Here is a 57,671-nt window from a genome sequence, read left to right as displayed (position 1 = left end):
GATAAGCAGAATGATTCTCGTTAATTTACCACTGCGCACCGCGTTTTTCCTGACGAAAAACTGAATCCGACGGGGTTTTTGACGATGTCCGCGACTGATCATCAGCCGGGCGCGCGGGGTCTGCGCCAGCGCCACCAGCGCCCTGAGGCGCTGGCGTGGATCGACCGCAAGACGGTCGAGACGGTGAAGATCAGCGTTTTTTCTTGCCGGATTCCGGCTGTCCCGGAAACGGGAAACCAGTGAACAGGTTGCGGGTCTGATCCTGCATCTGATCCTGCATCTGCAGGAACACATGACGGCTTTGTTCCAGATAGCTGTTCATCATGTTCTGCAAGGCCGGGGTCTGCATGTTCATCAGCTGCGCCCATGCCTCGGGCCCGAAGTGCTGCTGATACAAGCCCTGGGACTGTTCGGCCATGCGATCCTGAATATCCATCAGCACCTGGATGTTCTTTTCCAGAAAGGTGCCCATGACACCCTGCATGGCATGGCCGTAGAAACGGATGATCTGCGCCAATGCATTGGCCGAGAACATGGGCATCCCGCCGGATTCTTCTTCGAGAATGATCTGCAGCAGGATGCTGCGGGTCAGATCCTCGCCACTTTTCGCGTCGATGACGTGAAAGTCGGCATTGTCCAGCACCAGTTGTTTGATGTCCGCCAGCGTGATGTAAGCGCTGGATTGCGTGTCATAGAGCCGGCGGTTGGGGTATTTCTTGATCAGCCGCGCGGGCTGTGCGGGAGTAGTTTGCGACATCTGCATCAACCCATATGCAAGCCGCCGTTGAGCGAGAAATCCGCCCCGGTGGAAAAACCTGCGTCGTCAGAGGACAGCCAGGCCACGATGGCGCCGATTTCTTCGGGAGTGCCCAGGCGTTTCACCGGAATGGTCGCGACGATCTTTTCCAGCACGTCGGGACGGATGGCGCGCACCATGTCTGTGCCGATATACCCCGGCGACACGGTATTGACGGTCACGCCCTTGCTGGCGACTTCCTGGGCCAGCGCCATGGTAAAGCCGTGGATGCCGGCCTTGGCGGTGGAATAGTTGGTCTGGCCGAACTGGCCTTTCTGACCATTGACGGAACTGATGTTGATGATTCGGCCCCACTGCCGGTCGACCATATCGTCGATCACCTGTTTCGTGACGTTGAACAGGCTGTTCAAATTCGTGTCGATGACGATGCGCCAGTCTTCCTGTGTCATTTTTCGGAATACGCTGTCGCGGGTGATGCCGGCATTGTTGACCAGCACATCGACCGGACCGAACTGTTCCTTGATCTTGACGAAGGCTTCTACCGTGGAATCCCAATCGGACACATTGCCGACCGAGGCATTGAACTTGTACCCCAGAGCGGCCTGCTCATCCAGCCATTTGGCATGGTCGCGGCTGGGCCCGCAGCCCGCTACGACGGTAAAGCCTTCCTTGGCCAGGCGCTGGCAAATCGAGGTGCCGATGCCACCCATACCACCTGTGACGTAAGCCAGTTTTCCACTCATAGGGTTCTCCTTCAGTCAGCTTTTACTTTGACATAGCGCCCAGGGGCGGGCTCTATGATGGGGTATTTCTTGTTGCCCAGGGAACGGCCCGCCCGCCGTCGCGGCCCGCCATGGGCGGCCAGCCAGCCCAGCCAATCCGGCCACCAGCTGCCGGACGCGTGCGTCGCGGAATCCAGCCATTCGGCCGGATCGCTGGGCAGCGCGCCGTCATCCCGGAACCAGTAGCCGCGCCGACCGCGTTCAGGGGGGTTGATCACACCGGCGATATGGCCGGATTCCCCCAACACAAAGCGCAAGGGCCCGCGCAGCAGCAGCGTAGAGGCATAGGCAGACGCCCACGGCACGATGTGATCGTCACGCGATGCATACAGATAGGCGGGCATGTCCAGGGCGCGCAGGTCGACCGCCTGCCCGCAGACGTGCAACTGGCCTGTTTTCAGGCGGTTTTCCAGATAGGTATTGCGAAAATACCAGGTGAAGAAAGGCCCTGGCAGATTGGTGCCGTCGGCATTCCAGGCCAACAGATCAAAGGCTCTGGGGGACTCGCCCATCAGGTAGTTGGAGCCGACGTAGTTCCAGACCAGTTCAGCCGGACGCAAGAAGGAAAAGGTCGTGGACAGTTCGCCCGCCGTCATCAGGCCGCTGGCGCCCAGTTGCTGTTCCCGCGTCCGGGCATGCCATTCATCGACAAAGACATCCAGGATGCCGGTGTCGCGAAAATCCAGAAACGTCGTCAGCAATGTGAGCGCAGCCACCGGGTCCTGGCCCTGCGCTCGCGCCACGGCCAGCGCCGTGGACAACAAGGTACCGCCCACGCAAAACCCCAGGGCGTTGATCTGCGGCTGTCGGCTGATGTCCTGCACGACGGCAATGGCCCGCAAGACGCCGTCCTGGATGTAGTCGTCCCAGGTCTTGCCGTCGATGCCGTCGCTATCGTCGGGCCGGGGATTGCGCCAGGAAATCATGTAAACCTGGAACCCCGCCTGCAGGGCGTGTCGCACCAGGGAATTGGCCGGCTGCAGGTCAAGTATGTAGTATTTATTGATGCAAGGCGGCACCATCAGCAGCGGTCGCTGATGCACCTGGGCAGACTGCGGCTGATACTGGATCACCTGCATCAAGGTGTTTTCGTATACCACCGCGCCCGGCGTGATCGCCAGATTGTCGCCGGGAGAAAACGCCGATTCATCGGTCTGGGTGATCCTGCGGCGACGCAGATCGCGCAGCATATTGGCCAGGCCGCGCTGCAAGGTATCGCCGCCGCTGCGCAGCAGCGCCTGGATCGCGTCCGGGTTGCTGGCCAGGAAATTCGACGGGGCAGCGGCTTCGATCCATTGCATGACGGAAAACTGCAGTCGTTCCCGCGTCGCATCATCGGTATCGGCAGCCTGGGCAAGATCCTGCATCGCCTGCGCCATCAGCAGATAGGCATGCGCCGCAAACAAAGCATGGGGATCATCTGACCAGGCATGCGAGGCGAAGCGTCGATCTGACAGGGGGGCCAATGCGCCCTGGCGCGCCTGATCCAGCAATGCCTGCCAGTTCTGTAAAAAATCGGCCTGGATAGCAGCCAGACGGTTGGAAGCGGCACCTGGCGGCGTTGGCCGCTGAGACGAATTCATATTCCCCACTGCCCCCCAGCCCTCGCAAGACCTGATCCAGTCTTGCGATCTCATGTGTTATCCATTCTGCCACGCTGTTTGCGGGCGTCAATTCGGGTAATTCGCTAGTGCCCTGCCTGATACCCGCATGGTCTCACGTTTACCGGCATCGGGGTCGAATGCGCCTACCTCTGACAGGAATCATACCAGCCAGGCCAGCGTTGCCTGACGGCCCGTGCGCGCCTGTCGCCGATAAGAAAAATACCGATCCGCCTGACGATAGGTGCACTCGCCGCTGGATTCCAGCAAACCGACGCCCGCCTGCGCCAAGCGCCGCGCCGCCAGACCGGCCAGATCCGCCAGCCAATGCCCCGCCCGCCCCGAGGGCGCAAAGCAGTTGGCCGCCTCGGCATCGGCGGCCACAAACACGGCGCGAACCTCGTCGCCGACCTCGAAGGCATCGAAGCCGATACCTGGCCCGATCCAGGCGCGCCAAGCCGACGCCCCCGGCGCCTGTTGTCGCATGGCCGCCAAAGTATTTTCCAGCACACCGGCGGCCAGACCGCGCCACCCGGCATGCGCAACCCCCAGCACTGTGCCGGCCTCGTCGGCCAGCACCACCGGCAGGCAATCCGCCGTCATGATCGCCAACGGTCGCCCCTGACTGGTCGTGACGGCGGCATCGGCGCAAGGCGCTGCACCGGGGTCGAGCACGACGCGATCTTGTGACGCCGCGCCATCGGCATGCCAGACCGTGGTGCCGTGCACCTGCTCCAGCCAGAGCGGTTCCGCCGGCAGGCCGGCCCTCACCCGGTCGCGATTTTCCCGCACGGCGGCGGGCTCGTCCCCGACATGCAGGCCCAGATTCAGACTATCCCAGGGGGCGGCACTGGCGCCGCCCTGGCGCCAGGTGCTGACGTACTGCACCCCGGTCCAGGCCGCCCCCGTTACCCCCTGCAAACCGTTCGTCCATTCGATGACGCGCATTTACGACTCATCCCAGTTCAGCTGCTTCTGCACGGCGCAGAAATCCTCTGGCAAAGCCGCCGTAAACGACTGCCATTGCCCCGTGTCGGGTTCCTGAAAGCTGAGCGCCCTGGCATGCAGCATCTGCCGCATCGCGCCGGCGATCGGACGTCCGCCATACAAGGCATCCCCCAGCAAGGGATGTTTCAACAACGCCATATGCACCCGGATCTGGTGCGTTCGACCGGTTTCCAGACGACACAGGACCTCAGAGACGGGCTGATCACCGCAGTGCCCGACACGCTGAACGGCATAGTGTGTGATGGCCGGCTTGGGCGCCAACGGTCGGTCGGCGCTCATGCGCACCGGCACCCTGGCATCGCGACCAATCGGGGCTTCCACGACGCCCTGTCCGGACAAAGCGCCATGCACCAGGGCGCAATATTCCCGCTTGACCGTCCGCGCCTGCAACTGGCGCACCAGCGCCGTCTGGGAAAGATCAGTGCGGGCAACGACCAGCAGGCCGGATGTGTCCTTGTCCAGCCGGTGGACGATCCCGGCGCGGGCGACACGCTGCAGTTCCGGATAGCGATACAGCAAACCGTTCAACAAGGTGCCATGCCAATTGCCTGCCCCCGGATGGGTGACCAGGCCGGCGGGCTTGTTCACCACGATCCAGTCCGGCGATTCAGCCACCACCAGAAAGTCGACCGGCTCGGGCACGAAGGCCAGATCTTCGGGCGCCTGCTGCGGCCAGACCTGGATCCGGGCGCCCGGCCCGACCCGGGTGCGGATTCTGCCGACCGCCCCGTCCACCTGGACATGGCCGTCTTCGATCCAGGTCTGCAAACGGCTGCGGGAATGCTGGGGTAACAGCCGGGCCAGCACCTTGTCCAGGCGGTCCGGCAATAGGTGCAGGGGCAACGTAAACAGCGTCGGCTCGTCGGGGCCGGCATCCTCGGTAGCAAACTCTGTGTCAGACATGGCGACAAATCATATAATCTGCCGACAATGCTAACACCTCGATCAAGGATGCCCTGTGGCCGTGCAAGCACTCGTTTCTCTGAAATCCCTGTCGTCTTTCGCTCGGCTAACGCTCGCAGGCCTTTGCCTGGCACTCGTTGCGGGCTGCAGTTCCACGGCGACCAAAGTCGATCCGACTGCCGGCTGGAGCGCTGAGCGCCTGTACAGCCAGGCCCGCACGGACATGAGTTCGGGCAACTGGAGCGATGCGCGCAAAAACCTGGAAGCCCTGGAAGCCCGCTACCCCTTCGGCATCTATGCCCAGCAGTCCCTGATCGACCAGGCCTACATCAACTGGAAGGACGAAGAACCCGAACAGGCCAAGGCCGCCATCGACCGCTTCATGCAACAGTATCCGAACCATCCCGGCTCGGACTACATGCTGTATCTGAAGGGCATGATCACCTTCACGCCGCCCAGCGCCATCCTGTCGAACATCACCCGCCAAGACCCCAGCGAGCGTGACCCCAGAGGCCTGCGCGAATCCTACGAGGCCTTCAACGACCTGATCAAGCGCTACCCGGACAGCCGCTACACCCCCGATGCCCGCAAGCGCGTGGCCTGGCTGGTCAACACGATTGCCGAAAACGAAGTCCATATTTCCCAGTACTACTACGAGCGCGGCGCCTATGTGGCGGCGGCCAACCGGGCGCAGACCGTGGTCACGGACTTCGAAGGCGTTCCTATCGTGGAAAAGGCGTTGTACCTGATGATGCTCAGCTACCAAAAGCTGGATCTTCCCAATCTGGCCGAGGACGCCAAGCGGGTACTGGATACCAACTTCCCGGATAGTAAATACTACAAACAGGGTCTGGACGAACCCAAAAGCGCCTGGAATCCGCTCAACTGGTTGTAAGACCATCGTCGACGGCGGGCGGATGGGCCAGAAAATCCACCGCCACCGCCGCATCGCGCGTACGGGCAAAAGGCGGCAAGCCCTGCCATAGCTGCCGGCCATAGGGTTTATCGACCAGACGGCCATCCCCGACCATCAAAACGCCCCAATCCTGTTCCGACCGGATCAGACGCCCCGCTCCCTGCTTGAGCAACAAGGCCGCCTGCGGCAACTGATATTCCATGAACGGGTTGCCGCCTTCGGCGCGGCAGGCGTTCAGCCGGGCTTCGAGCACCGGATCATCGGGCGGCGCAAAGGGTAGTTTGTCGATGGCCACCAGCGTCAGCGCATCACCCGGCACGTCGATGCCTTCCCAGAAGCTGGTGCTGCCCACCAACACCGCATTGCCGGCTGCCCGGAAGCGTTCCAGCAGGACGCCGCGCGTGGCCTCGCCCTGACGCATGACGGGCCGATCCGAGGACAGCAAGCCCCGCAAGAGCTGGTCGGCGACGCGGTCGACCGCTCGCAGCGTCGTGCACAGCACCAGCACCCCGCCCCCGCAGGCATCCACCAGCGGCAGCAGAGCCTGGGCGAACGCATCGGTAAACCCCGGATCACTGGGCCAGGGCAGAGTTTGCGGCACATACAGCAAGCCCTGGGCAGGATAATCGAAAGGCGATACCCAGCTGGCAGTCCGGGCGTCCTGCAGCCCCAGCTGATGCTGGAAATGGGCGAAATTGCCGCGTACGGACAGCGTTGCCGACGTCAGCACCCAGGTCTGCTCAGGGCGTCGGAAGCCGGAGAAAATCCGCGCAACCGACAAAGGCGCCCGATGCAAGCGCACCGAATGCGTGCTGTGTTCGATCCATCGCACCGCCGCCTGATCTGCCGGTTCCGGCAGTCCCCGCGCCGGCTGCGCCCATTGCACCAGGCGCGCCCGCAACGTGCGGGCCGTACGGGCTGCCGCCGCCAGGTCGGGATGGCGTTCTTCCTGGGTGCCCAGGGCCTCGCTCAGGGTATCCAGCGCCTGCGTCAGCCGCTCCAGAGCAGGATCGAAGGCCTCGGGTTCGGGGATCTGCTCGAATGTCGCCCGCCCGCCGGGCATCCGCCCCACGGATGCGCTGACCAAGCGAAAGTCACGCGCAGCGGATTCCAAGGCCTGGCACAGTTCGCTCCAGCGTGCTGCCTCGCGGGCCTGCGCCAACCCGGCGGCCTCGGCCTGGCGGGTCAGATCCAGCAACTGATGCAGAGACACACTTTGACCCAGAAAACGGGTGGCGGTCTCCGGCAGTTGATGCGCCTCGTCGAACACCACCAGCCGGGTGTCGGGCAGCAGATCCGGAATGCCTTCTTCGCGCAGAGCCAAATCCGCCATGAACAGGGCATGATTGATGACGACCACGTCGGCTTCCTGGGCATGGCGCCGGGCCTTCAACAAAAAGCAGTCGCGCACAAAAGGGCAATCCTGGCCCAGACAGTTTTCGCGAGTAGAGGAAACCCGATTCCAGATATCGGCGGTTTCCGGCACCGACGGCAGGTCGGCCTTGTCCCCCGTGTTGCTGACCTGGACGAACTGGCGAATCTGCCGCAGTTGGGAAATTTCATCGCGAGATCGCAGGCCTCGATCATCCTGTTCGAGCCGTTCCAGATGATAGTGGCAGACGTAATTGCTGCGGCCCTTGAGCAAAGCCACATCCACCGACAAGGCCAGCGCCTCGCGCAAACGCGGGATATCCCGCCGGAACAACTGGTCCTGCAGGGTGCGGGTGCCGGTGGAGATCAGGACCTTGTCGCCCGACAGAAAGGCCGGCACCAGATAGGCCCAGGTCTTGCCGGTTCCCGTCCCGGCCTCGGCGACCAGCACGCCGCCGGCGGCTACGGCGTCCTGGATGGCGGCAGACAGTTCCTGCTGCGCTGCGCGCGGCACATAGCTCGGCAGCTGCTGGGCCAATGGGCCTTCGGGGCCGAATACGGCAGTCAGATCGTCGCTGAACATGGGGGAAGAAAGACGGGATGAATCGGTGGATGATACGCCAGACAATTCCGGGGGGCTCGCCGGCTATGGCAAAATGCGCCGCTTGATCTCTGTATTTTAGGACCTCAGCATGTCCATCGCCGCTACCGCCTCTTCTTCCCACCAGATCGACCCCGCGCGCGTCCTGCGCCTATTGTGCGCCGAGCTGGATGCCCGGCCTGCACAGATCGCTGCCGCCGTGGATCTGCTGGACACCGGGGCCACCGTGCCTTTTATCGCCCGTTACCGCAAGGAAGTCACCGGCGGCTTGGACGATACCGTGCTACGCCAGCTGGAAGTCAGACTGCTGTACATCCGCGAACTGGAAGGCCGACGCGTCGCGATCCTGGATTCGATCGCCCAGCAAGGCAAGCTGGATGATGCGCTGCAGGCTCAGATCCTGGCCGCCGACAGCAAACAACGCCTGGAAGATCTGTACGCCCCCTACAAGCCCAAGCGCCGCACCCGCGCCCAGATCGCCCGCGAAGCCGGTCTGGAGCCGCTGGCCGATATCTTGCTGGCCGACCCCGCTGCCGATCCCGAAACGCTGGCCGCCGGCTATTTGAACGTCGAAGCAGGATTCACCGATGCCAAGGCCGTCCTGAACGGCGCCCGCGACATTCTGGCCGAACGTTTCGCCGAACAGGCCACGCTGCTGGAAGCCCTGCGCGGCGAACTCTGGCAGACCGGTCTGCTCTACGCCCAGGTGGTATCGGGCAAGGAAGCCGAGGGCGAGAAATTCCGCGACTGGTTCGATTTCCATGAGGCGCTGCGCACTCTGCCCTCGCACCGCGTGCTGGCTTTGCTGCGAGGCCGCCAGCAAGGGATTCTGGACCTGCGACTGGGCCTGGACGCCGAACGGGAAGCCCTGACGCCGCACCCCTGCGTCACGCGCGTGGCCGACCTGCTGGACATAGACGCCTGCTTCGACGCCCAGGCCACGTCGCGCCAGCACTGGCTGGCCGAGGTCTGTCGCTGGACCTGGCGAGTGAAGCTGCTGACCGCCTTTGAAACCGAACTCATCGGTCGGCTGCGTGAAGCCGCTGAAACCGAGGCGATCCGGGTCTTCGCCGCCAATCTGAAGGATCTGCTGCTGGCCGCCCCCGCCGGCCCCAAGGCAGTGCTGGGCCTGGACCCCGGCATCCGCACCGGGGTCAAGGTCGCCGCCATCGATGCCACCGGCAAGCTGCTGGACACCGCCACCATCTACCCCTTTGAACCGCGCCGCGACGTGGAAGGCAGCCTGCGCACGCTGGCCGCCCTGATCCAGCGCCACCAGATCCCGTTAGTCGCGATCGGCAACGGCACGGCCTCGCGCGAAACGGAACGCCTGGCGGCGACCCTGCGCGAACGCCACCCGGAACTGGTCTTCGACCGGGTGGTCGTGTCGGAAGCGGGCGCATCCGTCTATTCCGCATCCGAGCTGGCCGCCCACGAATTCCCCGAGCTGGACGTCAGCCTGCGCGGCGCGGTCTCGATCGCCCGCCGGCTGCAAGACCCGCTGGCCGAACTGGTCAAGATCGAACCCAAGGCCATCGGCGTGGGCCAATACCAACATGACGTCAATCAACGCGAACTGGCGCATTCCCTGACGGCGGTCGTCGAAGACTGCGTCAACGCCGTTGGCGTGGACGTCAACACGGCCTCGGCGCCGCTCTTGACCCGCGTGTCCGGCCTGAACGCCAGCCTGGCCCGCAACATCGTGCAGTGGCGCGAGGCAAACGGGGCGTTTCCCAACCGCCGGGCCCTGCGCGAAGTGCCGCGCTTTGGTGACAAAGCCTTCGAACAGGCGGCGGGCTTTCTGCGCGTGCCCGGCTCGGATAATCCGCTGGACGCCTCCGCCGTCCACCCCGAAGCCTATCCCGTGGTCGAGCAGATCGTCCTGAAAGCGGGACGCCCCGCTGCCGAACTGATGGGCCAGCCGCAGGCCCTGAAAGGCCTGTCGCCCGCGGACTTCACCAGCGAGCAGTTCGGCCTGCCCACGGTGCGTGACATTTTCGCGGAGCTGGAAAAACCGGGGCGCGACCCACGTCCGGAATTCAAGACGGCGCAGTTCAAGGAAGGCATCCACGACATCAAGGATCTGGTGGCCGGCATGGTGCTCGAAGGCGTGGTCAGCAATGTGGCCAATTTCGGCGCCTTCGTGGACATCGGCGTGCACCAGGACGGCTTGGTGCACGTGTCGGCCCTGGCGGATAAATTCGTCAAGGACCCGCGCGATGTGGTGCGTGTCGGCCAGACCGTGCAAGTGCGAGTGCTGGAAGTGGACGTGGCGCGCAAGCGCATCGCGCTGACCATGCGCAAGGACGATCCCGAACCGCGCACCTCGGGTTCGTCCGGCGCGGGCGCGGGACGCGGACGCCCTGGTCAGCGAGGCGGGCGCACTGACAAGCCCGCCGCCGCCCCCCAAGGCGCCATGGCCGAAGCCTTCGCGCGACTGCGGAAGTAAGCGCCGGCCACCATCACACTGGGGTCTGTAGGGAAAGATTGATTCTGTAGGGAAAGTTTGGCTGAGTCCTTGATCTTGATCAGGTCTGCTCCTCTCATCATCGACTAAAAAGTCGTCAAAGGGGATCGAAATGTCACCATCTCCAGCCACTCAAGTCACCAGCACCCAGGCTGCCGCCTGGGTCACCTACAGAAGGAATCCTTCATGATTGATCCCGACAATGCTGCGCAGCAGGACGGATTGCGCAGTCTGCTCGGCCAGGCACGCGAACATGATCCGATCCGGGTGGCGGTCGCGCATCCGTGTGACGAGATCAGCCTGAAGGCGGCGCTGGACGCCCGCCGGGAAGGCCTGATCGACCCGATCCTGGTAGCGCCCCGCGCACGCCTGGAACAGGTCGCCGCAGCGCTGAACGCCTCGCTGGACGGCGTCGAGATTCTGGACGCAGCGCACAGCCACGCGGCAGCCGAGCAGGCCGTGGCGTTGGCGCGCGCCGGCGAAGTCGAAGCCTTGATGAAGGGCAGCCTGCACACCGACGAACTGATGAGCGCGGTCGTCGCCCGAGACGGGCTGCGCACCAGCCGGCGCGTCAGCCATTGCTACCTGCTGCAGACCCCGCACTACCCTCGGCCTTTCATCGTGACCGACGCGGCGATCAACATCGCCCCGACGCTGGAGCACAAGGCCGACATCGTCCGCAACGCCATCCGCCTGGCGCATGCGATCGGCGTCGCCGAGCCACGAGTCGCCATCCTGGCCGCCGTCGAGACCGTGACCGCCACCATGCCGGCCACGCTGGACGCAGCCGCCCTGTGCAAGATGGCGGACCGGGACCAGATCACCGGCGGGCTGCTCGACGGGCCGCTGGCCTTCGACAACGCAGTCTCGCTGGCCGCCGCACAGCTCAAGGGCATCCGCTCCGACGTCGCCGGCCGCGCCGACATCCTCGTCGTGCCCGACCTGGAAAGCGGCAACATGCTGGCCAAGCAACTGATGTACCTGGGCAATGCAGCCAGCGCCGGCATCGTTCTGGGCGCGCGCGTGCCCATCATCCTGACCAGCCGAGCCGACACCTACGCGTCCCGCATCACCTCGTGCGCCTTGGCCCTGATCCTGGCGCACCATTACCGGAGCGCCCCGCTATGATCCGCGACCAGACGAACTCTTCCGGATCCGCGCTGATCCTGGTGCTGAACTGCGGCTCATCGAGCATCAAGTTCGCCCTGTTCGATACAGCCGCCAATCCGCTGCCGCGCCGCCCCGCCTGGAACGGCAAGATCGAGGGGATCGGCGGCGCCCGCCCGGACTTCGGCGAAACCGGCGTCGCACCGTTTGCGATCGAACTGAACCCACAAACCCCCTATCGCGACGCCCTGGATATGATCCTGCAGCGCGTGCAGGCCCGGCTGGGCGACGGACGCCTGGTGGCTGTCGCCCACCGCGTCGTCCACGGCGGCAGCAAATATTCCACGCCGGTACGCATCGACGCCCATGTGCTGGAGGACCTGCGCGCCTACATCCCGCTGGCGCCGCTGCACCAGCCTTTCGCGCTGGATGCCATCGATATCCTGCTGCGGGAACGGCCCGATTTGCCCCAGATCGCCTGCTTCGACACGGCTTTCCACCACACCATCCCGCAGATCGAGCAGATGCTGCCGCTGCCCTATGAAGCATGGGAACGCGGCCTGCGCCGCTACGGTTTTCACGGCCTGTCCTACGAATACCTGTCCATTGCCCTGCCAGAACGGCACGGCGACCACGCGCGAGGGCGCGTCATCGTCGCCCATCTGGGCAGTGGCGCCAGTCTGTGCGCCATGCGCGACCTGCGCAGCCAGGCAACCACCATGGGGTTCTCCGCCCTGGACGGCCTGATGATGGGCACCCGCACCGGCTCGCTCGACCCGGGGGCTGTGATCTACCTGATGGAGATCGAACGGCTCAGCCTGGAAGAAGTCGGTCGCATCCTGTACCACGAATCCGGCCTGAAAGGCGTCTCGGGCATTTCGCCCGATCCGCGCGACCTGCTGGCCCGCGAGGCGGACACGCCGCGCGCGCGGCTGGCCCTGGACCTGTACGTGCGCCGGATCGTGCGCGAGATCGGCGCCTTGACCGCCGTGCTGGGCGGGCTGGACATGCTGGTATTCACGGCCGGGATCGGTGAACACAGCGTTGAGCTGCGGCGGCGGATCTGCGCACAGTTGGGCTGGCTGGGCGTGCGTCTGGATGAAGAAGCCAACGCCGCTCAGGCAAACACGCTATCCGCGCCCGGCGGCACCGTGCAGGTCGCCATGGAATCCACCAACGAGGAATGGGTCGCCGCCCGGCATGCACTCGATCTGCTGGGCTGAGACCGCTCGAACCACACTCAGCCTTCTTCTCCCACGGAGCACATCATCATGTTCTTCCACAACACCACACTGCTGGTCATTTTCGTCCTCGGGGTGATCGCCACTTTTTTCGGCTTCGGCCTGCGCGACCGCAACCCAGGCATCATCCTGCTGAGCCTGGGGTTCCTGGCGATACTCTTCGTTGTCGTGCGCAAGGCAATCGACATCACTGGCTGAATAGCGCCTCCATGATAAGATAGTAATTAATTACTTTCTTTTCGTGGGGGCAACATGCCGAACACCTCCCAGAAATACCTGCCGGCGCAAGCACGGCGGGCCGCCACGGTGCAGTCCGTCATCGAACTGGCCGCCCGCTGCAATCCGGCGGACATCACTACCGCTGCCATTGCTCAGCACATGCAGCTCACCCAGGGCGCCCTGTTCCGGCATTTCCCGAACAAGGAAGCCATCTGGGACGCCGTGATGAGCTACGCGTGCGAGACGCTGCTGGCGCGCATCGACGCGGCCACGGCGCAAACCGACGGACCGCTCGCGGCGCTGCACGCCATGTTCCAGGCTCATGTGGATTTCATCGTCGACCACCCTGGCATCCCGCGCATTCTGTTCGCTGAACTGCAGCATGACCATCCCACGCCCGCCAAGTCCCAGGTGCAGGGATTGCTGGCCCATTACCGAGAAAAGCTGCTGGGCCATGCCCGCCGCGGCATCGACCAAGGCGAACTGCACAGCGCGCTGGATCTGGACGCCCTGCCCGTGCTGTTTGTCGGCATGATCCAGGGCCTGGTCATCCAGTCCATGCTGGCCGGCGACATACAGCGCATGCAACACCAGGCGCCCGCCGTGTTCACCCTATTTTGCCAAGGCATCAAGGCCTGCCCATGAAACGCCTGTCCATCACCGGCAGACGCCTGCTGCTGACCATTCCGGCCCTGATCCTGCTGGGGCTGTTCCTGTCTGTCATCCTGCAGTCCGGGCCGCTGGCCCGCATCCCGGTCACGACAGCACACGTCCAGGAGGCTTCCATCCATCCCGTGCGTTTCGGCATCGGTTCGATCGAAGCCCGGCAGGTCCATCGGATCGGCCCCACCCTCACGGGGCGGCTGCTGCGGCTGGATGTGGAAACCGGCGATACCGTGCGCGCAGGCCAAATCCTGGGAGAAATCGACCCCGTTGACCTGGACGACCGCATCCGGGCCCAGATGGCGATGCTGACGCGTGCACGTATCCGGTCACAAGAAGCCCGTCTCCGCCAGGATAGAGCCCAAGTCCAGCTGCAGCGCTACGACACGCTGCTGAAAGCATCCGCCACCAGCGAGGAATCCGCCAGCGACAAGCGCCATGAAGCAAAGCTGGCGCACTCTTTCCTGCAAGCCGCCGCGCAGGATATCGAGCAGCTGCAGGCCGAACTGGCTGCGCTGAAGACTCAACGGCGCAATCTGGCGCTCGTGTCTCCCATTGATGGCTTTGTCCTGACACGCGAGGCCGACCCCGGCACGACCCTGATGGCCGGACAGACCGTGATCCAGGTGGTCGCGCCGGACACGCTCTGGCTGAACGTGCGCTTTGACCAGGCTGGCCCCGCCGGGCTGACAGAAGGCCTGACGACCCATATCGTGCTGCGATCCCGCAGGCTGCAACCGGCCTCGGGCCGGATCGCCCGGATCGAACCGGTGGCTGACGCCGTCACCGAAGAATTGCTGGTCAAGGTCGCCTTCGATGCCCTGCCCGCGCCGCTGCCCGCGCTGGGCGAACTGGCCGAAGCCACGGTGAAATTGCCGGCCACCCGGCAAGGCCCGGTGATTTCCAATGCCGCCATCCGCCATCAGGACGGACAGCCCGGGGTCTGGCGCATCCAGGATGGCCGCCCGGTCTTTACCCCGATCCGTATCGGCGCCACCGATGCCCAGGGCATGGTCCAGGTAATGGAAGGATTGCAGGCCGGTGAGCTGATCATCGTCCACAGCGATAGCCCGCTGACGGCGCGCAGCCGGATCCGCAGCACCGGCCCGGCACGCACGGAACCCGGCACATGATCAGCCTGGCCGGACGCGACATTCAGCATGCCTGGGGCAAATTCCTGTTCACAGGGATCGGCCTGGGGTTGCTGATCGGCGTCACACTGATCATGGCAGGCGTCTATCGCGGCCTGGTCGCCGATGCGCGCGCGCTGCTGGACAATAGCGGCGCCGACCTATGGGTCGTGCAGCAGGATACCCAGGGTCCGTATGCCGAAAGTTCTAGCCTGCCCGACGATGCCTACCGCAGCATCCTGGGTCTGGAAGGCGTGCGCCAGGCGGCCAACGTCACCTATCTGACGATGCAGGCGCGCCATCGAGGCCGCGACGTCCGCATCATGGTGGTGGGCGCAACCCTGGGCATCCCCGGCGCGACGCCCGGCGGCCCCCCCAATCTGGTGGCGGGTCGCCAGATCGTCCTGAACCACTACGAAGCCGTGGCGGACGTGACGACCGGCTTCGCCCTGGGCGACCGGATCACCATCCGCCGCCATGAATACACGGTGGTCGGCCAGACCCGGCGCACCGTGTCGTCCAGCGGCGATCCGATGGTTTTCATCCCGCTGAAAGACGCGCAGCAGGCGCAGTTTCAGAAGGACAATGACGCCATCTGGCAGAGCCGCCGCCGCACAGCGGCCAATCCCGGTCTGAACCAGCCCGGCAATGATGCCGCGCGTCAAGCCGTGCTGGACAGCCAGACCAGCAACCCGTCGGTCAACGCCGTTCTGGTGACGCTGCATCCCGGCGCGGATGCCGCCGAGGTCGCCGCCCGCATCCAGCGCTGGACCCGCCTGTCCGCCTACACGCGAACCCAGATGGAAACCATCCTGGTGGACAAGCTGGTGGCATCATCGGCGCGGCAGATCGGCATGTTCCTGATGATTCTGGCCCTGGTCAGCGCAGCGATCGTGGCCTTCATCATCTATTCCCTGACCATGGACAAAATCCGCGAGATCGCCGTGCTCAAGCTGATCGGCACACGCAACCGCACCATCGCCGGGATGATTCTGCAGCAAGCGCTGGCCTTGGGCTTGATCGGCTTCATGGTAGGTCAGATTGCCGCGACGTTTTCCGCTCCGGTCTTCCCCAAGTACGTGCTGCTGATTCCGGCGGATTCCGCCGCCGGCCTGGCGGCGATCCTGCTGATCTGCGCGCTGGCCAGTCTGGTGGCCATCCGGATCGCCTTGCGGGTCGATCCCGCCGACGCTATTGGATGAATGTCATGAGCCATTCCGGGATCCTGATTGAAGGGTTGAGCAAACGCTACGGCCAGGGCGACACCGCCGTGCAGGCGCTGCGCGACGTCAATCTGTCGGTGGCGCCCGGCGAGGTCGTGGGCCTGATCGGGCCATCCGGGTCGGGCAAGAGCACGCTGCTGAAATGCCTGGGCGCCGTCATCGACCCGAGCAGCGGGCGCATGACCCTGGGCGGCGAGACGATCTACGACGACGGTTGGCGGGTCAAAGATCTACGGGCGCTGCGCCGCGATCGGATCGGATTCATTTTCCAGGCGCCCTATCTGATCCCGTTTCTGGACGTCACCGACAATGTGGCGCTGTTGCCGATGCTGGCTGGCGTGAGCACGCGCGACGCCCGCGCCCGTGCACTGAATGTGCTGGCCGCGCTGCAAGTCGACCACCGCGCCCAGGCCATGCCCACGCAACTGTCCGGCGGCGAACAGCAGCGGGTCGCCATCGCACGCGGTCTGATCAACCGACCGCCCGTCATTTTGGCCGACGAGCCGACGGCGCCGCTGGACAGCGAACGCGCCATGGCGGTCGTGCGCATCCTGAACCACATGGCGCAGCAGTACCGCACCGCCATCATCGTGGTGACTCACGATGAAAAGATCATCCCGACCTTCAAACGCATCTACCGCATCCGCGATGGGGCCACGCACGAAGAAGCGGGGGAAGGCCGATCCTTCGACTGAAGGTCGGCAGTCTGAATAAGCGCAAAGCGGCCCACCCCGAACTCCACCAACCGGCCCACTCGCCGCACGAGGAACAAGGCGTCCAGCCCCTGGCGCAGAGCCAGCGCGGGTCCTTCGTCTGGACCTGCCACCAGCAACGCCGTCGCCCAGGCATCGGCATCCATGCAGGTGGCCGCTAGCACTGTGACGGAAGCCAGCGGATTGCGCACCGGCGCCGCCTGACGACCATCCATGGTGTGCGCCAAGCGCTCGCTGCCTGCCTGAACCCAGTGGCGATAATCGCCCGATGTCGCAACGGCCAGGTCGGCCAGATCGATCACCCCGTGGGCTGCGCGACGGCCATCCTGCGGGCTTTCCAGGGCGACCGCCCAGGGTCGTCCATCAGCTCGACCGCCGCAGGCTCTCAGTTCCCCATCTAGGCTGAGCAGGGCGTGAGCGACACCATGATCGGCCATGACGCGGGCCATCCGGTCCACCGCGTAGCCTTTGGCGATTCCGCACAGGTCCAACGTCAGAGGCGCCCGCTTGCGCGCCCGTCCTTGCGCCAGGTCAACGTCCAGCCAGAGATGCGCCGGGTAATGCTTGGCGGCGGCCAGCCGGATGGCGACCGGATCGGGCGTATCCACCGTAGCGCCAAACCCCCAGGCGTTGACCAGGCCGCCGACAGCCGCGTCGAAAGCGCCGCCGCTCAGGGCACCGATGTCCCGCGCGCGCGTCAGCACTTTCAGCATGGCCTCAGGCAACTCCACCCATTGCTGCTGCTCGGCCCGGTTCAAGCGCATCAGATCACTGCCCGGTTTCCAGGGCGACATCTGCGCGTCCACCATCGCTACCGCCTGGGCTAGATCACGCGACAGCGCGTCATGATCCAGGCCCGGCGCCGCCTGGTAGCGGGCCGACCAGCGCGTCCCCATGGTCGGCCCGCTCAGGGTAGAGTCGACCGCCGGAGCAGACGATGGCCTGGGCTTCACGTTCAGTAGCTTCAGTAGCTGAAGGACTGGACAAACTGACGCCCGGTGGCAGCCTGACCGCCTCCCGCCGTGGTCAAGGGCACGCGGATGTCGGACGGACTATCGCGCATATCCTCTACGGCGGCATCGACATGGATCTCGTAGCCGGCGTCGAACAGGGCATCGGCCAGCTCGATCGTCACCGTCAAGGTTCGGCCCTCTCCCACGCTGGCGCCAGTCACGCCATCGATCGGCGAGGCCTTCCCCGCCGACAGCCGCTTCCAGTCGCTCAGGTGTTTGTAGTATTTCGCCTTGCGGCCCGCCAGCGCGAGGGTGCCCGCGTAGGCGCCCCGAGCATCGGTCAGGTAGACCGCCAGGTAAGCGCCGTCGCCACCATAGTTTTTCAAGGTCGTGGATAAGGTCACCGTGCGCGCCTGCGTCAGGGCGGGAATAGTCAGGGTAGTGGCGGCCAGCAGCGCCGCAATCGAAATCGTCTTCATGGACAATGCTCCTGTGAAAGCGTCAGCCGGCGCCGGGTGGCGCCCCTTCACAAACATGCTAAACAGGAGAGCATTGACGCCAGATGAACGCCGGCGCGTCAGACCACGCCGCGCGCCTGCAAGGACTGCACGTCTTCCGGCGACAACCCCAAAACGTCGACCAGCACATCCGCAGTGTGTTCACCCAGTCCGGGCGGTGGCAGGCGGTAATCGACCGGCGTGTCCGACAGACGGATCGGGCTGGCCACCAGAGGCACGGACCCGACTTCGGGATGGGGCATGTCGATCTTCAGGCCGCGTGCGCGCACCTGAACGTCATCGAACACTTGTTCCATCGTGTTGATCGGGCCGCAAGGCACTGCACGGGATTCCAGCGCTTCGATCCAGGCAGCCGTGGTCCGGGCCGTGGTGAGATGGCGCAGCATCGGGATCAGGGTGTCGCGATGCTCCACCCGCGCCCGGTTGGTGGCGAACCGGGAATCGGCGGCCAGATCCGGACGTCCGGCTTCCTGGCAGAACCGCGCGAACTGGCCGTCGTTGCCGATCGCCAGAATCATGTAGCCATCCGCCGTGGGGAAATCCTGATACGGCACGATGCTGGGATGCGCATTCCCCAGCCGGCCCGGACTGTTGCCGGTCGCCAGATAGTTCATGGCCTGATTGGCCAGGCAGGCGACCTGCACGTCCAGCAGGGCCATGTCCACATGCTGGCCCAGGCCGGTATGTTCCCGGGCAGCCAGCGCCGCCTGAATGGCATTGGCTGCATACAGACCGGTCAGAATGTCCGTCAGGGCCACGCCGACCTTCATGGGGCCGCCCCCCGGCTGGTCGTCCGGCCTGCCGGTCACGCTCATCAGGCCGCCCAGCCCCTGCACCAGAAAATCGTAGCCCGCCCGCGCCGCATACGGCCCGGTCTGGCCGAACCCGGTGATCGAGCAATACACCAGACGCGGATTGATGGCCCGCAAACTGTCGTAGTCCAGGCCGTAGCGGGCCAGCCCGCCCGCCTTGAAGTTTTCCACCAGCACATCCGACTCGCGTACCAGCCGGCGGATCAGTTCCTGACCGTCAGGGCTGGCCATGTCCACGGTCACGGAACGTTTGTTGCGGTTGGCGCATAGATAGTAGGCCGCGATGCGGGATTCCCGACCCTGCGCGTCCGGCATCCAGGGCGGCCCCCAGCCACGCGTGTCGTCCCCCGATTCGGGCCGCTCGATCTTGATCACATCGGCTCCCAGATCGCCCAGGATCTGGGTTGCCCAGGGGCCGGCCAGCACCCGCGACAGATCCAGCACCCGAATGTGCGACAAGGCCCCTGCAGCAGCCTGTTGCTGCCCTGCGCCCTGCGCCGCCTGGCTGACCGTCTCTTGCGCCATCGACTTGCCTCTTAGTTCGAGAACGCGGCGATACCGGTGATCGCCCGCCCCAGGATCAGGGCATGCACATCGTGCGTGCCTTCGTAAGTATTCACGACTTCCAGATTGACCAGATGGCGGGCGACGCAGAACTCGTCGGAAATCCCGTTGCCGCCCAGCATGTCGCGGGCCGTGCGGGCGATGTCCAGCGCTTTGCCGCAGGAATTGCGCTTGATGATCGAGGTGATTTCCACCGGCGCAATGCCCTCGTCCTTCAGATGGCCCACCCGCAACACAGCCTGCAGACCCAGCGTGATCTCGGTCAGCATGTCGGCCAGTTTTTTCTGGACCAACTGATTGGCGGCCAATGGGCGACCAAACTGCTTGCGGTCCAGCACATACTGGCGAGCGGTCTCGTAGCAGGCCTCGGCCGCGCCCAAGGCGCCCCAGGCGATGCCATAGCGGGCGGAATTCAGGCAGGTGAAGGGGCCTTTCAGGCCGCGCACGTCGGGGAAGATGTTGTCTTCAGGGACAAAGACCTCGTCGAGCACGATCTCGCCGGTGATCGAGGCCCGCAGGCCGACCTTGCCATGAATGGCCGGCGCCGACAGGCCCTTCCAGCCTTTTTCCAGGATGAAGCCGCGGATGTCGCCGGCCTCGTCCTTGGCCCAGACGACGAACACATCGGCGATCGGGCTATTGGTGATCCAGGTCTTGGCGCCGCTCAGGCTGTAGCCGCCCGGCACCTTTTTGGCGCGCGTCACCATGGACCCCGGATCCGAGCCGTGATCCGGCTCGGTCAGGCCAAAACAGCCGATCCATTCACCGGAGGCCAGTTTCGGCAGGTATTTTTCCTTTTGAGCGGTCGTGCCGAAGGCATTGATCGGCACCATGACCAGTGAGCTTTGCACACTCATCATCGAACGGTAGCCTGAATCCACGCGCTCGACCTCGCGGGCGATCAAGCCATAGCACACATAGTTCATGCCAGCCCCGCCGTATTCCTCGGGGATCGTGGCGCCCAGCAAGCCCAGTTCCCCCATCTCGCGAAAAATAGCGGCATCCGTCTGTTCATGACGGAAGGCATCCTGCACGCGGGGCAGCAGACGATCCTGAGCGTAGGCGCGGGCGGCATCGCGCACCATGCGTTCCGTGTCGGTCAGCTGCTGGTCCAGCAGCAGGGGATCAAGCCATTGGAACTGGGGGCGGGACGAGGACATGAACAGGCTCCTGAGATAGCAAAGTGATGATTTTGCATACTACTGGCCTGGCCCAGGCCATGCAAACGATATAAACTGATTAATGTGTGAATTTTAATCACTAATTAGTCCTGCGACCATGCGTAAACGCCTGCCCAGCACCACGGCGCTTCAGGCTTTCGAAGCCGCCGCCCGCCACCAGAGCTTCACCCATGCAGCCCAGGAACTGTCCCTGACCCAGGGCGCCATCTGCCGTCAGATCGCCAGCCTGGAAGCCTTTGTCGGCGTCCCTTTGTTTGACCGCGTCCGTCGCGGCGTGCGCCTGACCGATGCCGGCGAACGCTATGGCCGCCTAGTTCGCCGCCAGCTCGACGCCATCGAACGCGACACCCTGGCCATCATGGCGCACCAAGGCGGCGGCGTGGTGGACCTGGCCGTGGTGCCGACGTTCGCCACCCGCTGGCTGCTACCCCGACTGGCCACTCCTCAGGCCCGCAGCCTGGGGCTGCAGGTGAACATGGCGACCCGCACCCGACCGTTTCTGTTCGACGACACGGAATTCGACGCGGCCATTTATTCCGGCGATCCTGGCTGGCCGGGCACACAGGCGTATTTTCTGATGCGTGAAAATCCGATGCCGGTGTGCAGCCCGCAACTGACCGAAGGCCCGCTGGACGCCGCCGCCATCGCCGCCCTGCCCCTGCTGCAGCAAAGCACCCGGCCCACCGCCTGGCGTGAATGGTTTGCCTCGGCAGGCGTCGCGGCGCCCGCCTCGATGGCCGGTCTACGACTGGAACTCTTTTCCATGCTGTCCCAGGCGGCAGCGGACGGCCTGGGAGTGGCGCTGATTCCGCCCTTTCTGATCCAGCAGGAGCTGCACCGCGGCGAGCTGCACATCCTGAACCCGCACAGCGGCCCAGCGCAAAGGGCCTTTCACCTGATCGTGCCGGAACGCAAGACCGCCCTGCCCGCCCTGGTGCAATTTCGCGACTGGATCAGCGCCCAGGCACAGCTCGACCGCCCGCACCCGGACGGCGAGCCGGCGCTGGGCACCGACGCGGCTACAGAGTCCGCGCCACTTCGTCCAGAGACTGCGCGAAACGATCCGCCAGCAGATTCACCTGCGCCTCGGTGATGATCAGCGGCGGGCAGAAGGCCAGGCTGTCCTGGATGCCGCGCAAGATCAGACCATTGGCCTGTGCCTGTTTCACCACCGCCGCCCCTGCTTTTCCAAGCGGGTCGAACGACGTGCGGCCAGCCTTGTCCGCCACCAGTTCCACCGCCGCGATCAGCCCGACGCCCCGCACCTCCCCGACCAGCGGGTGAGCGGACAGTTCGCGCAGGCGGCGCTGCAAGACGGCGCCTGCCGCCGCTGCGTTGTCGACCAGACCGCGCTCTTCGATGATGCGGATGTTTTCCAGGGCCACGGCAGTCGCCACCGGGTGTCCGCTGGCCGTGTAGCCGTGTCCGAAGGATCCCAGCTCGCCGCTGTGGCGAGCCAGCACCGACGCTACTTGCTCATTCATCAGTACGGCAGCCAGGGGCTGGTACGAGGACGTCAGCTGTTTGGACAAGGTCATGAAATCGGGCTCGATCCCGTACAGGTCCGAGGCGAACATCCGCCCCGTGCGTCCGAAGCCCGTGATGACCTCGTCGGCGATCAGCAGCACGTCGTGCTTGCGGCACACGGCCTGCATCTTCGGCCAATACGTTTCCGGCGGCACGATCACCCCGCCCGCGCCCATGACCGGCTCGCCGATGAAAGCGGCCACCGTCTCCGGACCTTCGGCCACGATCAAGGCATCCAGTTCGTCGGCCAAGCGGTCGGCAAAGGCGGTTTCAGTCTCGCCCGGCAGACTCTCGCGGTACCAATGCGGGCAGCCGGTATGCAGCATGCGCGGTAAGGGCAGATCGAAACTGCGATGGTTGCCCGCCAGGCCCGTCAGGCTGGCCGAAGCAACCGTCACCCCGTGATACCCCCGCTGACGGGCAATGATCTTTTTCTTGTTCGGACGACCCAGGGCATTGTTGTAATACCAGACCATTTTGACAATGGTGTCGTTGGCCTCGGACCCCGAATTGGTGAAAAAGGCCTGCGCCATGCGCCCGCCCGTCAGGCCGATCAGCTTTTCCGCCAATTCGATCGACGGCACGTTCGATTTGTGGGTGAACGTATGGTAGAAGGGCAGGCGCTGCATCTGTTCGTAGGCCACCTGGGCCAGTCGGGGCTCGCTGAACCCGACCGCCACGCTCCAGAGTCCGGCCATGCCCTCGATGTATTCCTTGCCCGCCGTGTCGTACACATAGATGCCGTTGCCGCGATCCATGATGCAAGGCCCTTCCTCGCGGTGGCGCTGGGCGTTGGTGTAGGAATGAAACTGGTAAGCCACATCATCATGGGCCAGGCTATTGCTTGTACTCATCACGGATTCCTTTTGGAACAAAGTTAAAGATAAGCGCCGACCACGCGGGCAAGCGTGTCGAAGGCGGGCCGGATGTCTTCCGGGCTGACCCCGGCATACCCCAGCAAGAGGCCGGGACGGGCATGTGTCCGTTCCAGGTAATAGGTGCTCAGGGCGCGCGTCACCACGCCTTGCTGCAAAGCGTCGCGCACTACCAGCGTGTCATCCACCCCTTCGGGCAAGGCCAGGATCAGATGCAGGCCGGCATCGCCGCCGACGATCTCCAGGGTCTGGCCGAAGTGCCGATCGATTTCGTCAATCAGGCAGGCGCGGCGCTCGGCATAGCGGCGTCGGACACGGCGGATATGCTGCGCCAGATGGCCTTCGCGGATGAACTCGGCCAGCACCGCGTGATTCATCATGTTGCCTTCCCGAAACAGCTCTGCCACGGCATTGGCAAAAGGGTCCGCCAGGGATTCCGGCACCACCATGAAGCCGACCCTGAGGCCGGGACACAGCGTTTTGCTGAAGCTGCCCGCGTACAGCACGCGCCCCGATTCGTCCATGCCCTGCAGGGACGCCAGCGGTCGAGTGCCGTAGCGAAATTCGCTGTCGTAGTCGTCCTCGATGATCCAGCAGGACACCTGGCGCGCATATTCCAACAGCATGCGCCGCCGGGCCAGGCTCATCACCATGCCCAGCGGATACTGGTGCGAAGGCGCCACGACGATCAGGCGTGGCGGGCGGGCGTATTCGGCTTCCTGGGGCCAGATGCCCTCGTCGTCGACGCGGATCGGCACCAGGCGTAGTCCGGCGGTCAGCAGCAGGTTGCGCACGCCCCAATAGGCGGGTTCTTCGATCCAGACGGTATCGCCCGGATCGCACAACAGCCGGGCCGCCACATCGATCCCCTGGTGAATGCCGGTAGTCATGACGACCTGTTTGGCGGAACTGCGCACGGCGCGGACGCTACCCAGATAATCCGAAATCGCCTGCCGCGCGGGGCCGTACCCCCCCGCGGGGGCATAGCGCATCAAATCCCAGGGCTCGTTGCGCCACAGGCGGTTCTGAATCCTGGACCAGGTTTTCAACGGAAATTCCCGCACATCTGGAATCCCCGGCATGAAGGCGCCTGTCTGCAGATTGGAGAACCCCAGCCGCGACACCAGCCCTCGCCCGCGACGCGACAAATCATGGCCGCTGTTCGTGTGGGCAGCCGCCGCATCGGGCGCATCGCTCTGGGCAGCCGGCGATTCGAGCAGATCCTGGCTGATGTCCTGGACATAGGTGCCGCGCCCGACACCGGCGTGCACATAGCCTTCTTCGGCCAGTTGGTCATACACCTGCAGCACCGTATTGCGCGCAATCCCCAAATCGGCGGCCAGATCCCGCGATGAAGGCAAGCGCGCCCCGGCGCTGAGATGCCCCTCTAGAATGGCCCTACAGATAAGCTGGTACAAACGCCGATATGCAGGACTATCAGACGAGGTATCGAAGTGTTGCAACAACCACTCGGATAGAATAAAGGATTCCAAATTGGCTCCATTGGATTTATTTAAATGGATCTATTTGACAAACCAAAAGATTAGTATAGTGAAAAAAAATCAGTGCGGAAACACCCCGCCTACCCGGAGACAAACATGACAGACCTGAATCAGGACTGGCAGCAGCGCAAAAATTCTGCCATCCCCAATGGCATCGGCATCACCTGCGACTTCTACGCCCACCGCGCCCTGAATGCGGAACTATGGGACGTGGAAGGCCGACGGTATATCGATTTCGCCGCCGGCATCGCCGTGGCCAACACCGGCCACTGCCATCCCCGCATCGTCCAGGCGATCCGTCACCAGCTGGACGCCTTTACCCACACCGCCTTTCAGGTCGCGCCCTACGGTTCGTATGTCGAACTCGCCGAACGCATCAACCGCCTGACGCCGGGCAACCATGCCAAAAAGACCGCCTTTTTCACCACCGGCGCCGAAGCGCTGGAAAATGCGGTCAAAATCGCCCGCGCTGCCACAGGCCGCACCGGCGTCATCGCCTTTTCCGGCGCCTTTCATGGCCGCACCTTCATGGGGATGGCCCTGACTGGCAAGGTCGCTCCTTATAAGCAGGACTTCGGCCCCTTGCCCGCCGAGGTCTACCACATCCCCTTCCCCTGCCCCCTGGAAGGCGTGAGCGTGCAGGATTCCCTGAAGGCGCTGGATCTGCTGTTCAAGGCCGACATCAGCCCGAAGCGTGTCGCCGCCATCGTCATCGAACCGGTTCAGGGCGAAGGCGGCTTCAACGTCGCCCCCCCCGAATTGCTGCAGGCGCTGCGCCAGCGCTGTGACGAGCACGGCATTCTGCTGATCGCCGACGAAGTGCAGACCGGCTTCGCCCGCACCGGCAAGATGTTCGCCATCGAACACTCCGGCGTCACGCCCGATCTGATCACCATGGCCAAAAGCCTGGCGGGCGGCATGCCGCTGTCGGGCGTGTGCGGTCGTGCCGAACTGATGGACGCCGCCCCACGCGGGTCGTTGGGCGGCACCTACGCCGGCAATCCACTGGCCATCGCAGCCGCACTGGCGGTGTTGGACATCATCGATGACGAAGCGCTGATCGCTCGAGCGGATACACTGGGGACGCGCCTGAAACAGGCGCTGGCCGACCGCAAACACCCCCGCATCGCCGACATCCGCGGTCTGGGCTCCATGGTCGCGGCTGAATTCCGCCGCCCCGACGGTCGTCCCGACCCAGGGACTGCTGCTGCCATCCAGCGGCGCGCCCTGGAACGTGGCCTGGTCCTGCTGACCTGCGGCGCCGATGGACACGTCATCCGATTCCTGTTTCCCCTGACAATTCCGGATGGCATCTTGGACGAAGGTCTGGCTATCCTGATGGATGCCATGGCCGATCCCGCCTGATGCCATCCCGATCACCCGACTTCGGAGACCACCCCTGATGTCCGCTGTTTCCACCCCCGAACCCCTGGTCCGATTCCAGGGCGTCCAGAAATCCTATGACGGAAGTCATCTGGTCGTCCGGGATCTCAATCTCGATATCTACCCCGGCGAATTCCTGTCCCTGCTCGGTCCGTCCGGGTCCGGCAAGACCACCTGTCTGATGATGCTCGCCGGCTTCGAGTCCCCGACCCAGGGGGATATCCTGCTGGAAGGCCGCCGTCTCAATGACGTGCCGCCTCATCACCGCAATCTGGGCATGGTGTTTCAGAACTATGCGCTATTCCCCCACATGACGGTGGAACGCAATCTGGAATATCCGCTGAAAGTCCGCAAGGTACCGGCCTCGCAACGAGCGCAACGCATCCACGATGCCTTGTCCATGGTGCAGATGCAGGATTTCGCCAAACGCTATCCCGCTCAGCTGTCCGGCGGCCAGCAGCAGCGTATCGCGCTGGCGCGCGCCCTGGTCTTCGAACCCAAGATCGTGCTCATGGACGAACCGCTGGGCGCTCTGGACAAGCAGCTGCGCGAACACATGCAACTGGAACTCAAAGCCCTGCACCGGAAACTGGGCATCACGTTCGTCTACGTCACCCACGACCAGAGCGAAGCCCTGACCATGAGCAACCGCATCGCGGTCTTCAACCAGGGCATCATTCAGCAAGTCTGCAGCGCCGACGAACTCTACGAATCGCCCTGCAACCGCTTCGTGGCGGGATTCGTGGGCGACAGCAACCAATTCCCCGGCACCGTGCGCGCCCAGGACGGCGACTGGTGCGAGGTGGAAGTCGTCGGAGGTCCGCGTTTGCGCGGCCTGAACGTCCAGGGCTTGCAAACCGGCAGCCCCTGCGTCATCGCCATGCGTCCCGAACGCATCCTGCCCGATGACAGCGATGGCCCGAACCGCTTCGACGCCCACGCCGTCGATGAAGTCTATTTCGGCGACCATGTCCGCCTGCGCTGCCGCCTGGGCGACAGCGACACGTTTTTCGTCAAAATGCCCCTGGCCGCGGACGCCGGGAAGCATACACAGGGCGCCCGCATCCCCCTGCGGATCGATCCCGAGCACGTCCGTGTTTTCCATCCCTAACGCCTTACACGCCATACTCATAACACAGGAGACACCTCATGAAAAAAACCCCGCTTTTGACGGCGCTGGCCGTCACCGTCCCGCTGGCGCTGTTCCAGGCGCCGTCCCAGGCGCGCGACCTGACCGTGGTCAACTTCGGCGGCGCCAACGGCGATGCTCAGAACGCGGCATTCATCCAGCCCTTCGAAAAGAGCACCGGCAAAAAGGTCATCCCCGTGGCCTATAACGGCGAACAGGCCAAGGTCAAGGCCATGGTCCAGTCCAACAACGTCGTCTGGGACGCCGTCGAAGTCGAAACCGGCGATCTGGGCCGCGGCTGTGACGAAGGCCTGTATGAAGACATCGACTGGGGCTCCATCCTGGACAAGGGCGATATGGTGCGCGGCGCCTTGATGTACTGTGGCGTGGGCACCTTCGTCTGGTCCACGGCGCTGGCCTACAACGCGGACAAGCTCAAAACCGCGCCCACAGGCTGGGCCGACTTCTGGGATGTGCAGAAATTCCCCGGCAAGCGCGGGCTGCGCAAGGGCGCCCACTACAACGTGGAATTCGCGCTGATGGCCGACGGCGTGCCGACAGATCAGGTCTACAAAGTCCTGTCGACCCCCGAAGGCGTGGACCGCGCCTTCAAGAAGCTCGACGAACTCAAGCCCCATATCCAATGGTGGGAAGCCGGCGCTCAGCCGCCGCAGATGCTGTCAGCCGGCGACGTGGTGATGTCAGCCGCCTATAACGGACGCATCGACGCCGCACAGCGCGAAGGCCAGCCCCTGAAGGTCGTCTGGAACCAAAGCGTCTACGACTTTGACTACTGGGTCATCCCCGCCGGCTCCCCCAATAAGGAACAAGCGATCGAGTTCATCCGCTACGCCAGCTCGCCCGACGCACAGGCGGCCTATTCGCAGCAGATTGCCTACGGCCCTGTCAGCAAACAAGCCATCGGCAAGCTCAGCCCGGACGTCCTGGCCAATGTGCCTAATTCACCGGCCAACGCCCGTAACGCCTTGTTCAACAGCATCGAATTCTGGACCGATCACGGCGAAGAACTCGAACAGCGCTTCACGGCCTGGGCCGCCCGCTGATCCTACGCGCGGGATGGCCTTCGGGCCATCCCGTTCGCTCTAACGTCTGGATACTGCCATGGATACGACCTTAGACGACCCCGCCGCCATCCGGCGCTCGATGCAAACCGCCCAGCGGAAGAAAACCTGGCGCGCAATGCTGCTGGTCGGCCCCTTGGCCGTTTTCCTGTTGGTCATCTTCATCATCCCCATCGCATCGCTGCTGACCCGGGCCGCCGACAACCCCGAAGTCATCAACACCCTGCCTCACACGCTACAAGCCCTGGCCGACTGGGACGGCGCCGGCCAACCGCCGGACACCGCCTACCAGGCTCTGGCGCATGACCTGGGCAATGCCAAAAGCACCCCCGCCGCCGGTGAACTGGCGCGCCGGCTGAATTATGAAATTTCCGGATATCGCTCGCTGATCTTCAAGACGCTGCGCCGCCTGCCTTTCCCCGCCGCCGATGCCGCCGATGCCCGCGCACGACTGATCGATCTGGACGAACGCTGGGCCGACCCCGCCTACTGGGCCGTCATCGCCAGCAATGACACCTCCTGGACGCCTTACTACCTGCTGTCCTCTCTGGATCTGAAGCTGAACGCCAAGGGCAGCATCGTGTCGGTTCCGCCAAACACATCGGCCTTCCAGGAAATCTTTTCCCGCACCTTCGAGATCAGCGCCATCGTCACCCTGGCGGCGCTGCTCCTGGGTTACCCCCTGGCCTACTGGATCACGCGCCTGCCCAAGCGCCGCGCCAACCTGGTCCTGATCTGCATCCTGATCCCCTTCTGGACATCCGTGCTGGTGCGCATCGCCGCCTGGGTAGTGCTGCTGCAGCGCGAGGGCCTGATCAACAGCGCCCTGAGCGAACTGGGGCTGATCGACCAGCCGCTGCCTCTGCTGTTCAACCGCCTGGGCGTCTACATCGCCATGGTTCACATCCTGTTGCCCTTCATGGTGCTGCCCCTGTACAGCGTCATGCAGTCGGTGCCGTCCACCTATCAACGGGCTGCGATCTCTCTGGGCAGCCATCCCTTCGCCGCGTTCTGGCGCATCTACGTGCCGCAGACCTACCCCGGCATCGCTGCCGGATCCCTGCTGGTGTTCATCATTTCCATCGGCTACTACATCACCCCAGCCCTGCTGGGCGGCGCAGCCGACCAGATGATCAGCTACTACGTGGCCTATTTCACCAACCAGACCATCAACTGGGGCATGGCCAGCGCGCTGGGCTTGATCCTGCTGGCAGGCACGCTCGTGCTCTATGCGCTGTACCGCAGGGTTTCCGGCAAGGAACTAGCCCTGAATTAATACACGGACCCCGAACATCGGAACCGCCACGGCCGCAGCCGTCTTGCGGTTCCTCTTTGAAGGCCTGAAGGACGATCATGTTCAACCCGGAATTCCCACCTTATCTATCCCTGACCGAACGAGTCTGGCATTACGCGTTGCGCATTCTGTGTGTGCTGATCCTGCTGTTTCTGCTGCTGCCGGTCCTGGTCATCATCCCCCTGTCGTTCAACCAGGGTTCGATGCTGCTCTACCCGATCGACGGCTTTTCCCTGCGCTGGTATACGGCCCTGTTCCAGTCCGACGAATGGGCCAGGGCCACCACCAACAGCTTCATCGTGGCCCCTGCCGCCACGGTGCTGGCCACCGTACTGGGCACGCTGGCGGCTGCCGGCCTGCACCGCACGAATTTTCGCGGCAAGGGCCTGCTGATGTCGATCTTGATTTCACCGATGATCGTACCGCTGGTCGTCACCGGCCTGGGCATCTATCTGTTTTTCGCGCCCTACGGTCTGGTCAATAGCTACGCCGGCCTGATCCTGGCGCTGGCCGCGATTGGCGCGCCTTTCGTCGTCACCACGGTATCGGCCACCCTGCAGGGTTTCGACTCCAATCTGCTGCGCGCCAGCTATAGCCTGGGCGCCGGTCCTGTGCGCACGTTTTTCCGCGTCACGCTGCCCATCATCGCGCCCGGCGTAATCGCCGGCGCCCTGTTCGCCTTTGCCACGGCCTTTGACGAAATCGTGATCACGCTGTTCCTGGCCGGCCCCGAGCAGGTCACGCTGCCGCGCCAGATGTTCACCGGCATCCGCGAAAACATCAGCCCCATCATCGCCGCCGTCGCGACCATCCTGATCCTGTTTTCCACCGCGCTGTTGCTGGTGCTGGAATGGCTGCGCGGTCGCGCGGCAGCCAAGATGACGCAGGCCAAACCCAACGGCCAAACCGCCTGAACGGGGCGCCTTGGCGTGGCGCAGGCGGGAAGCGCCTTAGCTTCCCAGCGCCTGTTCCAGCGCTTCCTGCACGGCGCCGACCTGCTTGACCGGACAGCGCGCCCAGCGCAGGCTGTTCGATTCCAGACTGACTACGCCATCGGGCCCTGCCGGCAGCAGGGTCAGGTCATGACCGACAAAAGACCGGCTCAGGCTGTTCAGGACCTTTGGATCGCCGAAGGGTTCCGACAGCAGCAGTTCCGCGCCATCGGCAGCAAACAGGCGCTGGCGGAATTTGCCGTCCTCGTCGCGGAAAGACACCAGGCGCGCTTTGGCGGCCTTGGCGGTAGACGCGCCGGCCTTGCTGGATGCGGCCGCCGGCTGGCGCAAACCGACTGCTTCGCGCAACTGGTCCATGAACGGCACTGCCGCGCGTCGCGCTTTTTCAGCCCCCGCCTGCAAAACGGCTTCGATGCGATCGGGGTGCGCCATCAGATCGGCGTACCGCGCCCGCATGGGACCGATCTGCGCTTCGATCTGTTCACACAGCGCCTGTTTGGCATCGCCCCAGCCCAGCCCGCCTTCCAAAGCAGCCCGAAAATCCGCCGCCTGCTGCGCCGTGGCAAACGCCCGGTACAGGGTGAACAGGTGCGAACCCTCGGCGTCCTTGGGTTCTCCGGGCAGCCGCGAATCCGTGACGATCTGCGCCACGGCGGCCTTCAAGGCCTTGGCGCCGCCCTCGAACAAGGGAATCGTGTTGTTGTAGCTCTTGGACATCTTGCGCCCGTCCAGGCCGGGCAGCGTGGCGACATCCTCGTCGATCTGGACCTCGGGCAGGACGAATAGGTCCCGCCCCCGGCCATACAGGTGATTGAAACGCTGGGCGATATCGCGCGCCATTTCCAGATGCTGCACCTGATCGCGCCCCACCGGCACCCGATGGGCATTGAACATCAGGATGTCCGCCGCCATCAGCACCGGGTAGGAAAACAGCCCCATGGTTACGCCGTCGTCCGGGTCGACACCCTTGAGCACATTGGCGTCGACCGATGCCTTGTAGGCATGCGCGCGGTTCATCAGGCCTTTGGCCGTCACGCAGGTCAACATCCAGCACAGTTCCGGGATTTCCGGCACATCGGACTGGCGGTAGAACGTCACGCGATCCGTATCCAATCCCCCCGCGATCCAGGTGGCGGCGATCTCCATGCGCGACTGCGCCACCCGGGCCGGATCGGCGCACTTGATCAAGGCATGGAAATCCGCCAGGAAAAAGAACGCGTCCACCCCGGCTTCGGTGCTGGACTGGATGGCCGGACGGATGGCCCCGGCATAATTGCCCAGGTGCGGCGTACCGGACGTGGTGATGCCGGTCAGGACCCTGCGGGTCGCCGGCGCATTCGCGGAAGAAGTCATCTGCATCTCTGATAGTCGGATCACAGGACGGCGTGCCGTATCCTACAGCGCCACAGTCGCCCGACGGGTTTCCGCCAGGTATTCCCGCGACTGCATTTCCATCAGCCGCGATACCGTGCGGGAAAACTCGTTGGACATCGGACCCTGAGTATAAAGTTCATCGGCGGGACACTGCGCCGACAGGATCAATTTCACCTTGTGGTCATACAGCACGTCCACCAGCCAGGTGAACCGCCTGGCCTCGGATGCCTGACGCGGCGCCATGCGCGGCACGTCCGACACGATGACCGTCTGAAAACGATCGGCCAGATCCAGATAGTCGTTCTGCGAGCGAGGCGTACCGCACAAGGCCATGAAATCGAACCAGACGATGGTTCCGGCCAGAGCGATCGCCTGAATTTCACGATTCTCGATCATCAGCACGGGCTTTTGTTCCGCGGTATCGGCCAGGCGGTCAAAGGCGGAACGCAGCTCGTCGCGTGTCGCGGCGGCGATGGGCGTGATATAGGTGCGCAATTGCGACAGGGTGCGGCGGCGGTAATCCACGCCCCCGTCCACATTCAACACGTCCATTTTTTCCTGAATCAGGGCGATGGCCGGCAGAATGCGGTCGCGGTGCAAGCCATCGGGGTACAGGGTGGACGGTTCGTAGTTCGATGTCATCACGAACGACGTGCCGTATTCAAACAGGCGCAGCAGCAAGCGGTATAAGATCATCGCATCGGCCACATCAGACACGTGGAATTCGTCGAAGCAGATCAAACGGTAGCGCTTGGCGATGTTGCGGGCGACATGATCCAGCGGATCGGCTTCGCCGCTGACGGCGCGGATTTCTTTATGCACGCCGCGCATGAATTCATGAAAATGCAGACGGACCTTGCGCTTGACGGGCACCGTCAGATAGAAGGCGTCCATCAGAAAGCTTTTCCCGCGCCCTACCCCGCCCCACAGGTACACGCCCTGCGGCACGGCAGGATTCAGGAACAGCTTTTTCAGGCGGCTGGATCGCTGTCGCTTGAACTCGATCCAGTCGTCATAGTATTGCTGCAAGCGCACGACGGCTGCGTGCTGGGCTTCGTCTGCGACGAAGCCCCGCTCACGCAGAGCCTGCGCGTAATACGCGCTGACATCCATCGAAGATTACAGATTCAGCGTGCGCTTATCCACCGCCAGAGCGGCTTCCTTGACAGCTTCGGACAGGGTCGGGTGCGCATGGCAGATCCGGGCGATGTCTTCGGCAGCGCCACGGAATTCCATGATGGTGACGGCCTCGGCGATCAGTTCGGATGCCAGCGGGCCAACAATGTGCACGCCCAGGACTTCATCGGTCTTGGCATCGGCCAGGATTTTGACGAAGCCCGTCGTATCGCCCAGCGCGCGCGCGCGGCCATTGGCCATGAAGGGGAAAGATCCCACCTTGTAGTCGTGGCTTTCCGCCTTCAGCGCCTGTTCGGTCTTGCCGACCCAGGCGACTTCCGGCGAGGTGTAGATCACCCAGGGGATGGTGTCGAAATTGACGTGTCCGTGCTGACCGGCGATACGTTCCGCCACCGCCACGCCTTCTTCCTCGGCCTTGTGCGCCAGCATCGGGCCACGCACCACGTCGCCCACCGCCCAGACGTTGGCCAGATTGCTGCGGCAATCTTCGTCCACGACCACAAACCCGCGTTCGTCGAGCTTCAGGCCGACGACATCGGCGCCCAGACCTTGGGTATTGGGCACACGACCGATCGACACGATCAGGCGGTCCACGGCCAATTTCTGATCCGCGCCAGCGGCGTCGGTGTAGTGCAGGTTCACGCCCTTGGCCGAAGACTTGACCTCGCCGATGCGCACGCCAGTCTGAATGTCCAGGCCCTGCTTGTTCAGGGCTTTCTGTGCTTCTTTGGCGACGTCGCGGTCGACTGCGCCCAGGAAGTCGGGCATGGCTTCCAGAATGGTGACTTCGGAGCCCAGACGGCGCCAGACACTGCCCATTTCCAGGCCGATCACGCCCGCGCCGATGATGCCCAGTTTTTTGGGTACGGAGGGGATGCGCAAGGCGCCGTCGTTGGACAGGATGCGATCCTCGTCGAAGGGCAGGCCCGGCAGTTCGCGAGCGCTGGAACCCGTCGCGATGATCACATGACGACCTTCCAGATCTTCTGCGGTTTTGCCGTCTACTTTGACCGACCAGCCGAAGTCGGTCTTGGCGACCAGAGAACCCGTGCCGTGGAAGAAGGAGACCTTGTTTTTCTTGAACAGATACAGGATGCCTTCGTTGTTTTGCTTGACCACAGTGTCTTTGCGACCGACCAGCTTGGCCAGATCCAGGCTGACGTTTTCCGCCGTGATGCCGTGCTCGGCAAAGTGGTGGTTCAGTTGGTCGTAGTGTTCGGACGACTGTAGCAGGGCCTTGGACGGGATGCAGCCCACGTTCGTGCATGTACCGCCAGGTGCGGGCTTGCCGGCGGCGTTGCTCCAGGCATCCACGCAGGCCACGGCCATGCCCAGCTGGGCGGCGCGGATCGCAGCGATATAGCCCCCGGGGCCGGCGCCGATCACGATTACATCAAATTGTTTTGCCATGTTCTTCTCTCAAAACGACGCACCCCGAAGGGTGCGTACCGGATTACATCAAAGCTGCGGATCAGACGCTCAGCAACAGGCGTTGCGGGTCTTCCAGAGCTTCTTTCATCGCGACCAGCGCCAGCACGGCTTCGCGACCGTCGATGATGCGGTGGTCATAGGACAGCGCCAGATAGTTCATCGGGCGAATCACGATCTGGCCGTTTTCCACCACCGGACGGTCCTTGGTGGCGTGGATGCCCAGGATGGCCGATTGCGGCGGGTTGATGATCGGGGTGGACAGCATCGAGCCGAACACGCCGCCGTTGGAGATCGAGAACGTACCGCCGGTCAGTTCATCCAGGGTGAGTTTGCCGTCCTGTGCGCGACGACCGAAATCGGCAATCTGCTTTTCGATGTCGGCCAGCGACAGCTGATCGGCGTTGCGCAGAATGGGCACCACCAAGCCGCGCGGGCTGCCCACGGCCACACCGATGTCGAAATAACCGTGATAGATGATGTCCTTGCCGTCCACCGAGGCGTTGACCACCGGATAGCGCTTCAGCGCCGCGACAGCCGCCTTGACGAAGAAGGATGTGAAGCCCAGCTTGACGCCGTGTTCCTTCTCGAAGACGTCTTTGTACTTTTTGCGCAGGTCCATGATGGCCTGCATATTGACCTCGTTGAAGGTCGTCAGGATGGCGTTTTCGGACTGCGACTGGATCAGGCGCTCGGCCACGCGGGCGCGCAGGCGGCTCATGGGCACGCGCTGTTCAGGGCGGCCATCCAGACCGACAGGCACCGGGGCGCTCGGGGTGGCCGGAGCCGGAGCGGCGGCGGCATTCAGGGCGTCGCCCTTGGTGACGCGGCCAGCGCGGCCCGTGCCTTCCACCGTGGCGGGATCGATGCCCTTTTCGGACAGGATCTTGCCTGCCGCCGGCGAAGCGGCAGAGGATTTTGCCGCCGGCGCTGCAGCAGCAGCCGGGGCCGCCGCAGCGGCGGCGGGTGCTGCTTCGGCCTTCGGAGCCGCAGCGGCGGCCTTGGCGGCCGTATCGATACGGGCCAGGACTTCACCCGAGGTCACGGTGCTGCCGTCGCCCTTGACGATCTCGGACAACACGCCCGAAGCGGGGGCCGGCACTTCCAGGACGACCTTGTCTGTTTCGACTTCGATCAGGATCTCATCCGCTTCAACGGCTTCGCCCGGCTGCTTTTTCCAGTTCAACAGGGTGGCCTCGGAGATGGATTCGGAAAGCTGAGGAACGAGAACTTCGGTAATAGCCATAGTAATTTTTTCCGTATGTCTGTCTTTGAATTGGTCGGTTTATTTGATCAGCGAAAAGCTTTTCAGTTTGGGGGAGAAGGCCTGCTCGATCAGGGCGCGCTGCTGTTCCTGATGCTTAGCCATATAGCCTACTGCCGGCGAAGCCGACGCCGGGCGACCGGCATAACCCAATTTCTGGCCATCATTCATGTTTTCGTACAGGTGATGCTGCACATAGAACCACGGCCCTTGGTTTTGAGGTTCGTCTTGCACCCAGACCAGTTCCTTGGCATTTTCATATTTCTGCAGTTCCGCCTGGAAGGACTTGTGCGCAAACGGATAGAGCTGCTCGACGCGCAGGATGGCGACATCCTTGCGGCCTTGTTCTTCGCGGGCATGGACCAGGTCGTAGTAGACCTTGCCGGAACACACCAGTACACGCTTGACTTCCGTCGGCACGATGTCGTCACTGGTTTCACCGATGACCGGCTGGAACGTGCCTGTCGCCAGATCGTCCAGTGCAGACGTCGCCGCCTTGTTGCGCAAGAGCGACTTGGGCGTCATGATCACCAGCGGCTTGCGGAAGGGACGAATCATCTGACGACGCAACACGTGGAAGATCTGCGCGCCGTTGGTGGGCTGCACGACCTGCATGTTGTTGTCGGCGCACAGCTGCAGGAAGCGCTCGATCCGCGCGGAGGAGTGTTCCGGTCCCTGGCCTTCGTAGCCGTGCGGCAGCATCAGCACCAGGCCGCAGGCGCGACCCCATTTGGCTTCGCCGGAGGCGATGAACTGGTCGATGACGACCTGAGCGCCGTTGGCGAAGTCGCCGAACTGAGCTTCCCAGATGGTCAGGATATTGGGTTCCGCCGTGGCGTAGCCGTATTCAAAGCCCAGCACGGCGGCTTCGGACAGCACAGAGTCAATGACGGTGAACGGCGCCTGATTGTCGGAGACGTTTTGCAGGGGAATGTAGGAACCCGCATCCCAGCGTTCACGTTTCTGATCATGCAGCACCGCATGACGGTGCGTGAAGGTGCCGCGCCCGGAATCCTGCCCGGTGATGCGGATGGCGTAGCCGTTGGCCACCAGGGTGGCGAAAGCCAGGTGCTCACCCATGCCCCAATCGACGGGGTGTTCGCCGCGCGCCATCGCCAGGCGGTCGCCCAGCAGCTTATTGACCAGGGGGTGAACCGTGAAGCCTTCCGGCACCTGGGTCAGTTTTTCGCCGATGCGGGTCAGTTCGGCCAGCGGCACGCCGGTATCGGCATGGTCGGTCCATTTGGCGCCCAGGAAGGGCGACCAGTCGGTGGCGTACTTGTTCTTGTAGTCGGTCAGAACGGGTTCGACCGTGCGCTGGCCGTCTTCCATCAGCTGGCGGTAATCCTTGACCATCTGATCGGGTTCGCCTTCGGCCAGGGCGCCCTGGGCCACCAGACGATCCGCGTAGAGTTTGCGGGTGCCCGGATGGGTGCCGATGCTCTTGTACATCAGGGGCTGCGTCAGGGACGGCGTGTCTTGTTCATTGTGGCCGAGTTTACGGAAGCAGACGATGTCCACCACGACGTCATGGCCGAACTGCTGACGATAATCCAGCGCCAGTTTCGTCACGAAGACCACTGCTTCGGGATCGTCGCCGTTGACGTGGAAGACCGGTGCTTCGATCATCTTGACCACGTCCGTGCAATACAGCGTGGAACGCGTGTCGCGCGGGTCGGACGTCGTGAAGCCGATCTGGTTGTTGATGACGATGTGCAGGGTGCCGCCGGTGCCGTAGCCACGGGTCTGCGCCAGGTTCAGGGTTTCCATGACCACGCCCTGGCCGGCGAAGGCTGCGTCGCCGTGCACCAGCACGGGCAGCACCTGATCGCCGCGCTCGTCGCCGCGGCGGTCCTGACGGGCGCGCACGCTGCCCTCGACCACCGGGTTCACGATTTCCAGGTGCGAGGGGTTGAATGCCAGGGACAGGTGGACCGGACCGCCACGCGTGGACAGGTCGCTGGAGAAACCATTGTGATATTTGACGTCGCCATCGCTGAGCGCCTGGCTGTGCTTGCCCTCGAATTCAGCGAACAGATCGCCGGGCATTTTGCCCAGAATGTTGACCAGCAGATTCAGGCGGCCCCGGTGGGCCATGCCGACGACAATTTCCTGCACGCCGTTTTCACCGGCGTGGTTGACGACCTCGTCCATGGCGGCAATGAAGCTTTCACCGCCTTCCAGGGAGAAGCGTTTCTGGCCGACGTATTTGGTATGCAGGAAGCGTTCCAGGCCTTCGGCCTCGGTGACTTGCTGCAGGATATTGCGTTTTTGCTCGACGGTGAATTCCGGCACGCCCAGCGTGGATTCCAGGCGTTCCTGGATCCAGCGTTTGACGGCCGGATCGGAGATATGCATGAATTCCGCGCCGACGTTGCGGCAATAGGTATCCTGCAAAGCCTTCAGGATGTCCCGCATGGTCATCGTGTCGGCTTTGGTGAAATAGGTATTCGTCGCCGAATAGATCTGGTCCAGATCGGCTTCGGACAAACCGTAGAAGGCAGGGTCCAGTTCAGGAATTTCCGGCCGATCGCGGCGCTTCAGCGGATCGAGCTGGGCGATACGCGCCCCCAGCGAGCGATACGCCGCGATGATGGACTGGACGTAAACCTGTTTGCCGGCAATGGCAAGAGACTGATCCGACGCCTGAGCCGGGCGCACCTGAAAGGCGTTTTCTCGGGCTCGTAGAGCGAAGGAAGCGACGATGGGGGCATGTGCCTGATCGCGGGTGGCTTCGCGGCCATCGGCGGCCGGCTGATGCTGCAGCTGATCGAAGTAGCTGCGCCACTGATCCGGAATCGAACCCGGATTATCGAGGTAATCCTCGTAGAGTTCTTCTACATAAGGTGCATTTGCACCAAAAAGATAGGAATTAGATTGGAGTTCTTGTTCCGTGGACATTGTGCGCTTCACCTAGCGGGTGCTTCACCCGAACGATGCAGATTGAAAAACCTTCCGCGACTCGGCCAGACCGATTAGCGGATAGCAGGGGCAGAAGGCCGTAGTACGACGCCTTGTATAAGCCGTATTAGGGCTAAAGTATACCCGTGTTGCCATGCAGGTATAAACTGAGCAGCCCAAAATACCGAGCCCAGACGCCTTTCCACGAGATCGGCGTTGGTATTTACAAACACTTATGCAGACCAGGCCTCGCACGGGCTTGGTTGCGACGACGCCATATCAATAAATCAGCAGGAGCACTCGTCATCATGAATCTAAAGGATGATCGCGCCAAAATGGCGCTTGATTACCACGCTTTCCCGACACCCGGAAAAATTTCCGTCGTGCCCACCAAGCCGCTGGCCAACCAGGACGATCTGACGCTGGCCTATTCGCCGGGCGTGGCCATCGCCAGCATGACCATCCACGCCGAAGGCGAAGCCGCCGCCGCCAAATACACGTCTCGCGCCAATCTGGTCGGCGTCGTCACCAACGGTACCGCGGTGCTGGGCCTGGGCAATATCGGCCCTCTGGCTGCCAAACCCGTCATGGAAGGCAAAGGCTGCCTGTTCAAGAAATTCGCCGGTATCGATGTGTTCGACATCGAACTGGATGAACACGACCCCGACAAGCTGGTCGACATCATTGCGGCGCTGGAACCCACGCTAGGCGGCATCAATCTGGAAGACATCAAAGCGCCCGAATGTTTCTATATCGAAAAGAAACTGCGCGAACGGATGAAGATCCCGGTCTTCCATGATGATCAGCACGGCACCGCCATCATTTCTTCGGCTGCCGTCCTGAACGGTTTGAAAGTCGTCGGCAAGGACATCGGCAAGGTCAAGCTGGTGTGTTCCGGCGCAGGCGCCGCCGCCATCGCCTGCCTGGACCTGCTGGTCAAGCTGGGCGTCTCGCAAAAGAACATCTATGTCGTCGATTCGCGCGGCGTCATCTGGCAGGGCCGCGACGAGAACATGGAGCCCAACAAGGCCCGCTACGCGCAGCAGACCGACGCCCGCACCCTGTCCGACGTGTGCCAGGACGCCGACGTGTTCCTGGGCTGCTCGGCGCCGGGCGTGCTGACGCAAGACATGGTGCGCAGCATGGCCGACCGGCCACTGATCCTGGCCCTGGCCAACCCCGACCCCGAAATCCGCCCCGAAGACGCCAAGGCCGCCCGTCCCGACTGCATCGTCGCCACGGGCCGTTCGGACTACCCGAACCAGGTCAACAACGTCCTGTGCTTTCCCTTCATCTTCCGGGGCGCCATGGATTGCGGCGCCACGGTCATCAACGAAGAGATGAAACTGGCCTGCGTCAAGGCCATCGCCGAACTGGCCGAGGCTGAAAGCAGCGCTGAAGTCGCCGGCGCCTACGCAGACCAGGACCTGAGCTTCGGGCCGGACTACATCATCCCCAAGCCCTTTGACCCGCGCCTGATCGTCAAGGTCGCCCCCGCCGTGGCGGAAGCCGCCGCCGCCTCGGGCGTGGCTCGACGCCCCATCGAGGACATGGACGCCTACCGGCAGTCCCTGATGAGCATCGTCTACCACTCCGGCCAGTTGATGCGCCCGCTGTTCCAACAGGCCAAGTCAGATCCCAAGCGCGTGATCTATGCCGATGGCGAAGACGAACGCGTACTGCGCGCCGCCCAGACCGCGCTGGACGAACGGATCGCCCTGCCCATCCTGATTGGCCGGCCCAGCGTGATCGACATGCGCATCCGCAAATTCGGCTTGCGCCTGACGCCCGGCCAGAATATCGAAATCGTGGACCCGGAAGACGACGCCCGTTTCAACGAAACCTGGACGGCTTACTACAAGCTGCAGGGCCGTGAAGGCGTGACGCCCGACATCGCCAAGGCGATGGTGCGCAAGCACAATTCCCTGATCGGAGTGATGCTGCTGCAGCGCGGCGACGCCGACGCCATGATCTGCGGGGTGGCCAGCCGCTTCGACAATCAGCTGAAATACGTGCAAGAAGTCATCGGCCTGAAGCCGACGGCGGGCACCTACGCGGCGATGAACGTGCTGATGCTGCCGACGCAGACGCTGTTCATCTGCGACACGCACGTCAACGAAGACCCCGATGCCGAACAGATCGCCGACATGACGATCCTGGCGGCGGAAGAAGTCCGCCGTTTCGGCATCGTGCCGAAAATCGCCCTGCTCTCGCATTCCAACTTCGGCAGCCGCCCCACGGCGTCTTCCCGAAAAATGGCCGAAGCCCGCCGCCTGATCGCCGAACGCGCCCCGGATCTGGAGGTCGATGGTGAAATGCACGCCGACTCCGCGCTGTCCGATCCGATCCGATCCAAGGCCTATCCCGACACCACCCTGAAGGGACCGGCCAATCTGCTGATCACACCCAACCTGGACGCCGGGAACATCACCTACAACATGCTGAAGATGACCGGCAGCCACGGCGTGGCGATGGGTCCGGTATTGCTGGGCGCGGCGCGCCCGGTGCATATCCTGACCACCAGTTCGACGGTGCGACGCATCCTCAACATGACGGCCCTGGCCGTGGTGGATGCGCAGCAGGAAGCACGCGTGACGGGCTGACGCATACGCTGCACCCGCCTCAACGACAAGGCCCGGTCAATCCGGGCCTTGTCGTTGACAGGCGGCGCAACGGTCAGGCCTCGGACGCCAGCGCCAGAATGTCCTGATACATCGCGCGCGGCACGGCAATGCCCTGCTCGCGACTACGCGCCCTGGCCGCATAGCGGCGCTGGGACGGCAAGCGCGCGCCCTGGGATTCGATGGCCTCGAACAAGCTTTCGGCGCGGGCCGAGGCCTGGAGCGGATCGCCGAACATCGCAGGATCGAACGCCAGGATCAGCTCGCCATGACAAGGCGAGGCGCCGGCCCCCTCGTCATAGTCCAGAGATTCGCTGCTGAGCCAGTCCCCGATCAGGGCGCCCGCCATCAGCTCGACCATCGTCGACAAGGCCGAACCCTTGTGACCGCCAAAAGTCAGCATGGCGCCCGCCATCACATCCAGGGGGTCTGTGGTCGGACGCCCTTGGGCATCCACCCCGCACCCCGCCGGCAGGGGCTGGCCGCTGCGCCGATGCAATTCCAGATCGCCCCTGGCGATGGCGCTGGTGGCAAAATCAAAGACATACGGGTCCTTGCCGTCACGTGGCCAGCCAAAGGCGATCGGATTGGTGCCCAGCGTGGGGCGGCGCCCGCCCGCAGGCGCCACCCAGGCATGGCTGGGGGTCAGAGCCAAGGCCACCAGCTCGCGGTCCGTCAGGGCTTCGATTTCAGGCCACAGCGCGGAAAAATGCACGCAGCGCTGAATGACCAAAGCGCCCAGACCGTACCGCCGCGCCCTGTCAGCCAGCGGATCGACACCCAGCTGGAAGGCCAGCGGGGAAAAGCCCATATCGGCGTCGACGCGCACGATGGCGCCCGCGCCATCCTGCAGCACGGGGCGCGCGGCGAGATTGACCTTGCCTTTCCGGATGGTCTGGACGCAGCTGAGGATGCGATAGACGCCATGAGACTGGCAGTCGTCACGTTGGCCGGCCAGCACCACTTCGGTGATCGCGGCGGCGTGATCTACGCCCAGGCCATGCTTTTGCAAGACACGCATGGACAGGGCTTCGATTTCCTCAGGGCTTAGGTACAGCATATCGGTCATGAGGGCTTTCTCCGTGCAAGCAAACCCGCTGACAGTACACGCAAGCGACAGGCATGACAAGGCTGGGGGCCGGCGGCGGTGCCGATCGCCCATAAAAAAACGGGCCCGGAGGCCCGCTTTTGACGACAGCAATGCGACGCGCGATTACTTGATGTCGCGCACCGCTGCGCCGGTGTACAACTGGCGCGGACGACCGATCTTGTAGTTGGGGTCGGACAGCATTTCATTCCATTGGGCGATCCAGCCGACTGTGCGGGCCAGCGCGAAGATGGCCGTGAACAGGGACGTGGGGATGCCGATGGCGCGCTGCACGATGCCCGAATAGAAGTCGACGTTCGGGTACAGCTTGCGCTCTACGAAGTACGGGTCTTCCAGGGCGATACGCTCGACTTCCATGGCCAGCTTGAACAGCGGGTCGTTGTGCAGGCCCAGCGCGTCCAGCACTTCGCGGCAGGTTTCCTGCATCATCGTGGCGCGCGGATCGTAGTTTTTGTAGACTCGGTGACCAAAGCCCATCAGGCGTACGCCCGAGTTCTTGTCCTTGACCTTTTCCATGAACTCGCCGACTTTCGCGATGCCGCCGTTGGCCTGGAGATTTTCCAGCATGTTCAGGCAGGCTTCGTTGGCGCCGCCGTGCGCCGGGCCCCACAGGCAAGCCACACCGGCTGCGATCGCCGCAAACGGGTTGGTACCCGAGGAACCGCACAAACGCACCGTCGAGGTCGAGGCATTCTGTTCGTGATCCGCGTGCAGGATGAAGATGCGATCCAGAGCGCGCTCGACGACTTCATTGACCTGATAGTCGTCGCAAGGGGTGGCGAACATCATGCGCAAGAAATTGCCCGTGTAGGACAGATCGTTCTTCGGATAGATGAACGGCTGGCCCAGGGAATGCTTGTATGCCATGGCGACCAGGGTCGGCATCTTGGCGATTAGGCGGATGGCGGAAACTTCGCGATGACGCGGGTTCGTGATGTCGGTCGAATCATGATAGAAGGCCGACAGCGCCCCCACCAGGCCGGTCAACACTGCCATCGGGTGCGCGTCGCGGCGGAAGCCCTGCAGGAAGGTATGCATCTGCTCGTGCACCAGGGTATGGTGCGTGACCAGATCGTCGAAGTCGTGCTTTTGCTGATCGTTGGGCAGTTCGCCATTCATGATCAGGTAGCAGATCGTCAGAAAATCACAATTCTGCGCCAGCTGGTCGATCGGATAGCCGCGATACAGCAGCTGGCCCTTATCGCCATCGATGTAGGTGATGGCCGATTCGCAGGAAGCGGTCGCCATGAAGCCCGGATCGTAGGTGAACATCCCCGTCTGGCCATAGAGCTTGCGGATGTCGATGACATCCGGGCCTACGGTCCCCTGATACACGGGAAATTCAACCGACGGACTGCCATCGGAGAACGATAGCGTGGCTTTTTTATCGGATAGCTGCATGTGATTTCCTTAAAGTTACAGCGCCTTCATTTGCTCAACGAGCCGCCGGATGTCGGGGGTGTCGTACACCCCGTCCAGAGCCGACCGTCCTAATAGGACATCGAGCAATTCGTTGTCGCCCATTTCAAAAAGCTGAGTCAGCGCTCGAACATCGACCTCGCTTAACTGGGCCTCGTAAGCATCCAGAAAGCGCGTGATGATCAGATCGTTTTCGAGCAGACCGCGACGCGCCCGCCAACGCAGGCGGGCGCGGTCCAAATCAGATAGATCGCCGGACATGCGGATTCCTACACCGTGCGCCGAACGAGCATTTCCTTGATCTTGCCGATCGCCGCCGAGGGGTTCAGCCCCTTGGGACAGACCTCGGTGCAGTTCATGATCGTATGGCAGCGGAACAGACGGTAGGGATCTTCCAGATTGTCCAGTCGCTCGCCGGTGGCGCGATCACGGGAATCAGCGATGAAACGGTAGGCTTGCAGCAAGCCGGCCGGACCCACGAATTTGTCCGGATTCCACCAGAAAGACGGACAAGCCGTCGAGCAACAGCCGCACAGAATGCATTCATACAGGCCGTCGAGCTCCTCGCGTTCCTCGGGGGACTGCAGGCGCTCTTTTTCAGGCGGCGGTTCGTCATTGATCAGGTACGGCTTGATCGAATGATATTGGTCGTAGAAGAACGTCATGTCCACGATCAGGTCGCGCACCACGGGCAGGCCGGGCAGCGGCTTCAGGACGATGGGCTCGGCCAGATCCAGCATATTGGTGGTGCAGGCCAGGCCGTTGTGCCCGTTGATGTTCATGGCATCAGACCCGCACACGCCTTCACGGCAGGAACGGCGCAGCGCCAGGCTGTCGTCGATGTCGTTCTTGATGCGCAGGATGGCGTCCAGCAGCATCTTGTCGGAAGGCTGCAGCTCGACTTCCAGTTTTTGCATGTAAGGCCGCTCATCCTTGTCCGGATCGTAGCGGTAGATCTCGAATTTCACGATGCGTTTTGTCATGACGATATCCAGATTAGAAGGTACGCGGCTTGGGCGGGATGGTGTCCACGGTCAGCGGCTTCATGCGCACCGGCTTGTATTCCAGGCGGTTGTCCTGCGAGAACCACAGCGTATGTTTGAGCCAATCGACGTCGTCGCGCTCGGGGTATTCTTCGAGCGCATGGGCGCCGCGCGATTCCAGCCGGTTCGCGGCGGATTTCGCCGTGGCGCGGGCGACTTCGATCATATTGGTGACTTCCAGGGCTTCCAGACGCGCGGTATTGAAGACCTGGGACTTGTCCGAGTAGTACATATTGTCGATCTCGGGCACCAGGTCGTTGATGACCGTCTCGCCTTCTTTGAGCAGTTCGAGCTTGCGGAACACGCCGTAATGGCTTTGCATGGCCAGCTGCATCTTGTGGACCACGTCTTGGGGTTTTTCACCCGAGGTGCGGCTTTCCAGGCGATCCAGGCGATCCAGGGAGGCATCGATGTCGGTATCGGGCAGGATCTGGTGGCTGTGCTGGCGTTCAGGGTGCTGATCGACGATGAAATTACCCGCCGAACGACCGAACACGACCAGATCCAGCAGAGAGTTCGTGCCCAGGCGGTTGGCGCCGTGCACGGACGTCGCCGCACATTCGCCGATGGCGTACAGACCGTTGACGACTTTTTCCTCGCCATTGACCAGGGTCATGACCTGACCGTGGTAGTTCGCCGGGATGCCGCCCATCTGATAGTGGATGGTGGGCACGACGGGGATCGGGTCCTTGATCGGGTCGATGTTGGCGAACTTGATGGCGATTTCGCGGATGGACGGCAGACGCTTCATGATGGTCTCGGCGCCCAGGTGGTCCAGTTTCAGCAACACGTGGTTGCCGTCGCCGCAGCCGCGGCCTTCCTTGATTTCCTGGTCCATGGAGCGGGACACGAAGTCGCGCGGCGCCAGGTCCTTCAGTTGCGGCGCGTAGCGTTCCATGAAGCGCTCGCCGTCTTTATTCAGCAGGAAGCCGCCTTCGCCACGCACGCCTTCGGTGATCAGCACGCCGGCGCCGGCCACGCCGGTGGGGTGGAACTGCCAGAATTCCATGTCCTGCAGCGGGATGCCGGCGCGCGCCGCCATGCCCAGGCCGTCACCGGTATTGATGAAGGCATTGGTGGTCGCGGCCCAGATACGGCCCGCGCCGCCTGTAGCCAGCACCGTGTGTTTGGCTTCCAGGACGTAGACGTCGCCGGTTTCCATTTCCATCGCGGTCACGCCCAGCACATCGCCAGCATTGTTGCGCAGCAGATCCAGCGCCATCCATTCGATGAAGAAATTGGTGCGGGCGGCGACGTTGCGCTGATACAGGGTATGCAGCATGGCGTGGCCGGTACGATCGGCTGCCGCACAGGCGCGCTGCACAGGCTTTTCACCGAAGTGGGACGTATGACCCCCAAACGGACGCTGATAGATCGTGCCGTCGGGGTTGCGGTCGAACGGCATGCCGAAGTGCTCGAGCTCGTAGACTGCGTTGGGGGCTTCGCGCACCATGAATTCGATCGAGTCCTGGTCGCCGAGCCAGTCGGAACCTTTGACCGTGTCATACATGTGCCATTGCCAGTGGTCTTCGCTCATGTTGCCCAGCGAAGCGCTGACACCGCCCTGAGCGGCCACAGTATGCGAGCGCGTGGGGAATACTTTGGACAGCACGGCGACCGACAGACCGGCATTGGACAACTGCAAGGCGCAGCGTAGGCCGGCCCCGCCGGCGCCGACCACCACCACATCGAACTGGCGGCGCGGGAGAGTTTTCTTGACAGCAGCCACGTTAGAGACTCCAGAGAATTTGAGCGAAGAAGACCACTGCGGCGACCAGCCAGAGGAGGGTCAGAACCTGCAGGAACAGGCGCAGACCGGCGGCACGCACGTAGTCCATCCAGATATCGCGCACACCGATCCAGGCGTGCCACGCCAGCGACACGAAGGCCAGGAAGGCCAGCAACTGACCAACCGGCAGCGTGCCGACCGTGAAGGCGAAGAAAGCCCGCCAGGATTCGAAATCCAGGCTGGGAACAAAGACGGCGTACAACACCAAGGCCAGTGTGTAGGCCGCCATGATGACGGCAGTGGCCCGCTGAGCGATGAAATCGCGCGTGCCGTAATGCGCGCCTACAACCAGGCGCTTGCGACCGATGAGTTCATGATGTGACATTACCAGGCTCCGAATAGTTTCAAACCGAACACGACGGTCAAGGCCAGAGCCACGCCAATCACCAGGGCGCCCGAACGCTGCGAGGGTCCACGGGCGTTACCGATATGCAGATCCAGGGTCAGGTAGCGGATACCGGCGCAGAAATGATGAAAGTAGCCCCACATCAGCACCAGCAACACGATCTTACAGAAGGGGTTGGAGACCCATTCCTGCATGGTGGCGAACGTCGCCGGCGACTGCACGCTGAGCGCGAACAGCGGCACCAGAATGACCGGCAGCGCCAGAAACAACAGCGCCCCGCTGACGCGGTGCAGAATGGATGCTTTGCCTGCGGGCGGCAGCTTGTAGCTCATGAGGTCGGTCAACCCCAAGTTACGAAACTGCGGGCGCGGCTTTGTGGCTGATTCAGACATGATGGCCTCGTAGTTGGATAGTGGAAGATTTTCTGGATTCAAACGGCATTTTCGCCGATCTGGGAATCAATTCAAACTGTTGCGATAGTGGTACCGATCCGTCACGTAATGGCCGCGCCGCAATTCCATGGGCCGGTCGCCGTAGGTATAGGCAATGCGTTCGACCTGCAACAGCGGACTGCCGGATTGAACCCGCAAGAAATCGGCCTGTGCGGCAGTGGCCGCCACAGCGCGGATTTTTTCTTCGGCCCGCACCATGCTGACCCCGAATTCGGTTTCGAACAAAGCATAGACAGGTCCCCGGTAGCGTTGCAGGAATTCCAGGGTCAAGCCCTTAAAAACACTGCCGGGCAACCAGATATCGTCCAAAATAGTGGGGATGTCATCGAAGGACAGCAAGCGGCGCATGTTGACCACGGCATCGCCCGCCCGCAGATCCAGCGCGGCGGCGATGTCCGCCGACGCCTTCGTGCGCCGGCAATCCAGAATCTGGCTGCTGGATGTCGCGGCCTGCCCATCATCGGGGCTGAGCCGCAGAAACCGATAGCGGACACGGGCTTCGTTATGGGTGGCGACGAATGTTCCCTTGCCCTGGCGGCGAATCAGCAGGTTATCAGCCGCCAGTTCGTCGATGGCCTTGCGCACCGTGCCCTGGCTGACCTGAAAGCGGGCAGCCAGTTCCAGTTCGCTGGGGATGGCTTCGCCGGGTTTCCATTCGCCGCGGTCCAGGCCCTGCAGGATCAGCCCTTTGATCTGCTGATACAGCGGACTGAACGCGGCACTATGCGATGCGCGCGCTGACGGCTGCTGTCGATCGATCGAGGGGGTATCGGACATGTCGGATGAAGGTGCTGCAGGGTGGCCCATGCTACAAAATGGAACTTCGGCATTTTCGCATTTCTCCGCCCAGATGTCTAATACTCTTCTGTCTTATATAAGATATAAGACTCTTGACGCTGGGCCATGAAATACACTACTCTTTTCGGCGTTTTTGTACCCCCAGCACCCTTCCTCATCCTATCGGAGAACCATTATGTCCAAACCCGCCATGCGTGTCGCGGTCACCGGCGCGGCCGGCCAGATCGGCTATGCCCTGCTATTTCGCATCGCTTCCGGTGAAATGCTCGGCAAGGACCAGCCTGTCATCCTGCAGCTGCTGGAAATCCCGGATGAAAAGGCCCAGAAGGCCCTGCGGGGCGTGATGATGGAGCTCGACGACTGCGCCTTCCCGCTGCTGGCCGGCATGAGCGCCCACAGCGATCCGCGCACCGCCTTCAAGGACGCCGACGTGGCTTTGCTGGTGGGCGCCCGTCCGCGCAGCGCCGGCATGGAACGCAAAGACCTGCTGCAGGTCAATGCCCAGATCTTCACCGCCCAGGGCAAAGCCCTGAATGAAGTCGCCAGCCGCAACGTCAAGGTGCTGGTGGTCGGCAACCCGGCCAACACCAATGCCTACATCGCCATGAAATCCGCCCCGGACCTGCCGGCCAAGAATTTCACCGCCATGCTGCGCCTGGATCACAACCGCGCCCTGTCGCAGTTGGCCGCCAAGACCGGCAAGGCCGTGGCCGACATCGAAAAGCTGATCGTATGGGGCAACCACTCGCCGACCATGTACCCGGATACGCGTTTCGCCACCATCGGCGGGCAAGCCGCGCAATCCCTGGTGAACGATCAGGCCTGGATCGCCGACACCTTCATTCCGACCGTCGGCAAGCGCGGCGGCGCCATCATCGAAGCCCGTGGCCTGTCGTCGGCGGCGTCCGCCGCCAATGCCGCCATCGACCACATCCATGACTGGGTGCTGGGTTCGAACGGCAAGTGGGTCACCATGGGCATTCCGTCCGACGGCTCCTACGGCATTCCCGAAGGCATCATCTACGGCGTGCCGGTCACGACCGCCAACGGCGAATACACGCGCGTCAGCGGCCTGGAAATCGACGCCTTCTCGCGCGAGCGCATGGATCACACCCTGAACGAGCTGCTGGAAGAACGCGACGGCATCGCCGATCTGCTGAAATAAGCCTGTCCCCGCAGCGCGCCGGTCGGCTGGAAAAGCCGGCGGCGCGCCGCTGAATGTCCAGCCGATGACAGACAGGGCCGCCCTGCAGGCACAGAATGCCGGTAGCATCGACTGGAATCCCGCCCCACTCGGGCGACCTCTGCCGCGCATTGGGTCTGCCCGGCGCGGCTGCACACCGGAGCACCGTTCATGACTCGTCCCGCCTCTCCCGGCGCCTTGCTGCGCCAGGCGCTCATCGAAGAATCCCCCCTGCAAATCATCGGCGCCATCAACGCCAATCACGCGCTGCTGGCCAAACGCGCTGGTTACCGCGCCATCTATCTGTCGGGCGGCGGAGTCGCCGCCGGCTCTCTGGGTCTGCCTGATCTGGGCATCAACACCCTGGACGACGTGCTGACCGACATCCGCCGCATCACCGACGTCTGCGATCTGCCGCTGCTGGTCGATATCGACACGGGTTTCGGACCGTCGGCCTTCAATATCGCCCGCACCGTCAAATCCCTGATCAAATTCGGCGCCGCCGGCTGCCACATCGAAGACCAGGTCGGCGCCAAACGCTGCGGCCACCGCCCCGGCAAGGAAATCGTCAGCACCGAAGAAATGGCGGATCGCGTCAAGGCCGCTGCCGACGCCCGCACCGACAGCGACTTCTACCTGATCGCCCGCACCGACGCGATCGCAGTGGCTGGCGTGGAAGCCGCCCTGGAACGCGCCCATGCCTGCGTCGAAGCCGGCGCCGATGCGATTTTCGCGGAAGCGTCCTATGATTTGGAAACCTACGCGAAATTTTCCAAATCCCTGGGCGTGCCCGTGCTGGCGAATATCACCGAATTCGGCCAGACCCCCTTGTTTACGGTGCAGGAACTGGCGGGCGCAGGCGTGGGCATCGTGCTCTACCCGCTCTCGGCCTTTCGCGCCATGAACAAGGCCGCTGAAACCGTCTACGAAGCGATCCGCCGCGACGGTCACCAACACAATGTGGTCGATCTGATGCAGACACGCGAAGAACTCTACGACCGGATCGGCTATCACCGCTACGAAGCTCAGCTCGATACGCTGTTCCAACAAGGCAAGGGCAAAGCATCCTGATCCGGCGCGCGCCGACCGACATTCATTCCGTCACTCAAGGAGATCTCTGATGGCGACACGAAAGACTGTATCCACGAAGCCTGCATCCGCAAAGGCCGCACCCACCCCCGGCTTCAAACCGAAGAAATCCGTCGCCCTGTCGGGCGTGGTGGCCGGCAACACGGCCTTGTGCACGGTGGGCCGCAGCGGCAACGATTTGCACTATCGCGGCTACGACATTCTGGATATCGCCGATACCTGCGAATTTGAAGAAGTCGCCCATCTGCTGATTCACGGCAAACTGCCGACCAAGGCCGAACTCAAGGCCTACAAGGAAAAATTGCGCCGCCTGCGCGGCCTGCCCGCCCAGGTCCAGGTCGCCTTGGAAGCCCTGCCCGCCGCCAGCCACCCCATGGATGTGATGCGCACCGCCGCGTCGGTGATGGGCTGCGTGCTGCCTGAGAAAGACGACCACAACCTGCCTGATGCCCGCGACATCGCCGACCGCCTGATGGCCAGCCTGGGCTCGGCCCTGCTGTACTGGTACCACTACAGCCACAATGGCCGCATCATCAACGTCGAAACCGACGACGACAGCATCGGCGGCCATTTCCTGCACCTGCTGCACGGCGACACCCCGTCCGACGAATGGGTGCGCGCCATGCACACATCTCTGATCCTGTACGCCGAACACGAATTCAACGCCTCGACCTTCACGGGGCGCGTCATCGCCGGCACGGGTTCCGACGTGTATTCCGCCATCACCGGTGCCATCGGCGCACTGCGCGGACCCAAACACGGCGGCGCCAACGAAGTCGCCTTCGAAATCCAGAAACGCTACGACAGCCCGGACGAGGCCGAAGCCGACATCCGCCGCCGCGTCGAAGCCAAGGAAGTCGTGATCGGCTTTGGGCATCCGGTGTACACCGTGTCCGACCCCCGCAACAAGGTCATCAAGGACGTGGCCCGCAAACTATCCAAATCCGCCGGCTCGACCAAGATGTTCGACATCGCCGACCGCCTGGAATCGGTGATGTGGGACGCCAAGAAAATGTTCCCCAACCTGGATTGGTTCTCGGCTGTGTCGTACCACATGATGGGTGTGCCCACCGCCATGTTCACACCGCTGTTCGTGATCGCCCGCACCGCCGGCTGGTCGGCGCACATCATCGAGCAACGCATCGACAACAAGATCATCCGCCCGACGGCCAACTACATCGGCCCGGAAGATCTGAGCTTCGTGCCGCTCGCCAAGCGCCGCTGACGCGCCCGGGAAGCGGGCGGTGGACACCGCCCACTTCCCATTCACACCGCAGCCCTTGCCGCCTATTATCCGACTGCTTCTGGACGCCATGAATACTGCACACCGCAAGCCTCTGCCTGGCACTCGACTGGATTACTTCGACACCCGCTCGGTCGTCGAGGCCATTGAACCCGGCGCCTACGACAAACTGCCGTACACATCCCGCATCTTTGCCGAAAACCTGGTGCGCCGCTGCGATCCTGCCATCCTGACCGATTCACTGAAACAGCTGATCGAACGCCGGCGCGACCTGGATTTCCCCTGGTTTCCCGCCCGCGTGGTGTGCCACGACATTCTGGGACAAACCGCGCTGGTCGATCTGGCAGGTCTGCGCGAAGCCATTGCAGCCAAAGGTGGCGACCCCGCCCTGGTCAATCCCGTGGTGCCGACTCAACTGATCGTCGACCACTCGCTGGCCGTCGAGCACGCCGGCTTCGAACCGGATGCCTTCAACAAGAACCGGGCGATCGAAGACCGTCGCAACGATGATCGCTTTCATTTCATCAACTGGACCAAAAGGGCCTTCCAGAACGTCGATGTCATCCCGCCGGGCAACGGCATCATGCACCAGATCAATCTGGAACGCATGTCGCCCGTGGTGCACGCGCAAGACGGCGTGGCCTTTCCGGATACGCTGGTGGGCACCGACAGCCATACGCCGCACGTCGACGCCCTGGGCGTGATCGCCATCGGCGTCGGCGGCCTGGAAGCCGAGAGCGTGATGCTCGGGCGCGCCTCCTGGATGCGCCTGCCCGACATCATCGGCGTCGAATTGACCGGCAAGCCGCAGCCGGGCAGCACCGCCACCGATCTGGTGCTGGCCCTGACCGAATTCCTGCGCAAAGAAAAAGTCGTGTCGTCCTACCTGGAATTTTATGGCGAAGGCGTTGCCCACCTGACTCTGGGCGATCGGGCCACCATCTCCAACATGACCCCAGAATACGGCGCCACGGCGGCGATGTTCCACATCGATCAGCAAACCATCGACTACCTGAAACTGACCGGCAGAGCAGACGAACAGGTCAAGCTGGTAGAAACCTACGCCAAGCACACCGGCCTGTGGGCTGACAGCCTGAAGACCGCCGAATACGAGCGCGTCTTGCGGTTCGACCTGTCCAGCGTCGTGCGCAATATCGCCGGCCCCTCAAACCCGCACAGCCGCGTCCCGACATCCGAACTTGCGGCCCGAGGCATTGCCGGCACGGTGGAAAACGAGCCCGGCCTGATGCCGGACGGCGCCGTCATCATCGCCGCGATCACCAGCTGCACCAACACCAGCAACCCGCGCAATGTGATCTCCGCCGGCCTGCTGGCGCGCAACGCCAACGCGCTGGGCCTGACCCGCAAACCCTGGGTCAAATCCTCGCTGGCGCCGGGTTCCAAGGCAGTCCAGCTGTATCTTCAGGATTCGGGGCTGCTGCCGGAACTCGAAAAACTGGGCTTTGGCATCGTCGGTTTCGCCTGTACGACCTGTAACGGCATGAGCGGCGCGCTGGACCCGAAAATCCAGAAAGAAGTCGTCAGCCGCGATCTGTACTCGACCGCCGTGCTGTCGGGCAACCGCAACTTTGACGGTCGCATCCATCCCTATGCCAAACAAGCCTTCCTGGCGTCGCCCGCCCTGGTCGTCGCCTATGCCATCGCCGGCACCATCCGCTTCGATATCGAAAAAGACGCGCTGGGCCTGAAACAGGATGGCACGCCCATCACCCTCAAGGACATCTGGCCGTCCGACGAGGAAATCGACGCCATCGTCGCCGCCAGCGTCAAACCCGAGCACTTCCGCCAAGTGTACGAGCCCATGTTCGCCCGCGACCTGATTGCCAGCGGGAAAACCAATCCCTTGTACGAATGGCGCCCCCAGAGCACCTACATTCGCTGCCCGCCCTACTGGGAAGGCGCCTTGGCCGGCGAACGCACGCTGACCGGCATGCGCCCCCTGGCGGTGCTGGGCGACAACATCACCACCGATCACCTCTCGCCGTCCAACGCCATTTTGCCGGACAGCGCGGCGGGTGAATATCTGGCCAAAATGGGTTTGCCGGAAGAAGACTTCAATTCCTACGCCACCCATCGCGGCGACCACCTGACCGCGCAGCGGGCCACTTTTGCCAACCCCAAGCTGTTGAATGAAATGGTGAGGGACGACGGCAAGATCCGCCAGGGGTCGCTCGCGCGCATCGAACCCGAAGGCAAGGTCACCCGCATGTGGGAAGCCATCGAGACCTATATGCAGCGCAAGCAGCCGCTCATCATCGTGGCGGGCGCCGACTATGGCCAGGGGTCATCGCGTGACTGGGCGGCCAAGGGCGTGCGCCTGGCCGGCGTGGAAGCCATCGCCGCCGAGGGCTTCGAGCGCATCCACCGGACCAACCTGGTCGGCATGGGCGTGCTGCCGCTGGAATTCAAGCCGGGGGTGAACCGGCGCACATTGGGCATCGACGGCACCGAAACCTTCGACGTGGTCGGCGAGCGCACTCCGCGCGCCACGCTGACGCTCGTCATCCGCCGCCAGAACGGCGACACCGTCGACGTGCCCGTCACCTGCCGCCTGGACACCGCCGAAGAAGTCTCGATCTACGAAGCCGGCGGCGTGCTGCAACGGTTTGCGCAGGACTTCATCGAATCAGCCGCAACGAATTAAACCAATGAGCAAGACCAACATGAACCATGCGCCCCAGGTAAAAATCCCCGCCACCTACATGCGTGGGGGGACCAGCAAAGGCGTGTTCTTTCGCCTGCAGGATCTGCCCGCCGCCGCGCAGTCGCCCGGCGCGACGCGCGACGCGCTACTGATGCGCGTGATCGGCAGCCCGGACCCCTACGGCAAGCAGATCGACGGCATGGGCGGGGCGACTTCCAGCACCAGCAAAACCGTCATCCTGTCCAAGAGCAGCCGACCCGATCACGATGTCGACTATCTGTTCGGCCAGGTGTCCATCGATCGGGCGTTCGTGGACTGGAGCGGCAATTGCGGCAATCTCTCGGCAGCCGTGGGGCCTTTCGCGATCAGCGCCGGATTGGTCGAGGCCGACCGCATCCCGCAAGACGGCCTGGCGACCGTGCGCATCTGGCAAGCCAACATCGGCAAGACCATCATCGCCCATGTCCCGATGACACAAGGCGCCGTCCAGGAAACCGGCGACTTCGAACTGGACGGGGTGACCTTTCCCGCCGCGCAAGTGCGGCTGGAATTCATGAACCCCGCCGCCGAGGAAGAAGGCGCAGGCGGTTCAATGTTTCCGACCGGCAACCTGGTCGACGAACTGCAGGTTCCGGGTATCGGCGCCTTGAAGGCCACGCTGATCAATGCCGGGATTCCCACCATTTTCCTGAACGCCGAAGACATCGGCTATACCGGCACGGAACTGCAGGACGCCATCAATAGCGATTCCAAGGCCCTGGCCATGTTCGAAACCATCCGTGCGCATGGCGCGCTGCGCATGGGCCTGATCGCGCACCTCGACGAGATCGCCCAGCGCCAGCACACGCCGAAGATCGCGTTCGTCGCCAAGCCGACATCCTATGTGTCTTCCAGCGGCAAAGCCATTGCCGCCCAGGATATCGACCTGCTGGTGCGCGCGCTGTCCATGGGCAAACTGCACCATGCCATGATGGGCACGGCTGCCGTGGCCATCGCCACGGCAGCGGCCATTCCCGGCACGCTCGTAAACCTGGCTGCTGGCGGGGGCGAACGCAACGCTGTATGCTTTGGTCATCCCTCCGGCACCCTGCTGGTTGGCGCGCAAGCCCAACAACAAGACGGCGATTGGATCGTCAACAAGGCCCTCATGAGCCGCAGCGCCCGTGTATTGATGGAGGGCTGGGTGCGCGTCCCTGGCGACGCGTTTTAGTACCCACTCGACTGACTGACAAAATCGGGCTGCCAACAGGCAGTCCAAAGGAAGACCCGCGTTCCTATGCAATCCAATGTCCGCCCCGATCCCGATCAAGTCCTGATCGATATTGTCGACTATGTTCTGAACTATACGATCCAGAGCGATCTCGCTCTGTCGACCGCCCGCCTTTCACTGATCGATACGCTGGGTTGCGGCCTGGAAAGCCTGGAATATCCGGCCTGCCGCAAGCTGATGGGTCCCATCGTGCCCGGTACGGTAGTCCCCAACGGCGCCAAGGTCCCCGGCACGCAATTCCAGCTGGACCCGGTGCAAGCAGCCTTCAATATCGGCTGCATGATCCGCTGGCTGGACTTCAACGACACCTGGCTGGCCGCCGAATGGGGCCACCCGTCCGATAATCTGGGCGGTATTCTGGCGGTGGCCGACTGGCTGTCGCGCAATGCCGTCGCTGCCGGCAAACAACCCCTGACGATGCGCGCCGTGCTCGAAGGCATGGTCAAGGCCCACGAGATCCAGGGCTGCATCGCCCTGGAAAATTCCTTCAATAAGGTCGGCCTGGATCACGTGATCCTGGTCAAGGTCGCCTCGACCGCCGTCGTGTCCCAGATGCTAGGCCTGTCCCGCGATGAAATCGTCAACGCGGTCTCTTTGGCCTGGGTGGACGGACAAAGCCTGCGCACCTACCGCCACGCGCCCAATACCGGCAGCCGCAAGTCCTGGGCGGCGGGCGATGCCACCAGCCGCGCCGTGCGCCTGGCCCTGATGGCCCGCACCGGGGAAATGGGCTATCCGTCCGCCCTGACCGCGCCGGTGTGGGGTTTCTACGATGTGTCCTTCAAGGGCAAGCCCTTCACGTTCCAGCGCCCCTACGGCAGCTACGTGATGGAAAACGTGCTGTTCAAGATCTCGTTCCCCGCCGAATTCCACTCGCAGACCGCCGTGGAATCCGCTCTGCTTATTCACACCAAGCTGAAATCCCTGGGCAAGACGCACGCCGACATCAAAAAAATCACGATCCGCACCCACGAGGCCTGCATCCGCATCATCGACAAGAAAGGCCCGTTGAACAACCCCGCCGACCGCGATCACTGCATCCAGTACATGGTGGCGGTGCCCCTGATCTTTGGCCGACTGACAGCGTCCGACTACGAGGACAGCGTGGCCGCCGACCCGCGCATCGACGCCCTGCGCGACAAGATGGTCTGCGTGGAAGATCCGGCCTTCACTGCGGACTACCACGATCCCGACAAGCGTTCGATCGCCAATGCGCTGACGGTGGAATTCAATGACGGCACGAAGCTCGACGAGCTGGTCTGCGAATACCCGGTCGGCCACAAGCGCCGCCGCCAGGAAGGCATTCCGCTGCTGGAAGCCAAGTTCCGCAAGAACCTGACGCGCCAGTTCCCGGAACGCCAGCAGCAGCGCATCCTGGACGTATCCCTGGACCAGGCCAAACTCGAGGCCATGCCGGTGCACGAATACGTGGATCTGTATGTCATCTGACGCCACCACATCCGGCGCCGCTGCGGCGGCGCCCCGTGCCATCCGCCACAACGAGGCCGCTCACCGTTTCGAATTCACGGAAGACGGCCAGTTGTGCGTGCTGGATTACGAGCTGGACGGCACGGTCGCGTCTTTCATTCATACCGGGGTGCCTGTCCTGGTCGGCGGGCGCGGCATCGCGGCGGATCTGGTGCGCTTCGGGCTGGACACGGCTCGGGCGCGCGGCTGGACGGTCCGCCCGGTGTGTTCGTATGTCGAGGCTTATGTGCGGCGGTATCCGGAATACCAGGATCTGGTGGACTGACGGGCAGCACGCGCACGCCAGTGGTGGCGGTGTTGGTGCGGGCGCCAGACAGCGGGCGGGCCCTTGGCCGGACTTCCCGTATCTGCCTCGTCCGGGCGGGCGGCGGGCGAACTCGGCCTTCGGCCTCAAACACGCCCGCCGACTTCCCCCGCCCTCCCTTCGTCAGCATCCGGCGCTGTCCGACCGCGCCCGCACCAACACCGCCACCACTGGCTTGAGTCATTAGTTATTGAGATCTCTTCCACCACAGAGCTGACCTCAGGCTTGGGCGGGCTGGTGGAGGGCTGGCGCGCCCAGTCGACCAGCGCCGGAT

The 57,671-nt window shown here is 63.3% G+C and carries 47 protein-coding genes and 1 pseudogene; 23 read left to right on the top strand and 25 right to left on the bottom strand.

The window, feature by feature from the left end; genetic code table 11:
- Positions 1-190 precede the first annotated feature (190 nt).
- The 5 genes from phaR to WBF69_RS05445 all read right to left on the bottom strand — a co-directional run bounded on the left by phaR (position 191) and on the right by WBF69_RS05445 (position 5,051).
- Entirely contained in the window at positions 191-757 is a 567-nt protein-coding gene (gene phaR, locus WBF69_RS05465; RefSeq protein WP_424262017.1) for a polyhydroxyalkanoate synthesis repressor PhaR, read from the bottom strand.
- A 5-nt stretch (positions 758-762) separates the two neighbouring features.
- Entirely contained in the window at positions 763-1,500 is a 738-nt protein-coding gene (phbB, locus tag WBF69_RS05460; RefSeq protein WP_424262015.1) for an acetoacetyl-CoA reductase, read from the bottom strand.
- 11 nt (positions 1,501-1,511) lie between these two features.
- Entirely contained in the window at positions 1,512-3,122 is a 1,611-nt protein-coding gene (locus WBF69_RS05455; RefSeq protein ID WP_424262013.1) for a PHA/PHB synthase family protein, read from the bottom strand.
- 180 nt (positions 3,123-3,302) lie between these two features.
- Positions 3,303-4,088 carry a peptidoglycan editing factor PgeF gene (gene pgeF / locus WBF69_RS05450; RefSeq protein WP_424262011.1) on the bottom strand — a complete coding sequence of 262 codons (786 nt, stop codon included), beginning with the start codon at positions 4,086-4,088 and terminating at the stop codon, positions 3,303-3,305.
- Positions 4,089-5,051, bottom strand: coding sequence for an RluA family pseudouridine synthase (locus WBF69_RS05445; protein ID WP_424262009.1), 963 nt, complete (start codon positions 5,049-5,051; stop codon positions 4,089-4,091).
- 79 nt (positions 5,052-5,130) lie between these two features.
- On the opposite strand from WBF69_RS05445, the gene WBF69_RS05440 reads away from it, so the two are divergent.
- A complete protein-coding gene (locus WBF69_RS05440) occupies positions 5,131-5,946 on the top strand; it encodes an outer membrane protein assembly factor BamD (protein ID WP_424262170.1) in 816 nt (271 codons plus the stop codon).
- On the opposite strand, the gene WBF69_RS05435 is transcribed toward WBF69_RS05440, so the two are convergent.
- Positions 5,933-7,921, bottom strand: a complete 1,989-nt coding sequence (locus WBF69_RS05435; RefSeq protein WP_424262007.1) for an ATP-dependent DNA helicase — start codon at positions 7,919-7,921, stop codon at positions 5,933-5,935. The two genes, WBF69_RS05440 and WBF69_RS05435, sit on opposite strands and share 14 nt — an antisense overlap.
- Before the next feature lie 109 nt (positions 7,922-8,030).
- On the opposite strand from WBF69_RS05435, the gene WBF69_RS05430 reads away from it, so the two are divergent.
- The 8 genes and pseudogenes from WBF69_RS05430 (at position 8,031) to WBF69_RS05395 (ending at position 16,684) form a co-directional block, all read left to right on the top strand.
- Positions 8,031-10,388 carry a Tex family protein gene (locus WBF69_RS05430; RefSeq protein WP_424262005.1) on the top strand — a complete coding sequence of 786 codons (2,358 nt, stop codon included), beginning with the start codon at positions 8,031-8,033 and terminating at the stop codon, positions 10,386-10,388.
- Positions 10,389-10,610: 222 nt separating this feature from the next.
- A pseudogene (locus WBF69_RS05425) lies at positions 10,611-11,534 on the top strand (bifunctional enoyl-CoA hydratase/phosphate acetyltransferase); the annotation flags it as partial.
- Positions 11,531-12,736 carry an acetate/propionate family kinase gene (locus tag WBF69_RS05420; RefSeq protein ID WP_424262003.1) on the top strand — a complete coding sequence of 402 codons (1,206 nt, stop codon included), beginning with the start codon at positions 11,531-11,533 and terminating at the stop codon, positions 12,734-12,736. The pseudogene WBF69_RS05425 and the gene WBF69_RS05420, both read left to right, overlap by 4 nt.
- Positions 12,737-12,784: 48 nt before the next feature.
- Positions 12,785-12,952 (top strand): hypothetical protein, encoded by a 168-nt coding sequence (locus tag WBF69_RS05415; RefSeq protein ID WP_424262001.1) that lies wholly within the window; start codon positions 12,785-12,787, stop codon positions 12,950-12,952.
- Between the two features lie 54 nt (positions 12,953-13,006).
- Entirely contained in the window at positions 13,007-13,618 is a 612-nt protein-coding gene (locus tag WBF69_RS05410; protein ID WP_424261999.1) for a TetR/AcrR family transcriptional regulator, read from the top strand.
- Positions 13,615-14,769 (top strand): efflux RND transporter periplasmic adaptor subunit, encoded by a 1,155-nt coding sequence (locus WBF69_RS05405; RefSeq protein WP_424261997.1) that lies wholly within the window; start codon positions 13,615-13,617, stop codon positions 14,767-14,769. The genes WBF69_RS05410 and WBF69_RS05405 overlap by 4 nt, the downstream gene beginning before the upstream one ends.
- Positions 14,766-15,968, top strand: coding sequence for an ABC transporter permease (locus tag WBF69_RS05400; protein ID WP_424261995.1), 1,203 nt, complete (start codon positions 14,766-14,768; stop codon positions 15,966-15,968). Before WBF69_RS05405 ends, WBF69_RS05400 begins: the two co-directional genes overlap by 4 nt.
- A 5-nt stretch (positions 15,969-15,973) precedes the next feature.
- Positions 15,974-16,684: an ABC transporter ATP-binding protein gene (locus tag WBF69_RS05395; RefSeq protein WP_424261993.1), complete on the top strand. Its 711-nt coding sequence runs from the start codon at positions 15,974-15,976 to the stop codon at positions 16,682-16,684.
- Here the strand turns inward: WBF69_RS05395 and WBF69_RS05390 are convergent.
- The 4 genes from WBF69_RS05390 to WBF69_RS05375 all read right to left on the bottom strand — a co-directional run bounded on the left by WBF69_RS05390 (position 16,624) and on the right by WBF69_RS05375 (position 20,709).
- On the bottom strand, positions 16,624-17,598 hold the full coding sequence (locus WBF69_RS05390; protein WP_424262168.1) for an FAD:protein FMN transferase: 975 nt from the start codon (positions 17,596-17,598) through the stop codon (positions 16,624-16,626). The genes WBF69_RS05395 and WBF69_RS05390 overlap by 61 nt on opposite strands.
- A gap of 68 nt (positions 17,599-17,666) precedes the next feature.
- Positions 17,667-18,134 carry a DUF2271 domain-containing protein gene (locus WBF69_RS05385; protein WP_424261991.1) on the bottom strand — a complete coding sequence of 156 codons (468 nt, stop codon included), beginning with the start codon at positions 18,132-18,134 and terminating at the stop codon, positions 17,667-17,669.
- Between the two features lie 98 nt (positions 18,135-18,232).
- Positions 18,233-19,510: a CaiB/BaiF CoA transferase family protein gene (locus tag WBF69_RS05380; protein WP_424261989.1), complete on the bottom strand. Its 1,278-nt coding sequence runs from the start codon at positions 19,508-19,510 to the stop codon at positions 18,233-18,235.
- 11 nt (positions 19,511-19,521) lie between these two features.
- Positions 19,522-20,709 (bottom strand): acyl-CoA dehydrogenase, encoded by a 1,188-nt coding sequence (locus WBF69_RS05375; RefSeq protein ID WP_424261987.1) that lies wholly within the window; start codon positions 20,707-20,709, stop codon positions 19,522-19,524.
- A gap of 118 nt (positions 20,710-20,827) precedes the next feature.
- On the opposite strand from WBF69_RS05375, the gene WBF69_RS05370 reads away from it, so the two are divergent.
- Positions 20,828-21,823, top strand: coding sequence for a LysR substrate-binding domain-containing protein (locus WBF69_RS05370; RefSeq protein ID WP_424261985.1), 996 nt, complete (start codon positions 20,828-20,830; stop codon positions 21,821-21,823).
- On the opposite strand, the gene WBF69_RS05365 is transcribed toward WBF69_RS05370, so the two are convergent.
- Both WBF69_RS05365 and WBF69_RS05360 read right to left on the bottom strand, forming a co-directional pair.
- Positions 21,750-23,111 (bottom strand): aspartate aminotransferase family protein, encoded by a 1,362-nt coding sequence (locus tag WBF69_RS05365; protein ID WP_424261983.1) that lies wholly within the window; start codon positions 23,109-23,111, stop codon positions 21,750-21,752. The two genes, WBF69_RS05370 and WBF69_RS05365, sit on opposite strands and share 74 nt — an antisense overlap.
- A gap of 23 nt (positions 23,112-23,134) precedes the next feature.
- Complete coding sequence (locus tag WBF69_RS05360; protein ID WP_424261981.1) at positions 23,135-24,625, bottom strand: PLP-dependent aminotransferase family protein; 1,491 nt, start codon at positions 24,623-24,625, stop codon at positions 23,135-23,137.
- A 105-nt stretch (positions 24,626-24,730) separates the two neighbouring features.
- Here WBF69_RS05360 and gabT point away from each other — a divergent pair, with 105 nt between their 5' ends.
- The 5 genes from gabT (at position 24,731) to WBF69_RS05335 (ending at position 30,436) form a co-directional block, all read left to right on the top strand.
- Positions 24,731-25,999: a 4-aminobutyrate--2-oxoglutarate transaminase gene (gene gabT, locus WBF69_RS05355; protein ID WP_424261979.1), complete on the top strand. Its 1,269-nt coding sequence runs from the start codon at positions 24,731-24,733 to the stop codon at positions 25,997-25,999.
- Between the two features lie 37 nt (positions 26,000-26,036).
- Positions 26,037-27,128 (top strand): ABC transporter ATP-binding protein, encoded by a 1,092-nt coding sequence (locus WBF69_RS05350; protein WP_424261977.1) that lies wholly within the window; start codon positions 26,037-26,039, stop codon positions 27,126-27,128.
- 38 nt (positions 27,129-27,166) lie between these two features.
- Positions 27,167-28,210: an ABC transporter substrate-binding protein gene (locus tag WBF69_RS05345; protein ID WP_424261975.1), complete on the top strand. Its 1,044-nt coding sequence runs from the start codon at positions 27,167-27,169 to the stop codon at positions 28,208-28,210.
- Positions 28,211-28,268: 58 nt separating this feature from the next.
- A complete protein-coding gene (locus WBF69_RS05340; protein ID WP_424261973.1) occupies positions 28,269-29,504 on the top strand; it encodes an ABC transporter permease in 1,236 nt (411 codons plus the stop codon).
- 77 nt (positions 29,505-29,581) lie between these two features.
- Positions 29,582-30,436 carry an ABC transporter permease gene (locus tag WBF69_RS05335; protein WP_424261971.1) on the top strand — a complete coding sequence of 285 codons (855 nt, stop codon included), beginning with the start codon at positions 29,582-29,584 and terminating at the stop codon, positions 30,434-30,436.
- A 36-nt stretch (positions 30,437-30,472) separates the two neighbouring features.
- Here the strand turns inward: WBF69_RS05335 and WBF69_RS05330 are convergent, their stop codons facing one another.
- The 5 genes from WBF69_RS05330 to WBF69_RS05310 all read right to left on the bottom strand — a co-directional run bounded on the left by WBF69_RS05330 (position 30,473) and on the right by WBF69_RS05310 (position 38,579).
- Entirely contained in the window at positions 30,473-31,828 is a 1,356-nt protein-coding gene (locus WBF69_RS05330) for a tryptophan--tRNA ligase (protein ID WP_424261969.1), read from the bottom strand.
- Positions 31,829-31,870: 42 nt separating this feature from the next.
- Positions 31,871-32,962, bottom strand: coding sequence for a cell division protein ZapE (gene zapE / locus WBF69_RS05325; protein WP_424261967.1), 1,092 nt, complete (start codon positions 32,960-32,962; stop codon positions 31,871-31,873).
- A gap of 6 nt (positions 32,963-32,968) precedes the next feature.
- Positions 32,969-34,396 carry a dihydrolipoyl dehydrogenase gene (gene lpdA, locus WBF69_RS05320; protein WP_424261965.1) on the bottom strand — a complete coding sequence of 476 codons (1,428 nt, stop codon included), beginning with the start codon at positions 34,394-34,396 and terminating at the stop codon, positions 32,969-32,971.
- Positions 34,397-34,457: 61 nt separating this feature from the next.
- Positions 34,458-35,660: a 2-oxoglutarate dehydrogenase complex dihydrolipoyllysine-residue succinyltransferase gene (gene odhB / locus WBF69_RS05315; protein WP_424261963.1), complete on the bottom strand. Its 1,203-nt coding sequence runs from the start codon at positions 35,658-35,660 to the stop codon at positions 34,458-34,460.
- Positions 35,661-35,699: 39 nt separating this feature from the next.
- Positions 35,700-38,579, bottom strand: a complete 2,880-nt coding sequence (locus tag WBF69_RS05310) for a 2-oxoglutarate dehydrogenase E1 component (RefSeq protein ID WP_424261961.1) — start codon at positions 38,577-38,579, stop codon at positions 35,700-35,702.
- Positions 38,580-38,887: 308 nt separating this feature from the next.
- Here WBF69_RS05310 and WBF69_RS05305 point away from each other — a divergent pair, with 308 nt between their 5' ends.
- Positions 38,888-41,182: an NADP-dependent malic enzyme gene (locus WBF69_RS05305; protein ID WP_424261959.1), complete on the top strand. Its 2,295-nt coding sequence runs from the start codon at positions 38,888-38,890 to the stop codon at positions 41,180-41,182.
- A gap of 73 nt (positions 41,183-41,255) precedes the next feature.
- Here the strand turns inward: WBF69_RS05305 and WBF69_RS05300 are convergent, their stop codons facing one another.
- The 8 genes from WBF69_RS05300 to WBF69_RS05265 all read right to left on the bottom strand — a co-directional run bounded on the left by WBF69_RS05300 (position 41,256) and on the right by WBF69_RS05265 (position 48,134).
- Positions 41,256-42,269 (bottom strand): Ldh family oxidoreductase, encoded by a 1,014-nt coding sequence (locus WBF69_RS05300; protein ID WP_424261957.1) that lies wholly within the window; start codon positions 42,267-42,269, stop codon positions 41,256-41,258.
- A gap of 144 nt (positions 42,270-42,413) precedes the next feature.
- Positions 42,414-43,709 (bottom strand): citrate synthase, encoded by a 1,296-nt coding sequence (gene gltA / locus WBF69_RS05295; protein WP_424261955.1) that lies wholly within the window; start codon positions 43,707-43,709, stop codon positions 42,414-42,416.
- A gap of 15 nt (positions 43,710-43,724) precedes the next feature.
- Positions 43,725-43,988 carry a succinate dehydrogenase assembly factor 2 gene (locus WBF69_RS05290; RefSeq protein ID WP_424261953.1) on the bottom strand — a complete coding sequence of 88 codons (264 nt, stop codon included), beginning with the start codon at positions 43,986-43,988 and terminating at the stop codon, positions 43,725-43,727.
- Positions 43,989-43,996: 8 nt separating this feature from the next.
- On the bottom strand, positions 43,997-44,710 hold the full coding sequence (locus WBF69_RS05285; RefSeq protein WP_424261951.1) for a succinate dehydrogenase iron-sulfur subunit: 714 nt from the start codon (positions 44,708-44,710) through the stop codon (positions 43,997-43,999).
- Between the two features lie 13 nt (positions 44,711-44,723).
- Positions 44,724-46,499 (bottom strand): succinate dehydrogenase flavoprotein subunit, encoded by a 1,776-nt coding sequence (gene sdhA, locus WBF69_RS05280; RefSeq protein ID WP_424261949.1) that lies wholly within the window; start codon positions 46,497-46,499, stop codon positions 44,724-44,726.
- A gap of 1 nt (position 46,500) precedes the next feature.
- Positions 46,501-46,884 (bottom strand): succinate dehydrogenase, hydrophobic membrane anchor protein, encoded by a 384-nt coding sequence (sdhD, locus tag WBF69_RS05275; protein WP_424261947.1) that lies wholly within the window; start codon positions 46,882-46,884, stop codon positions 46,501-46,503.
- A complete protein-coding gene (sdhC, locus tag WBF69_RS05270) occupies positions 46,884-47,297 on the bottom strand; it encodes a succinate dehydrogenase, cytochrome b556 subunit (protein ID WP_424261945.1) in 414 nt (137 codons plus the stop codon). Before sdhC ends, sdhD begins: the two co-directional genes overlap by 1 nt.
- A gap of 66 nt (positions 47,298-47,363) precedes the next feature.
- Positions 47,364-48,134, bottom strand: coding sequence for a GntR family transcriptional regulator (locus tag WBF69_RS05265; protein ID WP_424261943.1), 771 nt, complete (start codon positions 48,132-48,134; stop codon positions 47,364-47,366).
- A gap of 196 nt (positions 48,135-48,330) precedes the next feature.
- Between WBF69_RS05265 and WBF69_RS05260 the strand changes: the two genes are divergently transcribed.
- The 7 genes from WBF69_RS05260 to WBF69_RS05230 all read left to right on the top strand — a co-directional run bounded on the left by WBF69_RS05260 (position 48,331) and on the right by WBF69_RS05230 (position 57,358).
- Positions 48,331-49,320: a malate dehydrogenase gene (locus tag WBF69_RS05260; RefSeq protein ID WP_424261941.1), complete on the top strand. Its 990-nt coding sequence runs from the start codon at positions 48,331-48,333 to the stop codon at positions 49,318-49,320.
- 189 nt (positions 49,321-49,509) lie between these two features.
- Positions 49,510-50,409, top strand: a complete 900-nt coding sequence (prpB, locus tag WBF69_RS05255) for a methylisocitrate lyase (protein ID WP_424261939.1) — start codon at positions 49,510-49,512, stop codon at positions 50,407-50,409.
- A gap of 49 nt (positions 50,410-50,458) precedes the next feature.
- Positions 50,459-51,652 (top strand): bifunctional 2-methylcitrate synthase/citrate synthase, encoded by a 1,194-nt coding sequence (gene prpC, locus WBF69_RS05250; protein ID WP_424261937.1) that lies wholly within the window; start codon positions 50,459-50,461, stop codon positions 51,650-51,652.
- An 88-nt stretch (positions 51,653-51,740) separates the two neighbouring features.
- Positions 51,741-54,335 (top strand): Fe/S-dependent 2-methylisocitrate dehydratase AcnD, encoded by a 2,595-nt coding sequence (gene acnD / locus WBF69_RS05245; protein ID WP_424261935.1) that lies wholly within the window; start codon positions 51,741-51,743, stop codon positions 54,333-54,335.
- Positions 54,336-54,354: 19 nt separating this feature from the next.
- Positions 54,355-55,545: a 2-methylaconitate cis-trans isomerase PrpF gene (gene prpF, locus WBF69_RS05240; RefSeq protein ID WP_424262166.1), complete on the top strand. Its 1,191-nt coding sequence runs from the start codon at positions 54,355-54,357 to the stop codon at positions 55,543-55,545.
- Between the two features lie 66 nt (positions 55,546-55,611).
- Complete coding sequence (locus WBF69_RS05235; protein ID WP_424261933.1) at positions 55,612-57,054, top strand: bifunctional 2-methylcitrate dehydratase/aconitate hydratase; 1,443 nt, start codon at positions 55,612-55,614, stop codon at positions 57,052-57,054.
- Positions 57,044-57,358, top strand: coding sequence for a GNAT family N-acetyltransferase (locus tag WBF69_RS05230; RefSeq protein WP_424261931.1), 315 nt, complete (start codon positions 57,044-57,046; stop codon positions 57,356-57,358). The genes WBF69_RS05235 and WBF69_RS05230 overlap by 11 nt, the downstream gene beginning before the upstream one ends.
- Positions 57,359-57,671: the final 313 nt, after the last annotated feature.

The sequence above is a fragment of the Castellaniella sp. genome (assembly GCF_049673105.1).
Lineage (GTDB): Bacteria > Pseudomonadota > Gammaproteobacteria > Burkholderiales > Burkholderiaceae_B > Castellaniella.
Note: the sequence above shows the minus strand (reverse complement) of the source record. Positions and strands in the feature narration are given on the sequence as shown.

Coding starts and splice junctions, on each gene's coding strand:
- WBF69_RS05445 (WP_424262009.1), bottom strand. CDS start 5,051: ATGTCTGACACAGAGTTTGCTACCGAGGATGCCGGCCCCGACGAGCCG.
- phaR (WP_424262017.1), bottom strand. CDS start 757: ATGTCGCAAACTACTCCCGCACAGCCCGCGCGGCTGATCAAGAAATAC.
- WBF69_RS05230 (WP_424261931.1), top strand. CDS start 57,044: ATGTCATCTGACGCCACCACATCCGGCGCCGCTGCGGCGGCGCCCCGT.
- WBF69_RS05365 (WP_424261983.1), bottom strand. CDS start 23,111: ATGAGTACAAGCAATAGCCTGGCCCATGATGATGTGGCTTACCAGTTT.
- WBF69_RS05415 (WP_424262001.1), top strand. CDS start 12,785: ATGTTCTTCCACAACACCACACTGCTGGTCATTTTCGTCCTCGGGGTG.
- WBF69_RS05285 (WP_424261951.1), bottom strand. CDS start 44,710: ATGACAAAACGCATCGTGAAATTCGAGATCTACCGCTACGATCCGGAC.
- odhB (WP_424261963.1), bottom strand. CDS start 35,660: ATGGCTATTACCGAAGTTCTCGTTCCTCAGCTTTCCGAATCCATCTCC.
- WBF69_RS05345 (WP_424261975.1), top strand. CDS start 27,167: ATGAAAAAAACCCCGCTTTTGACGGCGCTGGCCGTCACCGTCCCGCTG.
- WBF69_RS05375 (WP_424261987.1), bottom strand. CDS start 20,709: ATGTCCTCGTCCCGCCCCCAGTTCCAATGGCTTGATCCCCTGCTGCTG.
- WBF69_RS05340 (WP_424261973.1), top strand. CDS start 28,269: ATGGATACGACCTTAGACGACCCCGCCGCCATCCGGCGCTCGATGCAA.
- lpdA (WP_424261965.1), bottom strand. CDS start 34,396: ATGGCAAAACAATTTGATGTAATCGTGATCGGCGCCGGCCCCGGGGGC.
- WBF69_RS05235 (WP_424261933.1), top strand. CDS start 55,612: ATGCAATCCAATGTCCGCCCCGATCCCGATCAAGTCCTGATCGATATT.
- sdhC (WP_424261945.1), bottom strand. CDS start 47,297: ATGTCTGAATCAGCCACAAAGCCGCGCCCGCAGTTTCGTAACTTGGGG.
- WBF69_RS05420 (WP_424262003.1), top strand. CDS start 11,531: ATGATCCGCGACCAGACGAACTCTTCCGGATCCGCGCTGATCCTGGTG.
- WBF69_RS05380 (WP_424261989.1), bottom strand. CDS start 19,510: ATGGCGCAAGAGACGGTCAGCCAGGCGGCGCAGGGCGCAGGGCAGCAA.
- prpB (WP_424261939.1), top strand. CDS start 49,510: ATGACTCGTCCCGCCTCTCCCGGCGCCTTGCTGCGCCAGGCGCTCATC.
- WBF69_RS05350 (WP_424261977.1), top strand. CDS start 26,037: ATGTCCGCTGTTTCCACCCCCGAACCCCTGGTCCGATTCCAGGGCGTC.
- WBF69_RS05410 (WP_424261999.1), top strand. CDS start 13,007: ATGCCGAACACCTCCCAGAAATACCTGCCGGCGCAAGCACGGCGGGCC.
- gabT (WP_424261979.1), top strand. CDS start 24,731: ATGACAGACCTGAATCAGGACTGGCAGCAGCGCAAAAATTCTGCCATC.
- WBF69_RS05260 (WP_424261941.1), top strand. CDS start 48,331: ATGTCCAAACCCGCCATGCGTGTCGCGGTCACCGGCGCGGCCGGCCAG.
- prpF (WP_424262166.1), top strand. CDS start 54,355: ATGAACCATGCGCCCCAGGTAAAAATCCCCGCCACCTACATGCGTGGG.
- WBF69_RS05405 (WP_424261997.1), top strand. CDS start 13,615: ATGAAACGCCTGTCCATCACCGGCAGACGCCTGCTGCTGACCATTCCG.
- WBF69_RS05305 (WP_424261959.1), top strand. CDS start 38,888: ATGAATCTAAAGGATGATCGCGCCAAAATGGCGCTTGATTACCACGCT.
- WBF69_RS05455 (WP_424262013.1), bottom strand. CDS start 3,122: ATGAATTCGTCTCAGCGGCCAACGCCGCCAGGTGCCGCTTCCAACCGT.
- acnD (WP_424261935.1), top strand. CDS start 51,741: ATGAATACTGCACACCGCAAGCCTCTGCCTGGCACTCGACTGGATTAC.
- WBF69_RS05310 (WP_424261961.1), bottom strand. CDS start 38,579: ATGTCCACGGAACAAGAACTCCAATCTAATTCCTATCTTTTTGGTGCA.
- WBF69_RS05430 (WP_424262005.1), top strand. CDS start 8,031: ATGTCCATCGCCGCTACCGCCTCTTCTTCCCACCAGATCGACCCCGCG.
- phbB (WP_424262015.1), bottom strand. CDS start 1,500: ATGAGTGGAAAACTGGCTTACGTCACAGGTGGTATGGGTGGCATCGGC.
- WBF69_RS05385 (WP_424261991.1), bottom strand. CDS start 18,134: ATGAAGACGATTTCGATTGCGGCGCTGCTGGCCGCCACTACCCTGACT.
- WBF69_RS05400 (WP_424261995.1), top strand. CDS start 14,766: ATGATCAGCCTGGCCGGACGCGACATTCAGCATGCCTGGGGCAAATTC.
- sdhD (WP_424261947.1), bottom strand. CDS start 46,884: ATGTCACATCATGAACTCATCGGTCGCAAGCGCCTGGTTGTAGGCGCG.
- prpC (WP_424261937.1), top strand. CDS start 50,459: ATGGCGACACGAAAGACTGTATCCACGAAGCCTGCATCCGCAAAGGCC.
- WBF69_RS05300 (WP_424261957.1), bottom strand. CDS start 42,269: ATGACCGATATGCTGTACCTAAGCCCTGAGGAAATCGAAGCCCTGTCC.
- zapE (WP_424261967.1), bottom strand. CDS start 32,962: ATGGATGTCAGCGCGTATTACGCGCAGGCTCTGCGTGAGCGGGGCTTC.
- gltA (WP_424261955.1), bottom strand. CDS start 43,709: ATGCAGCTATCCGATAAAAAAGCCACGCTATCGTTCTCCGATGGCAGT.
- WBF69_RS05265 (WP_424261943.1), bottom strand. CDS start 48,134: ATGTCCGATACCCCCTCGATCGATCGACAGCAGCCGTCAGCGCGCGCA.
- pgeF (WP_424262011.1), bottom strand. CDS start 4,088: ATGCGCGTCATCGAATGGACGAACGGTTTGCAGGGGGTAACGGGGGCG.
- WBF69_RS05335 (WP_424261971.1), top strand. CDS start 29,582: ATGTTCAACCCGGAATTCCCACCTTATCTATCCCTGACCGAACGAGTC.
- WBF69_RS05330 (WP_424261969.1), bottom strand. CDS start 31,828: ATGACTTCTTCCGCGAATGCGCCGGCGACCCGCAGGGTCCTGACCGGC.
- WBF69_RS05390 (WP_424262168.1), bottom strand. CDS start 17,598: ATGGGGACGCGCTGGTCGGCCCGCTACCAGGCGGCGCCGGGCCTGGAT.
- WBF69_RS05370 (WP_424261985.1), top strand. CDS start 20,828: ATGCGTAAACGCCTGCCCAGCACCACGGCGCTTCAGGCTTTCGAAGCC.
- WBF69_RS05395 (WP_424261993.1), top strand. CDS start 15,974: ATGAGCCATTCCGGGATCCTGATTGAAGGGTTGAGCAAACGCTACGGC.
- WBF69_RS05290 (WP_424261953.1), bottom strand. CDS start 43,988: ATGTCCGGCGATCTATCTGATTTGGACCGCGCCCGCCTGCGTTGGCGG.
- WBF69_RS05435 (WP_424262007.1), bottom strand. CDS start 7,921: ATGTTCAGCGACGATCTGACTGCCGTATTCGGCCCCGAAGGCCCATTG.